We start from the raw sequence: 57,671 nt of genomic DNA on the forward strand, positions 1-57,671 counted from the left end.
GTGGCAGAGTGGTTGCCTGTCCGCCTCTGGCGGAAATGCAGCGGTCTTGAAAACTTGCTCTTTTATAGATTTATTTACGGAGAGGTGGCAGAGTGGTTGAATGCGGCGGTCTTGAAAACCGTTGTCCGTGTAACGCGGACCGGGGGTTCGAATCCCTCCCTCTCCGCCAATCTAAGACAAAACTTCGAATGGCAGCCTAATACACTAAAGCTTTGAGGTTCAGACTCAATAATCAAATTTTTTATCATTCCTTCCTTTTTTCTATCATCTACAAAATATTTTCAAAGCAATTTTTATCAATTAAACTTTTCTTATCTTTATAAAAGTCGATAACAATTTTTAGAAAAGATGTATATACTTGGTATATCAGCTTATTATCACGACAGTGCAGCATGCATAATTAAAGATGGAGAAATTATTGCTGCTGCTCAAGAAGAAAGATTTACAAGGAAAAAACACGACCACAGATTTCCAATTAATGCAATAAATTTTTGCATTTCTTCTTCGGGAATAAATGTCAATGAATTATCTTATGTTGCATTTTATGATAAACCTTTTCTAAAGTTTGAAAGACTGCTCGAAACTTACATCACTTTTGCACCCAAAGGATTAAAATCTTTTCTTAAAGCAATGCCGTTGTGGATAAAAGAAAAGTTATGGATTAAAGAATTAATCAAAAAAGAAATTAACTTTGATGGAGAAGTTATTTTTCCTGAACATCATGAATCTCATGCTGCATCTGCATTCTTTCCATCCCCATTTGATGAAGCTGCTTTTCTAACTCTTGATGGTGTTGGAGAATGGACAACAACAAGTTACGGCATTGGTCAAGGGAATAAAATTCAAATTCTTGCAGACATTAAATTCCCTCATTCACTTGGACTTCTTTATTCTGCATTTACATATTACACTGGTTTCAAAGTAAATTCTGGTGAATATAAAGTAATGGGATTAGCTCCATATGGCGAACCAAAATATGTAAAATTAATTTATGATAATCTGATTGATGTAAAAGAAGATGGTTCGTTCAAATTAAATATGGAATATTTTGATTACTGCACAGGTTTAACAATGACAAATGAAAAATTTCATAAATTATTTGGAGGTAAACCAAGAAAGCCAGAAACAAAATTAACTCAAAGAGAGATGGATCTTGCCGCTTCTATTCAAGTTGTTACTGAAGAAGTTATATTAAAAATGGTTAAGCATATTAAAAAAGAAACAAACATGAAATATCTTTGTCTTGCCGGCGGTGTTGCACTTAACTGTGTTGCTAATGGAAAAATATTAAGAGAAAATTTATTTGAAGATATATGGATACAGCCAGCTGCTGGAGATGCAGGAGGTTCGTTGGGTGCTGCTCTTTTTACATGGTATCAATATCTTGATAATAAAAGAATTGCAGATAAAAGCGATAAACAAAAAGGTTCTTTCCTTGGACCTGTTTATGACAATGGATACATAGAAGAATTCTTAAATAAAAACAAAATTCCTTATAAAAAAATAAATCAAGAAGAAATTGCAAAGACAGCAGCCGAGCTAATAGCAAAAGGGAATGTTGTAGGATGGTTTCAAGGAAGAATGGAATTTGGACCAAGAGCACTTGGCGCTCGTTCAATCTTAGGAGATGCAAGAATTCCTGATATGCAGAAAAAAATGAATCTGAAAATAAAATTCAGAGAAAGCTTTAGACCATTTGCTCCTTCTGTTCTTGAAGAAAAAGTTTCTGAATATTTTAATCTTGATAGACCAAGTCCGTATATGCTGCTTGTTGCTGATGTAAAGGAAGAAAGAAGAAAAGAGATGACAGAAGAACAAAAAAAATTATTTGGAATTGATAAACTCAATGTAGTAAGGTCGGATATTCCTGCTGTAACTCATGTTGATTATTCTGCAAGAATACAAACAGTAAACAAAGAAACTAATCCTCTTTATTATGAATTAATCAAAGAATATGAAAGATTGACTGGTTGCAGTGTAATCGTCAATACATCATTTAATGTAAGAGGAGAACCAATTGTCTGCAAACCAGAAGAAGCTTATATTTGTTTTATGAGGACAGACATGGATTATCTGATAATGAGCAATTACATATTAGACAAAAAAGAACAAAAGCAGCTTTCAGAGGATATTGACTGGAAAAAAGAATTTGAACTGGATTGATTATGATAATCGAAGAAATTAAAAATATTGACTTAAGCAAAAATGCATTAAAAAAATTTGGCTTAACCTTTACAGTAATTTCATTTTTAATCAGCATAATTCTTTTTCTAAATCATTCAAAATTATTCTTCTACTTTATTATTACAGGAATTTTGCTATTAATAATTTCTCTTTTTATTCCTGAGATTTTAAAACATATTTATAAAATCTGGATGACTCTTGCTTTAATATTAGGAATAATAACAACCAACATTATATTGACACTTCTTTTTTATTTAATAATTTTACCTATAGGATTAATTATCAAACTAAGCGGCAAAGACCTTCTTGATCTTAAATTTAATAAAGAAAGTTTAACTTATTGGAATTACAGAAAGAATAAAGAATACAAAAGAGAATATTCAGAAAAACAATTTTAAAGAGGCATCTATGAGCAAAATATCTATAATGAAAGAATTATGGATTTTTCTTAGAGAAAGAAAAAAATGGTGGCTTATGCCAATTGTAATATTTTTAATAATAATTGGCGGATTAATTATACTAACTCAGGGCTCTGCATTAGCTCCATTTATTTATGCAATTTTTTAATCATAAATGTGAGGCTGTCTATCTTCAAAATTTTATTTGGTTAGTCCATTAAATCTGTGTTTTTATGTATACTATTAAAAAAACATAAATTCGAACAGCCTCACAAATCTTCCGAGAAACATCAAACTTACTCTTTAATTTGCTGCAAATGGTTTTCTGCATCTACATCATAAACAAACATCGTAAGAGCAGCAGCAATAATCATTGAAATACCACCAAGCACAAGAGCATAAATTGCTTCGCCTTTGAATAAAGTTCTTACAAAGAATCCCAGAATTGCAGCAGCAGTAATTTGAGGAATTACAATAAAGAAATTAAAAATCCCCATGTACACTCCCATTTTCTTTGGAGGAAGTGAACCAGTTAAGATTGCATACGGCATTGCTAATATTGACGCCCATGCTAATCCAATTCCAAGTTCTGAAATCAACAACATTTTTGGATCTTTAATAAAATAAAAAGAGAGTAAACCCAAACCACCACAAATTAAGCTTATTGAATGAACAGTTTTACGACTTGTTTTCTTTGCTAAAGCAATTAATAAAAAAGCCATCACCGCTGCAAATCCATTATAAACAGACATTAAAACACCAACCCAGTTAGCCCCTTCATTGTAGAGAGATGAGGTTGTATCAGTTGCACCATAAATATGATGAGTTACTGCCGGAGTTGTATAAATCCACATTGCAAATAAAGCAAACCAAGAATAGAATTGAACAAATGCTAATTGTATCATTGTTCTTGGCATGTTATACAAATCATTAATAATCACAACAAGTCCATTTGACTTTTTCTTATTTACAAAAAAACTAACCAAAAGCTGCAGCAATCCAAAAGTAAAAATTCCTGAAAAGAATATTGCAAGTCCATAATCCATGTAAATAAAAAATTTGAACACAATAAAAAGTATTAATCCAGCTGCAGACCATTTTATTCCGTTGTTAAAAAATTTTTTGTGTTCTATTAAATCATCATTAGAATTATCACTTGAAGAAGCAGCATTTAATTTTGATTGAGAAAATTTTTCGAGCTCTTCTGGAGAATATTCTTTAGATTTTAGAACTGTCCATAGTACTGCAAGAAAAAAAACAATTCCACCGATGTAAAATGAAAATTTAACGCTATCAGGAATTTGACCTGGAGGGGCTGTGTTTTTAATTCCTAAAAAATTTGTCATAAAATAAGGGAGAGCCGAAGCTATGACTGCACCGGTTCCAATAAAAAAGCTTTGCATGGAAAAGCCAAGAGTTCTTTGAGATGAAGGAAGCATATCTCCAACAAAAGCTCTAAAAGGTTCCATCGAGATATTTATGGATGCATCCATTATCCAGAGCATACCTGCAGCAACCCACAAAGCTGGAGAATTGGGCATAATCATTAATGCAATTGATGCAAGAATTGCTCCTGTCAGAAAATAAGGTTTCCTTCTTCCCAATCTATTCCATGTATTATCACTCATGTGACCAATAATTGGCTGAACAATTAAACCAGTAACAGGTGCAGCAATCCAAAGTATTGGAATATCATCAATGTTTGCACCAAGGGTTTCAAATATTCGGCTTACATTTGCATTTTGAAGTGCAAATCCAAATTGAATTCCAAGAAATCCGAAACTCATATTCCAGATTTGCCAGAAGCTTAAGCGGGGTTTTTCCATAAAATTTTCCTTATTTATTTGACCTTAATTAAAATAATATATTCCCAAGGCTGTAAGTTAAATTCTTGATTGGATTTAATTTTCACTACTTCATTAGTAAAATAATTTTTATATGTTCCTTTTAGTTCTCCAAAATTAACTAATGCATTTTGATTTTGTGATGAAAAATTAAAAACAGCTATCACATTATTTTCTTTTTTAGAACGACAAAAAGTTAAAACATTATCTTCATTATCATTCTTTATTAATTTTATCTTTCCTCCATATTTACCATTCCACAATGCTTTATTTTCTTTCTTTAATTTTATTAAATCAGAAAAGAATTTTTCATACTTAAGGTCATTCCAATAAATTGTATCTTTATCAAAAAAACGAAGTCTTTTATTCAAACCAGCTTCCTGTCCACTATAAATAAGAGGAATTCCTTTTGTAACAAAAACAAAAGTGTTAAATGCATCTACTGCATTTCCCAATCTTTCAAATACAGTTCCGCTCCATGAATTTTCATCGTGATTTGTAGTAAAGTTTAATCGATATCCTTTCTCTGGATAATTCTTTTTTTCTTCTTTGATATGATTAATCAATGCTCGTGCATTTAATTTCCCTTTTGCTATATCATTCATTATATCTTTTAGTTGCCAGTTATAAGTTGCATCAAATGCTTTGTGAAGATATGGTTCACTTGCTTCTGCAAGCATAAAGAGAGGTTTAATTTTCTGAAGTTTTGTTCTTGCTTCAATCCAGAATTCTAAAGGAACCCCATTTGCATAATCACATCTGAAACCATCAATGTTAAATTCTTTTACCCAGTATTCCATTGCATCAATCATTTTATTCCATAAGTCTCTATTATCATAATTAAGTTCAATTACATCACTCCAATCAGGAACAGGAGGATAAAATTCACCTTTCTCGTTTTTGCTGAAAAATTCCGGATTTGTTTTTGTCCATACATTATCCCATGAAGTATGATTACCAACCCAATCAAGCATAACATACATTCCTTGCTGATGAATTTTTTCTACCAGTTCTTTAAAATCTTTTTCAGTTCCAAATTCAGGATTAATTGCTTTATAATCTTTAATCGAATAATAACTTCCGAGTGAACCTTTTCTGTTCTGCTCGCCAATTGGATGAATCGGCATAAACCATAAAATATCAATTCCCATCTTTTTCAATCTTGGCAAATGTTTTTCGAATGCTTTGAATGTTCCTTCTGGAGTAAACTGTCTAACATTTACTTCATAAATAACTGCATTCTTTGTCCATGCTGGAGGATTGAAAAGGCTTTTATCAAGCTGCTTCTTTTCTTTTGGAAAAGAATCGACAAAGAGAAATAAAACCAATATATAAACAAGGTAATTGAAGTAATTATTTTTTTTAGAGATGAAAAACATAAACTCTCCTTTTTAATTTATGAAAAACTACACTAAATTTTTTTAGTGAACAAATTTAATTTCATAATGCTGAATTAATTAATGATTATATTTGGAAATAAAGAATAAAAATTATGAGGATTATATGAAATACAATCGTTCGGCTGGAATTTTACTGCATCCCACATCATTGCCGTCAAGATATGGAATTGGAGATTTTGGATATGATGCTTATCGCTTTGTTGATTTTCTTGAAGAAACAAAACAAACATTGTGGCAAATTCTGCCTTTAGGTCCAACTGGTTATGGCAATTCACCATATCAATGTTTTTCTGCATTTGCTGGTAATCCTTTGTTGATTAGTCCAGATAAATTAAAAGAAGAAAATTTACTTGAAGATAATGATTTAGAAAATCCTCCATCATCAAATCCAAATCAAATAGATTTTGGTGAAATTATTAATTATAAATATTCTTTATTGAGGAAAGCTTTTAACAATTTTATAAAAAGAGAAGCATCAGAAGATTTTATAAAATTCAAAGAAGAAAATGAATTTTGGTTGGAAGATTTTGCATTATTCATGGCACTTAAAAATTATCACAATGGAAATGTTTGGTCAAAATGGGAAAAGGAAATTGCTTTTAGAAAAAAAGATGCACTGAAAAAATGGAAAGAAAAATTAAATGATGAAATTCGGTTTCATGAATTTATTCAGCTTACATTTTTCAAGCAGTGGAAAGAACTTAAAAATTATGCCAACAATAAGAATATTAAAATCATTGGCGATGTTCCAATTTATATAGCATACGACAGTGCAGATTTATGGTCAAACAGAAATTTATTTACCGTTGATGATGAAGGCAACTTAGAATTTGTTGCAGGTGTTCCGCCTGATTATTTCAGCAAAACAGGTCAACTGTGGGGAAATCCACTTTACAAATGGGATGTAATGGAAAAAACAAATTTTGACTGGTGGGTAAAAAGATTTTCAAAAATATTTGAACTGGTTGATATTGTAAGAATTGACCACTTCAGAGGTTTTGAAGCATATTACAAAATTCCAGGGGATGCTAAAACTGCAGAACATGGAGAGTGGGTTAAAGCACCGGGCGAAAAATTATTTAAGACAATCATTAAAAAACTTGGCGATGTCCCAATTCTTGCAGAAGACTTAGGTGTGATAACAAAAGAAGTAAATGAATTAAGAATGAAATTTAATTTCCCCGGCATGAAAATATTGCAGTTTGCATTTGGAAAAACAGGCGAACGAAGATTTCTTCCACATAATCATGAAAAAAACTGTGTGGTCTATACTGGCTCACACGATAACGATACAACTCGTGGATTCTTCAGAAAAGAAAAAGAACTTGATTCTGATGTATTCAAACATGCACAATTTTATATGAATTACTACGGCGATGATATGTGCACAGCATTGATAAGGTTAGCATATTCTTCGGTTGCAGATATTGTAGTAATACCAATGCAGGATATTTTGAATCTTGACAGCGATGCACGAATGAACTTCCCCGGAAAACCTGACGGCAATTGGTGTTGGAGATTCACATGGGATCAAATTAATGATGAAATAAAAAATAAAATTGTAAAACTCATTTTGCTTTATGAAAGATATCCAAATGAAAATGAATATTCACGTGTAGTTTTCTAACTTAAAAAATTATTTGCCTACAACTTTTAATAAATCACCGTATAAAACTTGTGCACCGGGATATCTTGAATCTAATTTAAGCAGCTTCTTAATTGTTGTTAAAGCTTTGTTATATTCTTTGTTTAATGCATAAGCACCTGAAAGATTATAAATTACTTGAGTGTCAGTGCTGTCATACATAAATGATTCCTCAAGTAATTCTATTGCAGGAAGTATATTGCCGGAATTTAATTCAATTTGTCCAAGCCATTTTGCTGAAAAAGCATTTGGTTTAACTTTATATTCAGCCATTAAAACTTTGTAAGCATTTTTATAATCCTGCTTCTTAAGATAATTGACAGCCATAATTTCAAGCTGATTAAAATTTTCTTTAATGAATGGATATTGATAAATCAAAGCTGATATATGATTTAAAAATCCGTCAAGATTATTTTTTCTCAAATAAATATTTGCTGCATATTCATGTGCCTGCATCCATCTAAATTTATAATCAAGATATTCAATTGCTATGGTATCGATAAATGTTTTGGGTTTACATATTTCTTCAGCAGTTTTTTTATTTGCAGGATTTGTAAAGGGCCAATCATTTTTTAACAACTTTATTCTGAAATCTGCAATTGTTGAATCAAGTTGTGAAATTATAAAATTGGAAATTGTAATACTATCCTGAATTTCATACTCATATTTCGGTTTTAAATCAGATGGCAAATATTTCATCTCATTCATTTTTTCATAAAAAAGTTTTCCTATTAATTGATAACCTCTTAAAGTTGGATGAAGATGGTCTGTCATTAAATTATTTCCAATTATATGATTTGGACTGATAGAAGAAAAAAATGCATCAACATCGATGTATGGAATATTATAAATTTTAGAAAGCTTACGAATTATAGAATTAATTTCCTCGGGTGCTCTAAATCTTAATCCATCCAAATCTTTTGCAAATCTAAAAAGTGAATCTGCTTTTTTGAAATTTCCTTGATTATAAAAATGAATTGCTTCGTCATAAACATTTTGAGCTGAATAGTTTTTATATTTTGTTGATACAAAGGGCGGCTGGTCTTTTATGTTGCTTGCTACAGTTGAAATTATAACTGGGATTTTTGCTTCGTTAAGTTTTTTTAATACATCACTAATGTTTTCTTCAAATTGTTTTAATCCCAATTTATAAGCATCGGAATTAAATGCAATATATTTTTCTTTTGCCATTCTCGACATCAATGTTCCGGAGGAATATGGATTTTCTGGTTTTGCAATTAACGAAGAAAACCATTTTAGAATATTTTTTATTAATTGAGTTGTCTTAAACCTGTTCAAATAGAGCATTGCATTAATAATTTCTCTTGAACCTGTTCCTGTTTCTAAAGAGCCCACACCAAGAGCACCGTAATACTCATTATGCCCAGCATAAATTAAAATCAAATCGGGTTTTTGTTTAATTACCTCTGGAATGAAATCTCTTATTGTAAAACTATTAGTTGCAGTTAGACTAAGATTAACAACTTCAATTTTTTTATGAGGATAGTTTAATTCGAGTCTTCTTCTAATATATCTTGAAAAAGAGCCCATTGGCATATAAGGATAACCTGCAGCACTACTGCCTCCAAGGACAAAAATTCTAAAAGCATTTTTATCTTTGACTTCATCAAACACATCTTCAATTGAAGAAGGAGTATTTTTAACATTAGAAAAATATCTTCGTGCAACATCTGGATTAAGCATCAACTTTCCATCTACTACTTCCTGCCACATACTTAAATCGTAACCATAATTAAATAGTCTTAAGCATAATTCTAAAGCAATAAAAAACAGGAAAGGGATAGAAATCATAATTAAATAAAAATAGAATGGATTTTTTGAGAGAGGTTTCTCAATTAAATCTGATTTTTCCTTTTTTATTTTTTTTCTTTCTTCAGTCATTAATAATATCAGCAGAAAATAAAATCATCCAAGTTTAGCTAAAATTAAATCTGCTAAAATTCTTGCACTTTCTTTTAATTCATAATCGCTTTTTACAGATGATTGGCTTTCAACTTCTTTTTTATCTTTAATATCAATGCCTAATATTTTAGCTCTTTCTTCTTCTTTTTTCTTTTTTCGCTCTTCGGCTTTATTTCTTTCTTCTCTTCTTATTGTTTCATTCAAAGAGAAAACTTTTTTTTCTCTGTTTTCTTTGAATTCTTCTATATCATCAAGTAGCAGTTGAAATTCGGGGTCTTTTTTTGTTCGTTCTTCATGTTTTTTAATTAGAAGAGAAATAAATTTTGAAAGGTCGCCGTATTTTTCATACTGCGCAGGTTGAATTTGGTCCCAGGGCAATGCACTTGGTTGAGAACTTTCTCCAAATTCTTCGGATGAATAAGGAGATGGAAAAGCAATATCAGGTTGAACACCTTTATGCTGAGTGCTGCTACCAGTAATTCTATAAAATTTTGCGATTGTAAGTTTTAGTTGACCAAGTTTTTTGTTCGCAATTGGAATATGTCTGTTCAAATCAAGAAGATTTTGAACAGTGCCTTTTCCATAAGTATTTTCTCCAATAACAATTCCTCTACCATAATCTTGAATTGCAGCAGAAAAAATTTCGGAAGCTGATGCACTAAATCGATTTACAAGAACTGCAAGAGGACCATCATAATAAATTTCCGGGTCAGGGTCTCTATCAACTTCAATTATATTCATCATATTTTTTACCTGAACAACAGGTCCTTCTTTTATGAACAAACCTGTAAGCTGAATAGCTTCTTGAAGTGAACCACCGCCGTTGTTTCTTAAGTCAATAACTACGCCATCAACTTTTTCTTGTTTGAATTTTTTTAGAATTTCTTTTACATCTCTTGTTGTGCTTTTATAATCAGGTTTGCCTTTCTGCTGAGCTTCAAAGTCTGTATAAAATGATGGAAGTTTTATAACTCCAATTTTAAAATTGTAACCTTCATGTTGAATATTCATAATTTCACTTTTGGCTGCCTGTTCTTCGAGTTTAACTTCGTCACGAACAATCTTTATTTCAGTTGGAATTGCATTAGGTCCATCACTTGCTTTGAGAATTAAAAGACGAACAACAGTTCCCTTTTTTCCTCTGATTAGTTGAATCACATCATCGAGCCTCCAGCCGATTACATCAACCATTTCGCCGTCTTCACCCTGAGCAACTCCAACAATTTTATCCTCTTCGTGAAGCAAACCACTTTTTGCTGCCGGTCCTCCAGGCACTATTCCAGCTACTACAGTATAATCATTATCTTGACGCAATGTAGCACCAATGCCCTCGAGAGAAAGTTTCATGCTTATGCTGAAATTTTCTGATGCAGCAGGTGATAAATAATCTGTATGAGGGTCATAAATCTGAGTAACTGAATTCATGAACAGAGAAAAAACATCTTCGGCTTCGTACTGCAAAATAATTTTATGATAATTTTGATAACGCTTGAGCAAAACATCTGCAGCTCCTTTCCAATCTTTTCCGGAAAGAATAAGATTAAGTGCATCATTTTTTAATCTCAATCTCCAGATTTCATCGAGTTCCTCTTTTGATTTAGCCCAATCAGCTTTTTCTCTATCTGGTGAAAATGATTCGTCAGTTGAAAAATCAAATTCAGTTTGAAGACATTTTTTAATAAAATTAATTCTTTCGCCTAATCTTTTTTTATAAACATTAAAGATTTCAAAAGGAACAGTTAAATCACCATTGTTTAAGAAATCGTCAAATTGATAACGATATTTTTCAAATGATTCAATATCGGACTTCAAAAAATATGATTTAGAGTTATCAAGATTTTTAATGTATTCATCAAAGATTGCCGATGATAATGAATCATTCAACTTCTGTTTTTTATAATGATAATTTGAGAGAATTTGAACAATAACCTGGTCAATTCTTTTATAAATTTCATCTGGTAATATTACTTTAGAAGAATCTATTGTATGGTCTTTTTTCAATACCTCTAAAGTATTTTGAGCAAAGCAAATGTTAAGTGTCAAGAAAGCTAAAATAGCGATTAAGATTTTTTTCATGTCATTCCTTTTCTAAATTTGAATTCTCATACACTAAGATAATAGTTTTGTTTCAAAAAAATTTCTCTTTATCAGGATTAATTTCAGAAAAGTTTAGTCTACATAAAGATAGCGCTTGATTTTTTGAGTTGGTGTTTTCTCGAAAGGTTCTCTTTGTTCAATCACTTTTGAAAGTCTTGAAAAAGTATTTACTCTTTCATTAACCTGATTCAATAAATCTGATAAAATTTTATTTATGATTTCACGGGCAGATGATTCATTCAATTTCTGTATCTTAAATTCATTATCTATTTCATCATAATTAAGATAAACTCTTGCTATCAATTGACCATTTCTTTCATGAACCAGCGATTCAAGAACATATTTGGATTCATTGATAATTGATTCAATTTCTTCTGGATAAATATTTTTTCCATTAGAACCAATTATAACATTTTTTAATCTTCCTTTAATAAAAAGATATCCATCTTTATCAATAAAACCCAAATCGCCGCTTTTGAACCAGCCGTCATCTGTAAATGTGTTTTTTGTACGTTCAGGGTCTTTGTAATAACCTTTCATAACATTTGGACCTTTAATCAAAACCTCACCTTCACCATTAACAGGGTCGGGATTATCAATTTTCACTTTTACTGAAGGCAATGGTTTTCCTGCAGAACGAAATCTTACTTCTTTTGGATTTGTTCCAGTTGCAAGTGGAGAAGTTTCTGTTAATCCATAACCAACTGCATAAGGAAATTCTGCTTCTTTCAAAAACAACTCTACATCAGCTGATAAAGGTGCGCCGCCAAGACATAACATTTTCAACTCGCCGCCGAATGTATGCATTAATTTTTTGCCGGCTATTTTATTCAATTTTTTTCTGATGTATGGAATTTTATATAAGCTTCTTAAAATTATTTTTTTATTAATCTCAGGCAGGACTTTCAACTTATAAATTTTTTCAATTATTAAAGGAACAGCAAGAATTATTGTAGGTTTTACTTTTGATAATGCTGGAAGCAAAACAGCTGCAGTTGGAGGTTTGTTCAAGTAAGTAATAGATGCTCCTGCAAGAATTGGCGTAACCAATCCAAGAGTTGATTCAATTGTATGAAACAAAGGCAGAATTGATAAAAGCCTATCTTCCGGTTTAACATCAACAATTTTTAATGTGTCAATAGCATTCGACACAACATTTTTATGTGTCAAAACTACACCTTTAGAATGACCTGTGGTTCCAGAAGTATAAAGAATTAAAGCTGGGGTTTCTTCTTCAACTTCATCTGGAAAAATTCCAACAAGTTTAAGAGCAGCTTCTTTAATTTTTGCAAATTCTTTTTTACCGCTTGAAATTAGTTCTTTCAATAAATCATTTTTAATCTGAAAAGGAATGATTGAAAAATCATCAAGTAAAATTTGTAACTGAATATTCCCGTCTTTGAAGTCCTCAATTTTGCTGAATTGTTTTGCAGAAACAAAAATTGCTTTGCTTTCTGAATGACGCAAAACATGATGAACTTCTGATACACTAAATTCGGTCATGATAGGAACAGCAATGGCACCCATCGTTGTAATCGCAAAATATGCTATTGCCCAGTTAGGCTGGTTTTCGCTCAATATAGCTACTTTATCACCAGCAATTATTCCTTCGCTTTTTAAAAATGCAGATACCGATTCAATTTTATTTTTGAATTCTCTGTAAGTTAAAGGCTGAGAATCAATAAAAGAAACTGCAGGTCTTTCAGAATATTTTTCTGCGCTGTTCCTAAGTAAATGAAGTAATGTTAGTTTTTTCAGCTCTTGCAATGTATTATCTTGTTTTTGGTATTAAATTATAATCTCCATTTGTTAAGAGCAAGAGTAAAATTAAGGAATAATATCATTTAGAAGAAAACTTTTTATACTGGATCTATATGAACAAAAACTTTTTGAACCTCATCAATTTCTTCGAGGACATAACGGACACGGTTGCCAATATCATGAGAGAGTGATGTTGGAATATTTTTATCGACTTCGATATGAATTTCAATATGAAATTTATTACCAACATAATGCGAGCGCAAATCATTAATTCCTTTTACTCCGTCAATACTCATAGTCATACTTTTAACTTTTTCAACAAATTCACTGCTTGCAGACCTGCCCATAAGGTAATCAATATTTTCTCTTCCTACTTCGTAACCGGATTTAAAGATAAACAAAGCTACCATAATGCCTGCAATGCTGTCAAAATAATTCAGATTGTAACTTGCACCAAAAACTCCAAGCAATGCAATTGAAGAGGCAAGAACATCATTAATGCTGTCAACTGATGCAGCTTTGATTGCGGGGCTGTTAAATTTTTTACTTACTTTTATCTGATATCGATTCAAAATAATTTTAGTAATTATCGTAATTATCAAAACAACATATACTTCAGGGATTGCGTGAATATTTTGTGGTTCAATTAATCTTTTAATTGATTCTTCAACAATATTTATTCCTACTACAAATGCAAACACAGAAAGAATAAATGCAGCTATTGGTTGTGCAGCATTATGACCAAATTGATGTTTTTGGTCTGGTTTATCGCGTGAAATTTTTACTGCTACTTTAATACCAATTGATACAAGAATATCAGTAAATGAATTTAATGCTTCTGATATAACTGCTATCGAATTAGATAGAATTCCGACTGTTGCTTTAATTACAAACAGAAAAATGTTAATGCCAAGTGCAATATCAGTTGCACGCTTTAGTTGTTGAGACATAGAAGTTTAGTATTTCTCTGTTATTACGATTTCTCTTCCCATATTTGAGCTAATGTAACAATCATTTTAACAGCTGCTTGCATATCCTGAACTGCTACAAATTCAGTGTAAGCATGAAAATTATGCCCGCCTGCAAATAAGTTTGGAGTTGGGAGTCCCATGTAACATAATCGCGAACCATCAGTGCCGCCGCGTATTGAAGATTTAATTGGTTTTATCCCAAGCCGCTCTAATGCTTCAACTGCATAAGCTTCAACTTGTGGATGTTGGTCAAGAACATATTTCATATTGCGGTATTGTTCAATCACTTCAAAGTCAAAAGATGAACCCGGGAAATTTGCAACTGCTTTGTTACATAAGTCTTTTAGAAGTTCTTCATACTCTTTTAACTTTTCTGCATCAAAATCTCGAACAATAAATTTAATTGTAGTTTGAGTTTCATTTCCATTAATGGATGTTGGATGAACGTAGCCTTCTCGTTTTTCTGTTGTTTCAGGTGAAAGAGAATCTTTTGGCAATAATTCTAAAAACTTTGCAGCAATTTTTATTGAATTAATCATTTTCCCTTTTGCATAACCTGGATGAACATTCTTGCCATTAAATTTAATTACAACTGCATCAGCACTAAATGTTTCTATTTCAACTTCCCCTCTGGTTCCTCCATCAATTGTGTAGGCATATTTTGCACCGAATTTTTTTACATCAAATTTTTCTGTGCCGCGTCCGACTTCTTCGTCAGGTGTAAAACAAACTCGAATTTTTCCATGCTTAATTTCTGGATGAGTAATTAAATAATTCATTGCATCAATTATTTCAGCTATTCCTGCTTTATCATCTGCTCCAAGTAAAGTTGTTCCATCACTTGTTACAATATCATATCCTATCATTTCTTTAAGAACAGGATTACTTTCAACATCTATTACTTTTGTATTATCAGCCGGCAAAATAATATCTCCTCCCTGATAATTTTTATGAATGACAGGATTTACGTTTTTCCCGCTTACAGCTGGAGAAGTATCGACGTGTGCTATAAATCCAATTACAGGAACATCTTTGCTGCTGTTCGAAGGAAGAGTAGCCATAACATATCCGTATTCATCCATTTCAACATCCTGCATCCCAATTTCTTTTAGTTCTTCAACTAAAAGTTTAGAGAGTTCAAGCTGTTTTGGGTCGCTCGGAAATGTTTTTGAATCTTCATCAGAAGTAGTTTCTATTTTAACATATCTCAAGAAACGTTCTAATACTGTAAAATTATAATTATCATCAAACATAAAAACCTCTTTAAGAATTTTATTTGTAATTGAAAGTTAATAGAAAATGAAGATGAGTTTCAAGAAAAGATTATCAAAATTGCAGGGTTGAATGATAGCATAATTGCAAGATAACAAGATTACAAAATTGTACCAGTAGCATTGAGCTTATGTAAAAAGTATCTTGCTAATAAATAACTCACCCTTAATCCCTCTCTTGAAAAGAGAGGGACTTTGAAAATAGAGAGAAAGTCGGGGGATGAGTTCGGTTGTTTTAAAGAACTTTTTACACAGTCTCAATTCCTTCAGAATAAGATTTCAAGATTTTAGTTGTTACAGGTTTCAAGTTGCATGTTGCAGGTTATATGTTAACATAACTCAGTAAGATTAAATTAATTCGTTTTTCATTTAGCATTGAATAAATTTATTTCATACAAGTTAATACATTGTTTTTTAATTTTGAGTTAATAAATTATTACAGGTTACTTTATGAATACAATTGAATTAATTCGTAAAAAACGTGAGGGCAAACAACTATCAAAAGAAGAAATTGAATATCTTGTTATAAATTTTACAAAAGGGAAAATTCCTGATTATCAATTCTCTGCTTTTTTAATGGCTGCTTTTCTAAATGGACTTGATAAAAAAGAAACAAATTATCTTACTCTTGCAATGTTGAACAGCGGAAAAATAGTTGACTTATCTTCAATCAAAGGAAAGAAAATAGATAAGCATTCAACAGGTGGAGTCGGCGATAAAACTTCTTTGATAATTACTCCTATTGTTGCTGCTGCAGGAGTGAATGTCCCAATGATAAGCGGAAGAGGATTAGGTCATACAGGAGGAACTCTTGATAAACTTGAATCAATACCTGGTTTTAAAACATCACTTAATTTAACTCAATACAAAAACATAATTAAAAAATGCGGCGCTGTAATGATTGGACAAACAAAAGATATTGCACCCGCAGATAAATTAATCTATGCTTTGCGTGATGTTACAGCTACTGTTGAATCAATCCCATTTATCACTGCAAGCATTATGAGTAAAAAATTAGCTGAAGGAATAGATGGACTTGTTCTTGATGTAAAAACCGGCTCGGGTGCATTCATGAAAAAATACGAAGATGCTCTCGAACTTGCTGATTCATTAACAAACACTGCAAAAGCATTTAAGAAAAATGTAATTGCTTTTATTACCGACATGAATCAACCTCTGGGAAATTATATTGGCAATTGGCTGGAAGTTTATGAATCAATAAAAATATTACAGGGAGAAAAAGTTGACGATTTACTCGAGCTGAGTTTAAATCTTGCTGGTGCTATGATTTATTTGGGGAATAAAGCTTCTTCAGTAGAAGAAGGAAAAGAAATTGCCGAAGAAATTATTTTAAGTGGCAAAGCTTTCAATAAATTTCTTGAGATTGTTAAGCTTCAAGGTGGAGATATTTTTTATTTGAAAAATCCCGATAATTATCCCAAATCGAAATACCATGAAAAAATTTACTCGGATAAAAGTGGATATATTCAAAGCATCGATACTTATGAAATTGGTATTGCTTCATTAGAACTTGGTGCAGGAAGATTAACAAAAGAAGATAAAATTGATTCCAAAGCAGGTATTATTTTTTATCCTAAAATTGGAGATAAAATAAAAAGAGGCGATATTATTGCAGAAATTTTTACGGATAGAAAAGAAAGCATTGATAGCGCAAAGAAAAGAATTTTATCTTCAATAAATATTTCCAAAGGTAAAACTAAAAGAAGCAAGTTGATTAAATTGATAATAACATAAGAAATTTTTTTTTTCAACTCATTAATAATTAAATAAAATATGGCAACACCAAAGAAAATAAAATTGCATAATCAAGATTATTTAGAAATTGAATGGGATAACGGTAAAGTGTATAAGTACCCATTAAAATTTTTGCGCGATGAATCGCCTGATGCAGGAAATAAAGGAGAAACAATTTTGTGGAAGCATTATTCACCACCGCCACAGGGACCAGATAAACCCGGGAAATATGAAATCGAAAAAATTGATCTCGTTGGAAATTATGCTATTCAAATTACATGGAAAGATGGATATAACTTCGGAATATATTCGTGGGATTTACTTGAAAGATTTGGTGAATATCTCGAAGTAAAAAATAATTTGCATCAGGATTTTGATAATCATTGATTAGTATAGCATAAGTAAAAAAATCATTGCAATAATTTTAATATGTTAGAATAATAGAAGGTGTTTCACAAAAATGAATTCTTCTAATACAAAATGGGCTTCAGCCTCATTTACATTGAAAAGTGATTGTTATGCTGCAGAGAGTTGTTTCGAGAACAACATTTTAAATGGCATGCAGGCTTTGCTGATTAAAGAAGATTTCCACAGATTTATTGTTTGGAATGATGGCACTAAGAAGCGAGCCCATTTTTCCATCATTCCATTTTCCCAATTTTCAAGTTTTGAATGACCTACGCTGTTAATGTTACTCAATTTTTTCTGATAAGGATTTTATTCTCTATTAAAACAAATTATCACATTCCTAAAATTCTTTTAATATGATTTTCGTATGTAATCTTTGGTACTAAGCCTTCGTAACTGGCAACAATTTTTCCTTCTTTATCAATTACAAAAGTTGTTGGTATTGCTCTGATTCCGCCATACTGCATGTAAACAGTTTGATTACCATAAACAACAGGATAATTAATTCCCTTTTCTTTCATGAAAGGAATAACTTCATCTTTAGTATCAGTATCAACAGAAATACCAACTATTTCAACTCCCTTTGAGCCGTAACGTTTTTTAATATCAATTAAATCAGGAATTCCTTTTCTGCATGGTGGACACCATGTTGCCCAGAAATCTAATATAACAACCTTACCTCTTAAACTGGAAAGTTTAAGCATTTTGCCGTCTGTAGTTGGCAATGTAAAATCAGGTGCAAGTACACTGCTCTTTTGTGCTGCAGGAACATAGTTTGGAGGATATGGTCCCTGTTCTGGTTCACTTCCACTGTTATTAACAACAAATAAAACAATAATTAATGCTATAAAAAAACCTGTATAAATCCAGCTGCGCTGTTTTTTTGTTAAGCCTTTTGATTCGTTTATTTTTTGTTGTTTCATTGTTCACTCACTTTTTTATTAAAGTTGTTAAACTAAAATAAGAATTATATTCCATTCAATGAAAGTATGATTTTTTTACTCAACAATTTATTCTGCTGAAGTTGAATACTTTTGATTTAATTCTTCAACAAATTTTTCAATATCATTTTCTGTAAACCCTTTTTCTTTAGCAGCTGTTTCAAGCGTTCCCCAAATCGGTTCCCCACACTGCAGGCATCGAATTCCTTTTTCCATTAAATAAGTTACTGCAGGTGGAAAAAGTTCTACCAAATCTTCAATGTAAATGTCTTTAGTGATTTTTTGTTCCATCATCAACTTTCTTTTTGTTTGGAATTGCCCATATTAAACCAATTACAGCTCCATACAAAGTTGATATGTATGGATTACTGCTAATTGGACAAGCACCATTATAACATCCAACAAAGTAATAATATGCATATCCCAAAACAGCGCCAATCAAAACTGGAATTATTTTATTTACTCTGAACATTATACATTAACAATATTTAATGCTTCTTTTACTTTATCGAGAACCATATATTCAGGAGCAGCACCTTCGATAAATGTATTTTCATTAATTACTGTTCTTGGAACTCCACGCACATTGTATCTTTGTGAAAGATGAGGAAACTCTGTTGCTTCAATCATGTCGCTTTTTATTTTATCATTTAAGTAAGCAAATCTATGTGCAGTAATAACTGCTTGAGGACAATAAGGACATGTTGGTGTAACAAAGACCTGCATGTGGACATCAGAATTAATTTTTTTAACATCTTCTTCAAATTCTTTGGAATATCCTGTGTTCCCTGTGCCGAGCATTTTTATGTCTTCAAGCAGAGATGCAAATTCGTAACCGCTTGGTATTCCATAAAATTTGATTCCATAATCTTTTCCATTTTCATCAAGCAACACAGTTGCGGGAATTTTATCAACTCCATACTTTGCTGCATCATCCTTATCGATAACAAAATTTTTAACATCAAGAGAAAGTTTATCTGAAACTTCAACAAGTTCGGAAAGAATTGCTCTGGTTTCTTTGCAATACATGCATTCAAGTTCCTGAGTGAAATAAACTATTTTCACATTCTTTGTTAGAACCGATAATTCTTTCTGAAGTTCTGTTCTTAATTGATCGTCTATGTACATTTTTACCTCATTTTATAATTTTCATAAGATTTGATGATGAAAATAATAAAAGGGTTCAACAAAAATTATTTTTTACCATCACCCCATTTAAGCACTTCTATTTTTACTTGAGTCAATCCTTCTCTTACAAAGTCAAGTTCTTTTGCAGCAGCATACGAAAGGTCAATTATTCTATCTTTAAATAACGGCATTCTGTCATTTATTCTTAATATAATACTTTTATTGTTTGAAAGATTTGTTACTCTCACAATTGTGTTCATTGGATAAGAAATATGTGCAGCAGAAATTTTATTCATGTCAAAAATTTCACCTGAATAAGTTATTCTACCATGATATTTATCAGCATAATAAGAAGCTGTGCCATAAGTAATTTCAAGAGGTGTTAAATTTTCGTATTCCGATAAATCTTCTATAATTTCTGCTTCTGTACTTTTTGTTGTAAACCGTGGCGCAGATGAACACGCAGTAATAAAAATAATTATGATACTTAACTTAAAGAATAGTAATTTTCCCATGAACTTATGAATTTCATTCATTATAAGATAAGTATTAATTTTTATTTGTGTAATAATAAATTAATAGGATAACCAAGTTGAACGAGTTCTGGAATTATATATTCATTACTGCTACTGCTATTTCTTCGTTGGGACTGATATTTATAATTTATTCAAGGACTGTTTTTAACATAACAACTAGGCTTTTTATATTGACTTTAATTCTTGTTATAGCATATTTAATTTCGCACACAGTTCATTTTATAATAATGCCATCTCACGATGTTACATTGCTCGATAAATCATGTCATTCTCTTTTGCTTACTATTTTGGTATCGTTAACATTTCTAACTTTTAACTATCCTGTTCCTCAAAAAACACCTGTGTTAAATTTATTAATCATCATTCCATCTGTCATTATCTTAATTCTTTTATGGAAAGGAACTTTGATTTCTGAATCTTATGTTCATGGCAAGCATTTTATTGCACAATTCACTCCATATTACATTCTTTATATAATCTGGTATCTGGCATTAATTATAATCAGCATCATCTCAATTATTTCAAAATATAAAAGTCATTACGATTTTAATGTTCGCAAACAATTACTTTTATTTCTTTTTGGTTTAATAATAACAAACATAACAACTTTTATATTTGGAATATTTTTGCCATGGATTCTTGGGTTCTATTATCTTGTCGAAATTAGTCCTTTAGCCTTTTTGATAGGATTAATTTTTTTCGGTTCAATTGCAATTGGGAAATATAAAATGTTCCCTGCAGCAATTGAAAAGGTTCATTCATTCAGCTTAAATAAAAAAATATTCTTTTCTGCTTTAGTAATTATTCCAATCATAATATTGCTTGTACAAATTCCGTTAAGCAGAATTTTATTTAATATCAATTCACACGAAGAACTTATTGATTTATTTTTCTACAGTTTATTTACAGGTTTAACAGTTAGTCTTGCGCTTTCTTTTATTATATCAAGAATTATAGCTCAGCCAATTATTATTCTTAAAGAAAAAGTTTTAGAAATTGAAAAGGGAAATTACAATGTTAATGTTAATCTGAAATCATCAGATGAAATTGGCGAACTTGCAGAGGCAGTAAACAGCATGGCTGCAACATTGAATAAAAATAAACTTGAATTGCAACATCGTGAAGAAAGAATTTCAATTCTTCTTAATGCATTTGAAAAATCTTTAGCAGCCATTGCTATTGTAGATACCAATTTTAAAATTATTGAAGCTAACACACAGTTTTATAATATCCTGGAAAAATCTAAAGAGAATTTAAAACCTTCTACGATTGACGATTTACAATTTCACAAATCATCAGAATTATTCAAAAATATTATTGAAGAAGTAAACAATAAAAATGTTTTCATAGGTGAAATTAAAATTGAACTTGATAATAAAAAGAACAAGGATTTGCTTTTGTCTGTTACAAAAATTTATTCACCAAATTCTGAATCAAATGGTTATTTATTTGTTGAAATAGATATTACAGACAAAAAGAAATTGGAAGCCGAGATACTGCGTTCTGAAAAATTAGCTGCATTGGGAAAAATGTCTGCAATACTTGCTCACGAAATCAAAACTCCTTTAACATCAGTAAAAATGAATGTGGATATTTTAAGTCAAACATTAAATCTAAATGATGATGATAAGGAATGTTTTGAAATTATTAAGAAAGAGACAAATCGATTAACTCAGCTTGTAAAAGAAGTTCTGCAATTTTCTAAAACATCTGAATTGAATCTATCAAAAGTAAATTTGAAACTCTTTATCGAAGACATCTTTCAACTTGCAAAGGCAAATAATTTATATAAACAAATTGCATTCATAAATGAAACTGATGATATAGATATTTTTGTTGATTCAGATAAATTCAAGCAAGTGTTGTTGAATTTAGTTCAAAATTCTATTGATGCAATTGTAAATGAAGGAATAATTCATTTGAGTTCACAAGTAAATGAAGATGAGATTTTAATTTATGTTAAAGATAATGGAATCGGAATTGAAGACCAGGAAAAAATTTTCGATCCATTTTTTACTACGAAAGCATCAGGTACAGGTCTTGGTTTATCAGTATCCCAAAAAATAATTGAACAACATGGCGGAACATTAAGATTGATTTCTTCAAAAGCAGGCGAAACAATTTTTGAAATAAAATTGCCCTTTAAAAATGAAAGAAAAAATTTTAGTAATTGACGATGACGAATCAATTCGTCAAACATTAACTAATTTCCTGAAAAGACTTGATTTCACAGTCTTTGCTGCTGAAAATGGAACAGCAGGATTAGAATACTTGCAAAAGTATTTTCCTGATTTAATTATTTCGGATATAAAGATGCCGGGTTTATCTGGACTGGAGGTTTTAAAGAAATCAAAAGAAATAGATCCTCATACAAAAGTTATTTTAATTACAGCACATGACGACGCACAAACAACAATTGAAGCAATGCAGTATGGAGCTTATGATTATCTCGAAAAACCTTTGGATATAGAACGTCTTAGAGTAACAATAGCACGTGCACTCGAATCAAAAATATTAAGCGAAAGAATTGATTCTTTTATCGAAGAAGAAGCTCAAGAATTTCAACCTGAAAAAAGAATTATTGGCAAATCTGCAGCTATGAGAGAAGTTTACAAATTAATAGGACAGGTATCGAATAATCGTGTTACAGTGCTTTTATTAGGAGAAAGCGGAACAGGAAAAGAACTTGTTGCAAAATCAATTCATTACAGCGGTATTACAAAAAATCAGCCGTTTGTTGCTGTAAACTGTACTGCAATTACAGAATCACTTTTGGAAAGTGAATTATTTGGTCATGAAAAAGGTGCATTTACAGGAGCTGATAGAACAAAAAAAGGAAAATTCGAATTGGCAGGAGAAGGAACAATCTTTCTTGATGAAATTTCTGAAATGTCGCCGCACTTACAAGTGAAACTACTGCGTGTTCTTCAAGAAAGAGAATTTGAAAGAGTTGGCGGCGAAACTGTAATTCCAATGAAAGCCAGAATCATTGCTGCAACTAATCGAAATCTTGAACAGCTTGTTAAAGAAAATAAATTTAGAGAAGATTTGTATTACAGATTGAATGTTGTTACAATTAAAATTCCTCCATTGAGAGAAAGAAAAGAAGATATTCCACTTTTAGTAAATTATTTCTTAACGAAGATAAATAGAGAACTTCATAAAAATGTTACGAAAGTTCCAGATGATGTTATGTTGATGCTGAAAAATTATGACTGGATTGGCAATGTTCGTGAGTTAGAGAATACTTTAATTCAAGCCGTTGTGCTTTCAACTGATGATGTTCTTCATAAAGAAAATATTTTGTTAAGAAAATCTTTCAGCGATAGTTCAGAAAAAGAAGAATATTTATTGCCGCTTCACGAAGTTGAAAAGAGGCATATAAAATTAGTTCTTGATTATACAAACTGGAATAAACCCAAAGCTGCAGAAATACTTGGAATTTCTCTTCCAACACTTTATAATAAAATTGAGAATTATAAAATCTCGAAGTAAGATAGAAAATAGAATAAGCGTTACCCTTTTTGGTTGTTAATATTGATAAAGCATAATGAAAGGTAATAAATTACACTGATTAACAGAATTTTAGTTTTCTTAATGGAGTAAAAATCAACTACTAAGTGAAACATAGATTTTATTTTTTGTATGACTTCGTGGTTCTCCGTGACAAACTCCGTGATACTCCGTGTAAAAAGAAAAATTACACAGAGAACCATAGAGATATCACAGAGATCCTTAGAGAACATAGAAAATTTCGATAACACTAAATGAGAAAATACTGAAGCTGCTTACAAACTCGAGATTCCTCTTCTAACGTTTTATAATAAAATTGAATTTTACAATTAATTTTTTTGTATATTTCAAAAAAATGAAAGATAACAATATGAAAAAAATAATAAGTGTACATATATTCAAAGGGGAAAAATATTTTGTAGCTGAATGTGCTGATTTGCCAATTGTAACACAAGGTTTAACTTTAGATGAACTTGTTAAGAATTTGAAAGAAGCTATTGAACTTCATCTCGAAAATGAAAATTTGGAAGAACTTGATATCGCACCAAATCCAACAATTATTGCAAATATAGAATTAGATAGTTTAATATATGCCTAAACTCAAAGTCCTATCTGGTGAGGACTTAATTAAGATTTTTCAAAAATTTGGTTTTATTATTGAGAAGCAAAAAGGAAGTCATGTTAAATTAAGTCGTTATTTAAATGATAACACTAAGCAATCAATAACAATCCCGAATCATAAGGAAATAGATAAGGGAACATTAAAAGCAATAATAAGACAAGCTTCGAAATTCATCTCTGAAGCTGAATTAAAAAATCATTTCTTTTCCGAATAATTCTAATTTAAGAATTGAAATATAAATCTCATTTTCTTCGTGGCTCTCCGTGAAAATCTCAGTGGCTCTCCGTGTAAGAAAAAAATTACACTGAGAACCACAGAGATATCACAGAGAACCTCGGAGAACATAGTATCAGTAAGTTTTTTCAATTCATTAATTCATTTAAAAATTTTAAACCCATTTAAAATTTTTTAAATAGCCTATCAATTACCATCACAAAACAAGTCTAAAATAGAACATTTTACAGGCATAAACTTTGTAATTCATATTTGCTATGAATAACACTTTAACAAATATCATCTGGTTAATTATTTATTTCATAATCATTATTGGAATTATGCTAATCTTAATACGAATCAACAAAATCAAACAATGAATTCAGGAAAACTTATGAGAAGAACCTCAATTATTATTTTAATCCTATTATCACTATTTGACATATCAAAAGCTCAAGTCCAAAAAACTTATCTTGATTCTTTAATAACAGAAGCACTTCAAAATAATCCTCAACTTAAGGCAGCTCAAAATCAATTTCTTAGTACTCAGAAAAAGATAAAACAAGTTACTGCATGGGATGCCCCTCAAGTTGGAATCGAATTCTTCCAGCTTCCAATTCAATCTTTTCCAAATCCATTAAAAAATAATATGGAGACAGATTATTTCGTTCAACAGATGATACCGTTTCCCGGTAAACTAAAAGCAATGGGATTATCTGCAACTTATAATTCTAACATGTATGAAGAGCAATTCAATGCACTAAAGAATAAAATAATAAGAGATTTAAAAAGTGCTTACTATGAACTTTATCTTGTTCAAAGAAAAATTGAAATCAACAAAGAGAATCAGGAATTATTGAAGCAGTTTATTGAAATAGCTACAAAGCAATATGAAGTTGGTATGGGAAAGCAGCCCGACATCATTCGTGCACAAACAGAGCTTTCTTCATTGATTAATGATGAAGTAAATCTTTATAAAGAAAAGAGAGATGTTGAAACGATGCTAAATACAATTTTAAATCGTCCACCTTATCAGCCTTTTAAGGAGATTGATAGTATATATGAAGCTATTCCAGAATTTAATTATCAACAGCTTCTTCCAATTGCTTTGTCGTATAGACCTGAATTGAAAGGGATGAAATTCAACATTGAAATGTATAAAAGTGAATTGAAAGCATCTGAGTTAGAATTCTATCCAGATATCATGGTAAAAGTAATGTATAAAAATATGACTGATACCAAGAACGATTTTTGGTCTGCTATGGTAGGTGTAAATGTTCCGATTGCATTTTGGTCGAAAGATAAGTACAGCGGAAAGGTCGAAGAAAATCAGTTGAATATCAAAACAGCCGAAGAGCAATTCAATTCTATGAAAAATATGATTTCTTATGAAGTCCAAAATGCTATTGTCAAATTAGAAACAAACAGAAATTTATATAACCTCAATAAAAACACTGTGATACCGCAAGCTGAACAAACACTTCAATCAACCTTGGCAGCATATAAAACAGGTAAGACCGAGTTCTTAATGTTAATCGATGCATACAGAATGCTTTTTATGGCAAAGTTAGATTTTTATATGAGCGAAATGAATTTAATGTTAGCAAAAGCACAGCTTGAACAAGCGGTTGGTTTATCAATCAATGAAATTGTAGAAAATATAGATAGAAATTAAAAGGAGATTTTATAATGAAAAAAATAATTATAACTGCAATAGTCTTCCTTATTGTTGGATTAGGTATTGGATGGCTCGTCTTTAAATCAAGTACGTCATCTGTTCAAGAAAAAGAAAGAAAAATTTTATACTATCGTAATCCAATGGATCCAACTCAAACTTCTCCTACACCTAAAAAAGCACCTGATGGAATGGATTACGTTCCTGTTTATGCTGATGAAGAATCTAAAAGCGGCGAAAAGAAAATTGCTTATTATAAAGACCCTATGCATCCATGGTACACTTCGGATAAACCAGGAATTGCGCCAGACTGCGGAATGGAATTAGTTCCAGTCTATGAAGGTGAAAGTGATGTTCAAGGAATTAAAATCGATCCAGTTGTAGTTCAAAATATTGGTGTGCGCGTTGAAACAGTAAAAAGACAAAAGATGCAAAAAGTAATTAGAACTACAGGTAAAATTGATTATGATGAAACAAAAGTTACAACTATCACAACAAAAATTATGGGCTGGGTTGAAAAACTATATGTTGATTACACGGGCAAATATATCAGTAAAGGTCAACCGCTGTTTGAAATTTACAGTCCTGAACTTGTAAGTACACAAGAAGAATATCTTCAGGCAATTCGTTATCTAAAAAAAGTATCTCAAAGTTCGAGTGATGTAAAAGAAGGAGCTCAAGAATTGGTTAATAGTGCCAAGAGAAGATTGCTCTACTGGGATATTTCAGAAAAAGATATTGAAGAAATTGAAAGAAATAATGCTCCTAAAAAAACTCTTACTATTTATTCGCCAGTCAATGGAATTGTTGTTGAAAAGATGATTTATCAAGGCAAACAAATTATGGCTGGGATGGAATTATATAAAGTTGCCGACCTTTCGACAGTCTGGGTTATGGCTGATATCTATCAAATGGATTTACCGTGGATTAAGTTAGGCCAAAAAGTTGAATTGGAATTATCTTACTTGCCAGGCAAAACTTATCAAGGCAAAGTAACTTACATTTATCCTTTCTTAAACGAAGAAACAAAAACTATAAAAGTAAGAACCGAAGTAAGAAATACATCAAATTATGATTTTAAACCTGGAATGTTTGCTACAGTTAAATTTGTCTCCCCCGTTTCTGTTGATGCTATTGTTGTTCCAAATCAGGCAATTATCCGCTCTGGCGAAAGAAATATAGCTGTAATTTCATTAGGCGGCGGTTACTTCGAACCAAGAGAAGTTAAATTGGGTGTTGAATCGGATGGATTAGTTCAGATACTTGAAGGTATTCAAGAAGGTGAAAAAATTGTTGTCTCTTCTCAATTCTTGATTGATTCGGAAAGCAATCTTAAAGCAGCAATTCAGCAAATGAGCGGTCATAAAGGAATGGATATGAGCCTGCCTACCGACAAGGCAGGCAAACCTATGGAACAGCAAAAGTCTTCGGAAGACCACAGCAAAATGAATATGGATGAAAAAGAGAAACAAAAGAATGATGGAAAATCAAAAAAATTAGAAATAACTCATGAAGACGATGATAATTCAATAATTCGCAAAGGAGTTATTGATGTAAATGCAATTGATAAAAATAAAGATGGTAAACTTTATCAAGACATTATGGATTGGAATGTAATTTCTGATAAACCAGGTAAATGCCCAATATGCGGTATGACACTCAAAGAATTTACAATTGACGAAGTTAAAGCTAATCTTGAGAAACATGGGTTTGAGTATAAAAAATAGAATCAGAAGAATAATAGCGTATTTGAACTCAACCCCCATCCCCTTCTCTTGGGAAGAGAAGGGGTGGCTTCCCACTCTTTTCCATACTTGTATGCTTACAAAGGCAGATAGTAATTTAGGGTGGGTTAATTAATAAGGTAAACAATTATGAGCTTAAACAACAAAACAAAATTAGTACAAATTGCAAAGTCAATCTGTAGAGAATTAAGAAAAAATCAAACAGAAGCAGAAAAAATATTTTGGCGAGTTGTACGCAATAGAAAATTTTGTGGTAAAAAATTTTATCGTCAATACCCAATCTTTCATGATATAACTGGTAAAGAAACTTTTTTTGTTGCCGATTTTTATTGTCACGAGGCTAAGTTAATTATTGAACTTGATGGTAAAATACATCAATACAGACTAAAGGAAGATAGTACAAGAACAAAAGTCATAAATCATCTAGGAATAAGAGTCATAAGATTTAAGAATGAAGAAATAATCAATAATCTATCAAATGTATTGGATGAGTTAAAAAAATATCTTGAAAATTAATAAATGTAAAACCTATCATCTTTTTAATTTTTTAATGAAAAGATGTTTGAAAATTATTTGGTATTTGAACTTAACCCCCATCAACAATTGGTGAGAAAACGGGAAAAAGTCCCTCTCTTTTTAAGAGAGGGATTTAGGGTGAGTTTTTTAATTGAATAACGGTTAACTTTAGTCAATCTTCAAATTTACTTAACAAGTCAAATAATGTATGATAAAACATAAATTTACATTGGAGTAAAAATGTTACAAAAAATAATTGAGTTTTCTGTAAAGAATAAATTTCTCGTCATACTCGCAACAGCTTTTATAATTGGTATTGGAATCTATTCTTTAGTGAATACTCCTGTAGATGCTATTCCAGATTTGAGTGATGTACAAGTTATAATTTATACAGAATATCCCGGACAATCACCAAGAATAGTAGAAGACCAGGTTACCTATCCTTTAACCACAGCAATGGTCTCTGTGCCAGGTTCTAAAGTAGTGCGGGGTTATTCATTTTTTGGTTTCTCACTTGTTTATATAATTTTTGAAGATGGAACTGATATTTATTGGGCAAGAAGTAGAGTATTAGAATATCTTAACTATGCACAAAAAAGACTTCCCCCTAACGTAGTTCCTACTTTAGGTCCAGATGCAACAGGTGTCGGCTGGGTTTATGAATATCAGCTTACATCAAATAAAAGGTCCCTTCAAGAACTTCGGTCAATTCAAGATTGGTATCTAAAATATGCACTCTCTTCTGTTGAAGGTGTAGCTGAAGTAGCAAGTATTGGTGGATATGTTAAACAGTATCAAGTAACAGTTGACCCTGCAAAATTGTTAGCCTATAACATTCCAATCGATATGATTGAAATGGCAATTAAAAAATCGAATAACGACGTCGGTGGTGAAGTAATTGAAATGGGTGAAATGGAATTTATGGTGCGAGGACTTGGCTATATCAAATCAATTGAGGATGTTGAAAATATTCCATTGATGGTAGATAAAAGAACTAATACACCTGTCTACTTAAAAGATGTTGCAGATGTTACGATTGGTCCATTAATGAGAAGAGGTTTAGCAGAATCCAATGGCGAAGGCGAGGTTGTTGGTGGCATTATTGTAATGAGGTATGGACAAAATGCTCTTAAAGTTATTGAAGGAGTAAAAAAGAAAATCGAAGAATTAAAAGCTGGTCTTCCATCAGATGTAAAAATTGAACCCGTTTATGATAGATCAGGATTAATTGAAAGGGCTATTGATACATTAAAAGAAAAACTTATTGAAGAAATATTAATTGTGGCTCTGGTTTGTATAATATTTTTAATGCATGCAAGAAGTGCGTTTGTAGCAATCTTTACATTGCCCACAGCTATATTAATGTCTTTTATAATAATGCGATGGCAGGGAATTAATGCAAACATAATGTCATTAGGTGGAATTGCAATTGCAATTGGTGCAATGGTGGATGCTGCAATTATTATGATTGAAAACGCACATAAACATATTGAACACGAAGCACTAAAACCGCCCGAAGAACGAAGAAATCGCTGGCAAATAATTATTGATGCATCGAAAGAGGTGGGACCATCGTTATTCTACTCATTACTTGTTATAACTGTATCTTTTATTCCAGTATTTACACTCGAAGCCCAAGAAGGCAGATTATTCAGACCATTAGCATTCACAAAAACATATTCAATGGCTGCTGCTGCAATTCTATCAATAACAATTGTTCCTATTCTGATGGGTTATTGGATTCGTGGTAAAATATTGCCGGAAGAAAAAAATCCTATTAACAGGTTTCTTATTAAAATATATCATCCTGTTGTTGATTTTGTAATAAAGTACAACAAAGCTGTAATTGTTGCTGTATTAATTATTCTCGGCTTAACAATAATTCCGTTCAAAAAAATTGGTTCTGAATTTATGCCTCCACTTTATGAAGGTGATTTACTTTACATGCCCACAACAATGCCGGGAATATCAATTACAAAAGCAAAAGAATTGTTACAGCAAACAGATAAAATCATAAAACAATTTCCAGAAGTTCATCATGTATTTGGCAAAATTGGACGTGCAGAAACTGCAACCGATCCAGCTGGTCTTGATATGATTGAAACTACAATAATGTTAAAACCAGAAAGTGAATGGCGCCCAGGGATGACACCAAAAAAACTTATTGATGAAATGGATCGTGCAATTCAATTCCCAGGTGTAACAAATGCATGGACAATGCCTATTAAAACAAGAATTGATATGCTTGCTACTGGAATTAAAACACCAGTTGGAATTAAAATTTCTGGACCTGATTTGGATACACTGCAAGAAATTGGTAGAAAGGTGGAAGCTGTAATGAGAACAGTTCCCGGGACTCTAAGTGCCTTTGCAGAAAGAGCTGTCGGTGGTAATTATCTTGATATTGAAATTAATAGAAAAGAAGCTGCACGATATGGTTTGACGATAGATGACGTTCAAAAAGTTATTCAAACTGCAATGGGCGGTATGGCTGTTACAAATACAGTAGAAGGATTAGAAAGATATACTGTTAACCTCCGCTACAGCAGAGAATTACGAGATAATATTGATGCCTTAAAAAGAGTCTTGATTCCAACTCCAATTGGAGAACAAGTTCCAATAGGTCAACTTGCAACTTTTACACCACGCAAAGGTCCTATGGTTGTAAGAAGTGAGGATACACGTCCTAATGCATGGGTCTATGTTGATATAAAAGATATTGATGTAGGAACTTATGTTAAAAATGCTCAAAAAATAGTTGCTGAAAAAATTAAACTGCCTGCTGGTTATAATATCACATGGAGTGGTGAATATGAATATATGCTGCGTGCTCAAGAACGATTGATGTTAGTAATTCCGATGACTTTATTCATAATCTTTATAATCATTTATCTCAATACTCGATCGCTTACAAAAGTTGCAATTGTTTTTCTTGCTGTTCCATTCTCTTTAGTTGGTACTTTTTGGCTTCTTTATTTACTCGGTTACAATTTAAGTATTGCAGTTTGGGTTGGAATAATTGCTCTTGCCGGCTTAGATGCAGAGACCGGCGTAGTTATGTTACTTTATCTTGATATTGCATTAAAAGAATGGAAAGAAAAAGGTTTACTTACTGGATTGAAAGGACTTAAAGAAGCTATACATCATGGTGCTGTTAAACGTGTACGACCTAAAATTATGACTGCTTCTGTAATTATTGCTGGTTTAATTCCAATTATGTGGAGTCACGGAACTGGTGCAGATGTAATGAAACGAATTGCTGCTCCTATGCTCGGCGGTGTTGTTACTTCAGTATTGATGGAGTTAGCCGTTTATCCTGTAATTTATTACCTCTGGCGTTCATGGGAAATGAAAAAAGAAGCAAAGGAAAAAGGAATGGAGAATGTGTAAAAAGTACTTAAAACAACTAAACTCATCCCCCTATTTCGCTCTATTTTTCAAAGTCCCTCTCTTTTTAAGAGAGGGATTTAGGGTGAGTTATACATTAGCAAGATACTTTTTATGCAAGCTCAATAGTGTTAGAATCTTAAAAAAGGAATTTATATGACAGCTTAAGAAAAAATTATAAATGATAAAAAAGTAAAGAAGAAATAAAGAAGGAAAATTCTTACATGATTATTGACCATAATAAATCAGGCAAGTAAAATATTAATAAATAACAAATTACTATTAACAAATGAGCGTTAAAAACAAAGGAGTGTTAAAATGAAAACTTTAAAAGCATTGAGCAGTATTGCAGCAATTCTGTTTTTAGTTCTTGTTTCTGTAGTTGATGCACAAGATAAAAAAGATTCTACTAAGACAGACCATAAAATGATGAAACATGATCATTCAAAAATGCACGATATGATGAAAGACTCTACTCCGCATTCAAAAATGATAGATAAAGACAAAAAGAAATCCCCTTTAATTAGAGAAGGTGAAATTGATTTGAATGCAATTGATAAAAATAAAGACGGAAAAGTTTTCCAAGACCAAATGGATTTTAATGTAATTTCCGATAAACCTGGTGAATGTCCATTATGCGGAATGAATCTAAAAGAGGTAACTCTTCAACAAGCAAAAGAAAATTTACTCAAACATAATTTTAAGGTTAAAAATGGCGTAGAGCAGAAATAATCTGCTCTACTTTATATAGATGAATGGGGAGTGTCTAAAAATTAATGTTAATTTAAAAAATAGAACACAGAGGGCACAGATTTTAACGGACTTTCATAGATTATTAATTGAAAAATTACATTTAGACACTCCCCATTCGTTAATCTTTGAGGCTACATAAGATTGAAAAATAGAAAGAGATAGTTGAAAATATTTTATCGGAAACTTTTAGAAATTTATCTACTTGTTAACCGTAATTAAATCGTTATCATCTGAGTTCGATAGTACAGAAAATATTTTATTACTGCAGCATATGACTATGGAGAATCATTATCGAAATTTGAACATGGTCACCAAAATAAAAAGGAATAAAAGATGAGTTACTATTTCCCAAAATAGTTAATAACAGCTTTGAACAAGCAATTGAAAAAGTTACAACTGCGCTCAAAGCCGAAGGATTCGGTATCCTTACAGAAATTGATGTTAAGGAAACATTAAAAAAAAATTAGATGTCAATTTCAAAAAGTATAAAATATTAGGTGCATGCAATCACCCTTAGGCATACAAGGCTCTTCAGGCAAAAGATAAAATAGGAACAATGCTGCCATGCAATGTAATTGTTATCGAGCAGGTAAAACAAAATTGAAATTGTCTCTGTTGATCCTGTAGCAAATGCATACAATTAAAAATGAGGGACTCTGTTCTATAGCAGGAAAAATTCAAACTAAATTAAAGAAGTTAATTGATTCTCTCTAATTAATTTTCTTAATTTGTTATAAAGCGGTTACAATAAAATTCTTCTACGATAAAATTGTTTTAAGATATAGTTCCTATTTTTCATTTTAAAACTCTCATCGCATTCAAGATAGCTAATACCGCAACGACCATATCTCCAAATACTGCTTCCCACATTTGTTGCAATTCCAAATGTGCCGAGAAAAATGAAGAAAAATTTTACTTTCATTGCAAGGAAAATATTTTGCCAGATAATCTTTCGGGTTTTTTCTACATAAATCGTTGCTACAACCTGCAAAGGTAAATCCGGTCATAAGAACAACATCTGCGGTCTCAATTGCAGCATTGGAACCCAAAGCATCCATTGCTATTCCAACATCAGCATTAGCCATTACCGGCGAATCATTTATTCAATTTCAAACAGAAGCAATTTCATTTCCCTCTTAGTTTATAATTCTCTTTCAACTTCTTTTTTCTCAAACCATTTATAAAGTGTTGGTAAAACAAAGAGCGTTAATAGAGTTGAAGTTATTAAACCTCCAATAACAACAGTTGCAAGAGGTCTTTGCACTTCAGCTCCGGCGCTGGTTGATAATGCCATTGGAATAAATCCAAGAGAAGCAACTAAAGCAGTCATTAACACTGGTCTTAATCTGGTTGCAGCTCCTTCAATTACAGCATCTTCCAAAGACATTCCTTCTTGCCGTAATTTATTTATGAATGAAACCATCACAACTCCGTTCAATACAGCAACACCGAACAGCGCAATGAATCCGACTCCTGCAGAAATACTGAAGGGCATTCCACGCAGTAGTAAAGCAAACACACCGCCAACAATTGCAAAAGGAATTCCAGTATAAATTAACAAGGCATTTCTGATTGAACCGAATGAAATGAACAGAAGAATGAAAATAAGGAATAGAGCCAATGGGACTACAATCATTAATCTCTCTCGAGCGTTTTGAAGGTTTTCAAATGTTCCACCCCATTCTAAATAATAGCCAGTTGGTAGCTTAACTTGTTCATAAATTTTCTTTTCAGCCTCTTCGACAAAGCTTCCTATATCTCTGCCTCTTACATTTAGCTCTACAACAATTCTTCTTTGGCTGTGTTCTCTGCTTATCTGTGCCGGACCTTCTTCAACAAAAACATCTGCAATTTGACTAAGCGGTATTGTTGAACCGTTTGGTGATGGAACAAGGATATTTTTGATTGTTTCTATATCACTTCTTGCATCTGGTGCAAATCTTACGACCAAATCAAATCGTTTGTCGCCTTCAAATACTTTACCTGCTTCTTTACCTCCGATAGCTGTTTCAATTATTTGGTTTACATCAGCCACATTAATTCCGTAGCGTGCAATTTTATTCCGGTCAATCTTTATTTGAAGCTGTGGTAATCCGGTTATCTGTTCTGCTTTTACATCTTTGGCTCCGTTAATCCGACTAACAACCTTTACTATTTCATTGGCTTTCTCTTTTAAAACATTTAAATCTTCGCCAAAGAGTTTAATTGCAATATCTGATTTAACACCGGATATCAACTCTGCAACTCTTAATTGAATTGGCTGTGAGAAGCTATAAGCAATTCCAGGAATTTTATTAAGCTCTTTTTCCATAGCTTCAATCAATTCTGTTTTTGTTCTTCCTGTAGTCCAGTCTTCTTTAGGTTTAAGATTGATAATGATATCGCTCATCTCAACTCCCATTGGATCGGTTCCTATTTCTGCCCTTCCAGTTTTGGATACAACACTTTCAACTTCCGGAAATTTTAATATTTCCTTCTCAATCATTGTAGATGTTTCAATTGCAGTTGTCAGCGAAGCACTGGGTAATCTGAAAGCTTGAATTGCAATTGCTCCTTCATCTAATTGAGGTATAAATTCACTTCCTAAAAATGGAAAAATGATAAAGCTAATCAGAACAAGAACGCCTGATACGCTTACAACTAAAATTCTTTTATTTAATAATTTTTTTAGCAAAGGAACATAATATTTCTTTGCATAAATGATAATCGGACTCTCTCTTTCTTTTACTTTTTTCTTGAACATAATTGCAGACATTACGGGAACATAAGTTAAACTTAATATTAATGAACCGATAAGAGCATAAGTAACTGTAAATGCCATAGGTTTGAACATCTTTCCTTCAAGACCTGTCAAGGTCATTATAGGCAAATAAACAATAATGATTATGCCAACAGCAAATACAACTGGTCTTCCTACTTCTAAGGCAGACTCAAGTACGGTTTCGCTTGTGCTAACATCATTTTTTCTTTCGTGAAGTTTTCTGATTGCATTTTCAACCATTACTACAGCACCATCAACAATTAATCCAAAATCAATTGCGCCGAGAGACATTAAGTTGCCTGATACTCCGGTTGCCGTCATCATTATAACAGCGAAGAGCATTGATAGAGGAATAACAGAAGCCACAATAAAACCGCCACGAAGATTGAATAAAAGTAAAACAAGTATTGCAATAACTAATATTCCACCTTCCAATAAATTTTTTGCAACAGTCCAAATTGTTTTATTCACAAGCTCGGTTCTATCATAAAAAGGAACCATTTCAACATTTTCCGGCAAAGTTTTTCTAATACTTTCAACTTTATTTTTTACATTCTCAACAACTGTTCGGCTGTTAGCACCTTTAAGCATCATTACAATGCCGGCTGCAACTTCACCTTCTCCGTTCATTGTTACAGCACCTTGCCTTAATGCAGGTCCAAATTTTACATCAGCAACATTATGGATATAAATTGGCGTTCCATTGTTATCAGTCTTTACAATTATATTTTTTATATCATCTATATTTTGAACCAAACCGTTTCCACGAATTAAGTATTGCTCATTACTATGTTCAATGTATGCGCCCCCAGCATTGGAATTATTTTCTGCCACAGCCTCATAAACATCACGCAAGGTGATTCCATAACTAATAAGTTTCTGGGGATCAACTAAAACTTGATACTGCTTTTCAAATCCACCGAATGAATTTACTTCATTTACTCCTGGAACGGTGAGCAATTGTCTTTTGGCAACCCAATCTTGGAGCGTTCTCATTTCCATCAACTCAGTCGAATCTTGCTTAGTTTTTCCTTTGGGCTTAATCACATATTGATAAATTTCACCTAATCCAGTGCTGGTTGGACCCAAAACAGGTTTTCCAAGTTCTGCTGGTATTTCATTAGCTGCATTTTGCAGTCTCTCAAATACTAACTGCCTGGCAAAGTAAATATCAACATTTTCTTTGAATACAACAGTAACTAATGATAATCCAAATTTTGAGACTGAGCGAATTTCCTCAACATCCGGTAAACCATTCATTGCAACTTCAATTGGGAAAGTAATTGTTCGTTCAACCTCAACCGGCGCAAGTGTTGGAGAGGAGGTGAGAATTTGTACTTGAATGTTAGTTACATCCGGCACAGCATCAATAGGCAATTGTCTGAATGCAGCAATCCCTGCAGCTATTAAAATTATAACAGCAAAAACTATCAGTAATTTTTGTTTAAGAGAGAAGTGAATTATTTTTTCTATCATATTATTCCTCCTCTCCTAAAGATTCTTTCATCATTTCTGATTTAAGAAAGAATGCACCCTTTGATACAACTTTGTCACCAGATTTTAATCCTTCAATTACCTCTACCGATGAATTTGACTCAACGCCTGTTTTCACAATTTGCTTTCTAAATGTTGTATCGTTTTCAACAACAAAAACATAACTTTCATCATTATCTTTGATTACACTTTCTGATGGTACAACAATTCCTTTTGCCTCAGATGAAAGAGGGATTAACATTTCACCAAACATATTTGGTTTAAGTTTGTTGGCAGTATTTTGAATTTCAGCTCTGATTTTAATTGTTCGTGTATGCTCGTCAACAACTTGCCCAATATATATTACTTTCCCTTTGAATGTTTGATTTGGTATTGATGTGGTAGAAAATTCGATAGTCGGTTTGCCAAAAATTTTAAGAATGTCTTTTTCATAAATCTGACCATCAGCCCAAATACTGTTAGTGTTGATTATTCTGAAAGCGTTTGTATTTGTTTCCACTAACTGCCCAATCACAACATTCCTTTCAACAATAATTCCATCTATAGGTGATTTGATTGTTAGTAATCCAGATGTATGTTCATTCTCATTTATGTTTTCAATATCCTCGTGAGTTAAACCAACCGAATGAATTTTTTTATCTTCAGCATTGAATTCTGCTAAAGCTTTTTCGTATTCTGCTTTTGCAGTCAGATAATTTTTTTGAGAACCAACATTTTGTTCAAGCAAAGTTTTTTGTCTTTTATATTCTTGTTCTGCAAAATCAAGATTTGCTTTTGCTTTAAGATAATCACCTTTCAGTTGACCTATTTCAAGTCCTTCAATCTGCATCAACACTTGTCCGGTTTTTACATAATCACCAACATTTACAAATACTTTGTGAACTCGTCCTTGCATTAAAGAGCCAACTAGTGCTTCATTGTTTTGGTTTGTAATTATTACAGCAGGAACTTTTATAAATCCATTTAATGGTTTTATTTCAGCAATAACATATTTCAAATTAATTTTTTCAGTTGCTTCTTTATTTAGAACAATAATCCTTTCCCTTGTTTCAGTTTTCTTTTCATTTTCTTCATTGTTTTCATTTTTACTGCAGCCAATAAGTAAGGCTGATATAAGTATTGTTACCAATAAATATTTTTTGAATTCTATCATTTTATCTCCAATTTTATTTTAATAAACTTTGACCAACAGTTTCTTCAAGTGTAAAGAGTGATAAGTAATACTTAAGAAGTGCTTTGATATAATTGTTCTTCGAAGATATCAAAGTTTGTTTGGCTTGAAGATATTCTAAATATGTAATTTCACCAGCATCGTAACTCTTTGTAGCAACACGGAAGATTTCATCTGATTGTGGCAATATGTCATTTAAGTAAAGTTTTACCTGTTTAAGGTCATTTTCATAATCATTGAATGTGCTTTTTAATCTAAGGTAAACTTCATTCTTTACTAATTGCAGTTCCGATTCAGCAATATTTACATTTGCCGATGCTTCTTGGATTTGTCCACGTTGTTGAAACATAAACCACAATGGAACAGAAATTCCAAAGGATGCACCGTAATAGCCATTGTCGCCATCCCTTGTTTGCTTGAAGTAAGAAAGATTAAAGCTCGGTAAAATAGAAGACCACGCAAGCTTTTTATCAATAAGGGAGGAACTTAAATTTAGTTCTGCAATTTTTATTTTTGGATTAGCATAAGAAGATAAGCTAAATAATTCATCTAAAGAAAATTTATATTCGCTAAAAGCCAAACTATCATTGAGCGTAAAAATCTCTTCTGATTGTCCTCCGCATCCTAAAGCAAAATTTAATTCTGCAATTGCAGTTTTAAGTTCGTTCCATACAACTTCTAAATTATTTTTTGCTTCTGTGAATTGAACTCTTGCAGTTAGTCTTTCAAGATTAGTTCCTTCACCTACATTATATCTTATCTCTGCTTTTTTGAAAAAATCCTCAGCAATCGATAGATTTTCTTCTGCAATCTTTAATTGTTCCTCCTTTGCAAGTACATTGTAATAAGCAGATTTTATTCGTGATGTGATTATAACTTCGGTTTGCTTAAATCTATAATAATCAATCTCCTCTTCAATATTTAATTTGCTGCCTTTCAAAAAATAGTTTGTAGGGAACTCGAATGACTGACTTAGTGCCAGAGTTTTTTCGCTGTAATTACTTAAACTTCTGTTCACTGGCGTGTATTCATAACTCACTCCAACTTCCGGCTGAGGTAATGATATTCCGCTCCAGAATCTTCCTTTGGCTTCTGATATTTTTTCCTGCGCTGCCTTGATTTCCGGATTATTTTTTAATCCAATTTCAATAGCTTCATTTAATGATATTTTTTTTGTTTGTCCAAATACAACTGAAGTTATAAATAGAATAATTACAACTATTCGTTTATACATAGCCATCCTCTATTTAATAAATACTTATTTACTTTGGTGATTATACACCAATTCCCAATGATTGGGATAATAATTCAATTTATTTCTACATAGAAGTAAGCTTGGAAAGCTTAAATAAGAAGTGTTCTTTTAAAGAGGTATGTATTTGGAGTAAAAAATTTTTTTGTAGGATATAAGTCAGAATTTTGTAAATAGTTCTTTATCTTTTTACATTTTTCACAACAATTATCATAATCAAAAAGAACATCCCGTGTAGTAATTTTTTTATAAAGATTTTCTGTTTTTTCAATTCTAGTTAGTTTAATAATTTCACAAAAATCCTTGTGATTATGTTTTTGCGTTAACTCAGAAAAAAGATTCAATTCGCTATGAGCAAAGAATAGCACAAAACTAATAAGAATAAAAAATGAAATTATTTTTTTTCTTTTTTTCATGCTTAAATATAACTTGTCTTTGAAACAAAACAAAAAGAATTGGGAAAAATTTCTGTTAGTATTTATTACTAATGTTCGTAAGGAATTTATTTTTTCTAAATCTCTAAATAATTACAAAGAAATATAAAAAAGTTAATATTTTGTTTAATAAAAGTGAGCAATAAACTCCCGAAGCAACTTGTCTTTCCATACATTAGTTATTCCAAATATATCATAGTTAATTTCTATTAGAACTTTTGTTTTGTAAAAATTCAATTAAGTCAAAGCAGGTTAACAAAGTTCTGTAATAATAAAGCCAACTATACTTTTATTTTCATCCTTCAAGTATATCTCAAGTTCTATGTTTTGTGATATTTAAATGAAAAAAGTTTTTCTTTCAGATACTAAGGTTTTTATTTAGCTTACTGATTTTTTAAAATTTGCAGTGTTGATTTTATTTTTTTTGATGGTCATAAGTCCTCTTTTAATTGCATATATTCTAACATTTTCCTTTTTCACATACTCGCTATTAAAGGCATGTTTAGTAAGATTCTTCTTTCATCACAAACATTTTAACCCAAATTTTGAAAAGTTCTGGGCTTGTCTATTATTCATCAGCTTACAATTTTTTCTTCAATCATAAAAATATGTGCATCAGGTCCGCCGAAAGTAATCAATCTAAGTTTAAGGAATGCTATTTAATAGAGTTTATTTAATATTAAGAGAGAGGATTAATAATGAAATAATTTAATAGCGTTGTTTATGATTTATCAAATTGCCGTCTGCATCGTATACGCACAGCTCTATGGGCATTTGTCCGGGTAATGTATGCGTAGCGCAACCAAAGCAAGGATCATATGCGCGGAAAGCCATTTCTATCATGTTCAACGTAGCATCAGTAATTTCGCAGCCCTTTTTAATTAATCCCTTTGCCGCTCGTTTAATTGACATCGATATTGCTGCATGATTATTCGTCGTCCCAACAATTAAATTTGCTTTTTGAACAATTCCTCTTTCATCAGTAATGTAATGATGAGTTAATGTTCCTCGCGGCGCTTCAACAATGCCTACCCCTTCCGTTGGTATTTCTGTTGGTATTGTTCTTATTTCTTTTGATGTTATCTCTGGATCATTAATGAGTTCATTTGCTCGTTCGGCTGCATACATCAATTCAATTATACGTGCCCAGTGCGTTGCTAATGTATGATGAACTGGAATTTTTCCAGTGTGATCGCCAGTAAAAGTTTGATAAAATTTTTCATATTCTTCTTGTGCTAAAGGTGTAGCCATTCCCTCAGAGACATTCAACCTTGAAAGAGGAGTTGCAATGTAGACTCCGCTATCAATTCCATCAACAAATCCTTTCCAACCAACTTTTTTCAAGAATGGATATTTAAGATAGTTCCAGCTTTCAATATGTTCAGCAATATACTCTGTATATTCTTTTGGCTCATATTTACAAAACTCGTTTCCTTCTGGGTCTATCACCCGAACTTTGCCATCATAAAAATTTACTTTGTTATTCTCATCGACTAATCCCATATAGTATGTTTTTTGTGTATATGTATCAGAGAGAATAAGATCAATATAGTTGGAATTTTTTAAAACGATATCATCAAAGACCTTAAATGTAAACTTGGCAAAGTCGATAAAGTACTCTAAATCTTTAGCAAATTGCTCTCGTTCTTCTTCGCTAAGACCTCTTGTAATTCCGCCAGGTATCGCAGTTACTTGATGAATTTTTTTGCCTCCCAAAGTTTGAATTATATTTTGTGCAAGTGAGCGGAGCTTAATAACTTTTTTCCCTGCTTCAATACCAACTTTATTAATGAGTCCTAAAATATTTCGTTCTGACTTTGGTGCATCAGGTCCAACAACGAAGTCGGGACCACCCAGAGCATAAAAATGAACGGTGTGGTCAGCACAGAAGAAAACCGAATAAAGCAATTCTCTCAGCTTTTTAGCTGCAGGCGGAATTTCTACTTTGTAGACTGCATCACAGGCTTTGGCAGATGCCATATGATGAGCTTCGGGACATACACCGCAAATGCGAGTGGTAATTCGGGGCATTTCTTCTACAGGTCTGCCCTGAACAAATTTTTCGAAACCGCGTAATTCAGGAACTATGAAGTAGCAATTTTCAACTTCGCCTTCATCATTCAAAAAAATATCAATTCTACCATGACCTTCAAGTCGTGTGATTGGGTCTATTTTTATGTGTTTCATAGCATTAACTGTTTTAATTTATCATATCATTTTGTTTTCGTTGTAAAAGAGAGGCAGCAAGAGAAAATCTATATAATGTTCCAATCGGGTCTGCTATTTTATTTAATATTTTTCTTATTTCTTCGGGAGTTGTTGCATCAATAACTGAGCTTAATGCAGAAATCATTTTCGCACCTTGATCTTTTACATTAGGAGGTGGACCATAGCATCCGCGGCAGGGAACATTCGCTTTTACACAGAGAGCACCACATCCACTTCGTGTTGCAGGTCCCATGCATAGTATTCCCTGATCTAATAAACATTCATCTTCTTTAGGAATAATTTCGTGAGGTCTGAAAAATTCTTTTATCTTTTTTTCTTTTCTTATTCGTGGACATTCATCGCAGCACGTTTTACTATCGGTACCCAAAACCGAGCCTTTTGGAGGTAATTCTTTCCCTGTTTTTAGTATATCAATTACTGTTAAAAGAACTGCAGTTACTTGAAATGATTGTGGCGGACATCCGGGAATATAATAATCAACATCTACAATCTGGTCTAATGTATGAACTGTATTCCAAAATTTTGGTAATGTTGTTTCACCTTCTGCTTGTTGAGTATTTGTAACAGGAAAAATTCCTTTGCTTTCTTCTTCAAGACTTGGTGAAGATTTATATACAAAATCAAAAATATCTTCTTTCGTGAACAAATTTGCTAAACCTGGGATACAACCTTCCGAAGCGCAAGAACCAAATGCAATTAATAATTTCGATTTTCTTCTTAATAATTTTGCCATATGTTCATTTTCGTCATTGCGAATTGCACCATTAAAGAGTGTTATATCAATTGAGTTATCATCCATTGATTCAATGTCACTGTATTTAAAGTCCATTGCACAGGGCCAAAAAACAATGTCAAAAAATTCGGCTACGTCTAAAATTTTTTCTTCAATATCAAGAATTGTAATTTCGCATCCGCCGCAGCTTGCAGCCCAATACAATGCTAATTTTGGTTTTGCCATTTTACCCTCGTTCATTTCTAAACAATTTTAATGGACCTAACTTTTTAATTTCGTCAGTAAATTCAAAAGATACTTTTGCGTACTTTTCAGCTTCGGAAGCAGAGATCCATTCAAGTCGTACTCTTTTTTCGTTTATACCAAATTGATTTAATAGCATTTTAAGAAATTCTATTCGTCTGATTGTTTTAAAATTTCCTTCAAGGTAATGGCAATCTCCAAAATGACAACCGGCAACAAGAACACCGTCGGCGCCTTTTTTGAATGCTTCCAAAATAAAAGATGGGTCTACCCGGCCTGAACACATTGTTCTAATAATTCTAATATTTGGTGATGATTGAATTCTTGAGACACCGGCTAAATCGGCTCCTGAGTATGCACACCAATTACAAAGAAAGCCGACAATTTTTGGTTCGAATCCATTTGTATTTTGTTCAGTATTCATAGTTCTACTATTTTATATTTCTAAGATTCCTTCTAATTCAGCATAGATTTGATTATCAGAAAATCCCATGCCTGTAATAGCACTTGCCGGGCAGGCTGCAACACAAGTTCCGCATCCTTTACAAAGTGTATCGTTGACGAAGGAGACCTTTTTGGTTTCGTCAAATTCGATTGCATTGTAAGGACATAAATTATTACAGATACGACAGCCTGAACAATATTTTTCATCGATGAATGCACGAATAGGATCAATTTCTACTTCACCTTTCGAAATAATAGAGAGAGCTCGTCCTGCTGCAGCACTTGCCTGTGCAACTGTATCTGGAATATCTTTGGGTCCTTGTGCACATCCTGCTATATAAATTCCATCACTTATTGTTGAAAATGGATCTAACTTTGGATGCCGTTCTAAGAAAAATCCATCCGGACTTTTTGATAAGCTCAAAAGTTTTGCAATTTTTTCTGCTCCTTTATTTGGTTCAATGGCATTGCAGAGGATTACCATATCGACTGGAATTTCTCTAAATTTTCCAATAAGAGTATCTTCACACTTTACAGCTAAAAATGTATCGCCGTCTTTCGATTTTCTCTCAACAACTTCTGCAACTTTGCCTCGAATGACATTGACTCCTTCGTTTAATATTCTTGAATAAAATTCTTCGTAGCCCTTTCCATAGGCTCTCATGTCGATGTAGAATTGATAGACTTCGGCATTAGTTCTATCTTTAATAAGATGTGCAAATTTCATTGCATACATGCAGCAAACACGTGAGCAATATTTGTTGAAATTAGAATCCCTTGAACCAACACAGTGAATAATTGCAACAGCCCGTGGCTCTTTGCCATTCTCTAATAGTATTTTTCCATTAGTTGGTCCAGTAGAGGATAAGATTCTTTCAAATTCGAGAGAGCTGTAAACATTTTTTAATCTTCCATAGCCGTAAGGAAATAATTTTGAGGCATTCAGAATATCATATCCTGTTGCAACAATTATTTGTCCAACATTAACATCAATAATTTCATCTTTCATGGAATAATCAACTGCATTTGGTTCGCATACTCTTTGACATTCATGGCATTCAACACATACACCACAATTTAAGCATCGTGATGCTTCCCGAACTGCTTGTTCTTCAATAAAGCCAAGTTCTACTTCTTCAAAAGTGTTTTTTCGTTTGGATGGATCTAATTTGGGAACTCGCTCACGTTCTATCTTTGGAGTTTCTTTGTATGTAGGAGCATAAGAATGGGGTCTGAAACTTTCACCTCGTAATACTTCTAATTTAACCATATGAGTAGTATAATTTTGCAGAGGTTCATTATTAAGATATTTTTCGATTGATTCGGCTGCCCGTCTACCTTGTCCCATCGATGCAATAACTGTTGAAGGTCCTAAAACAACATCACCGCCTGCAAAAATTCCTTTGACATTTGTTTCGAGTGTTTCGAGATTAGTTTGAAGTGTTCCCCATTTTGTTGTAATAAAAGTATTATTCATTTGCAGATCCTGTAAATCTGGAGTTTGACTAATTGCTACAATCACTTTATCAAATTCAAGTATATGTTCACTATTAGGAACAGGAATAGGTCTTCTTCTGCCTGATGAATCAGGCTCGCCCAGAGTCATTCGAATACATTTTAAAGCTTTTACTTTACCATTGTCTTTAAGAATTTCAACAGGAGCTGTTAGATAAGCAATATGAATTCCCTCAGCTTCAGCATCTTCAATTTCTTCTTCGGAAGCAGGCATTTCAAATTTAGTTCTTCTATATAAAATTGTAACTTTTCGTGCCCCTAACCGAAGAGCAGTTCGCGCAGCATCAATAGCAGTATTTCCGCCTCCTACCACAGCAACATTCTTTCCTATATCGATACCAATCCCCACATTTACTTTTCTAAGGAATTCAATACCCGAAATAACTCCATCTGCATCTTCGCCTGGAATATTAAGTTTAATACTTTTATGTGCACCGATAGCAATGAATATTGCAGAATATCCATCGGAAAACAATTCATCTATAGTAATATCAGTTCCAATTTTCGTATTAGTTTTAAATTGTATTCCAAGATCTTTCAGATAATTAATTTCCATAGCTAAGAGATGTTTTGGGAGTCGATATTCTGGAATACCAACAGCAAGCATTCCGCCTGGTATTGAATGTTGTTCAAAGACTGTAACTTGAAAGCCTTTGAGTGCTAAGTCATGTGCACATGTTAACCCGGCGGGACCAGAACCAATCACAGCAACTTTTTCTTCTCGCTTTACTTCAATTTTAGGAGGAACAAATTTTCCATAGTGTTTTAATTCCCAATCGAGTGCAAATCGTTTCAGTTGTTGTATTGCAAGTGGTTTATCTACATGTCCGCGATTGCATTCACTTTCACATGGATGATAACAAATTCTGCCGCAAATAAATGCAAGAGGATTTCTTTTATGAATAAGTTGTGCAGCCTCGTGAAATCTTCCGTTTCGAATTAATGCAATATATCCTGCAGCTTCCTGACGAATTGGACACGACTCAATACAGGGTGGTCGTTCCTGTCGATCTATGACATATGTGTTTGGAACTGCCTGAGGAAATGCTTTATGAATTGCAGTACGCATTTGTTTAAATTCATCGAACCAGTTTGGAACTTTAACAGGGCATACTTTTGTGCATTCACCGCACGATGTACATTTAGAATTAACATACCGGGCTTTTTTTCTTATTCTTACAGTGAAGTTGCCAATATATCCGCTTACTTTTTCTACTTCGGAAAGGGTCATTAATTCTATATTTTTTCTGTGACTGACAGATACCATTTTAGGAGTTAATATACAGGCAGCACAATCAAGTGTTGGAAAAGTTTTATCAAACTTTGCCATCTGTCCGCCAATAGTTGATTCTTTTTCTACTAGATAAACCTTGTTGCCCGATTCTGCTATTTCCAATGCTGCCTGAATTCCTGCAATCCCTCCGCCTATTATTAATGTATTTGGATTAATTTTGCTTTTACCAACTTGAAGAGGAATATGATGTAATACTCGTCTATATGCTGCATTCACTAATGCTAATGCTTTCGTTGTTGCCTTATCTATATCATTATGAACCCATGCACATTGTTCTCTTATATTTGCCATTTGAAATAAGTATCGATTTAATCCAGCTCTTTCACAGGCATTTCTAAATGTTAATTCGTGCATATGAGGTGAACAAGCAGCAACAATTACTCTTGTCAACCCTTTTTGTTTAATATCATTTTGTATCATTTGCTGCCCGGGGTCTGAACACATAAATTTATAAGTTGTAGAAACTGCAACATGGGGTTTTGACCTCATTCGTTCCGCAATTTCATCAACTCTGACGGTTTGTGCAATATTTACACCGCAGTGACAAATATAGATGCCAACTTTTTCGTTATTATTCATTTTTACCCCGCTATAGTAAGTTCGTTTTGTTTTGAAGATGAAATGAATAACTCTTCTAATTTTTCACATTTATAAAAGTTGTTTTCCAATCCTAATTCTTTTTTATCGATTCCTAAGGCTACACCCAAAATTTGAGTAAAGAAAAGAATTGGCATCTTAAATTCAGTGCCATATATTTTATTTATTTTGTTTTGATATCCTTCCAAATTCATTTGACATAGCGGGCAGGTGGTTGCAATGCAATCGGCATCATTTTCTTCAGCACATTCTAATATTTCTTTTGATAATTTAAGAGAGGCATTTTGAAAAGTTGTCATAAGCATACCCCCGCAGCATCGCAATTTATAAGGGAAATAAATTTCTTTGGCTCCTAATGATTCAAAAAGATTCTCCATCGACATTGGATTTTCTCTGTCATCAAAGCCTTTTTCCGGGCGAACTATTTGACAGCCATAATAATTCGCAATCCTTAATCCTTGTAATGATATCTTTATGTGTAACTTAATTACTTCTATTCCAACATCGTTCACAAGGACATCAAGCGGATGTCTAACCCGTATAGTTCCATGATACGATAAATTAGCTTCGTTTAAACAGCGATTAACTTTCTCAAATACTTCTTCGTTATTTTTCAAATATCGATTAGCTTTGTTGAGTATTGTATAACAAGAACTGCAAGGAGTAACAATGTCGCAGCCAAGTTTTTCAGCAAGAGCAAGGTTACGTGCAGCAACTGCAAGCGCAGTAATTTCTTTAATTGACATATAAATTGTTGCTCCACAGCAATTCCAGTCTTCTAATTCAGTTAATTCACAATTGAGATTATTAAATACTGCTTTGCACGATTGATCATAACTTTTATTAACTGAATGAAGACTGCAGCCAGGATAATATGCGTATTTCATTTTTAATGCTTCCAAATATTTATTCAACTTATTGATTTATATCCAACAGCTTCGGGCATATAAGCGGGGTATTCTTTTTCAATTGGCATATCAAATGTTTCAGCCTTTTCCATAATTTTTCTTAAATTTTTAATCCCTTTTATTTTTTCAGTAGAAAATTTTATTCTATTTTTTTTGAGCATACGAATTCCCAAAGGTATCATATTAAAAATTTTCCAAAAGCCGGTTTTCATAATAAATTTTATGATTAATCTTGGTTCATTGAGTCTGCCATATTTGTAAATGCTTTTCATGAACGATTGCGATAATGCATAAGTTGGTATACTCTTATTTAATATTTTCTTTTCCATGGCAGTTCGTTTTAGTGCATAAAGTATATCGGTAACTTTAATTTGAGAAGGACATCGTGTTTGGCAAGTATAACATGAAGCGCATATCCAAATAGTTCTGCTTTTTAAAATTGATTCCATATCACCAGCTCTGAATAAAGCAATTAATTTTCTTGGTGTTATATCCATTGCATATGAAAGGGGACATGAAGCAGTACACGTACCACACTGAATACAAAGTTTAATTCTTTCACCTTGCGGAATAACTTTTGTGTGATCAAGAAACGTATTTCTTAATATAGTTTCTCTTTCATTAAGTTTGCCTGGCAGAATTTCAATTTCTGTAATCATTTTTTTCCTTACAATTCTTTTATTGTTTTTCTTTTCTTAAACTATCTTCAACTTCCCAGTGCTTTACATCTCCAAAATATTGAGGATATTTTTCAATCATTTCATATTCGGCAGTTAAGATCATTTGATGAGAAAATTCCATATCAGCAAGAAATCTAAACATTCTTTTGCCTGAAAGGTCTTTTACATATTCAGCGCAATCGAGATAAAAATCTCTCGAACGCTTTTCCTCATCAATTGCTATTTTCAAAACATCTTTTATACTCAACTGTTTTCTTGCCAAAGAAGAATTGACATCTTTAGGCATCTGGCTCTCCGGTAGTTCAAGAGGTATATCTGGAAACATTTCATTATATTTTTTTTCGAGCAGTACTTGATGTTGTCTTTCTTCTTTTACAAGATTGATAAATCGTTCTTTTAATAAATCATTTTGTGATAAATCTGCTAAATCCTGATAAATCTCCTGAGCGTCGATTTCACTTCGAATTGCAATGCCAAGTGCTTCTAAGGCTGTAAGATCTTCGGCAATCATTTTTACTCCTAATTGGTTGCAACTTCTGTGCTATTAAGATTAAATTCTTTTTCAATAAATGAAACTATCTTTTCAGTACAAATATCAATCGCTGTTTTGATTTCACGGCTTATTTTAAATGTGAATACATCTATTTCTTTTGCTTCGATTGCATAAATAAAAATTGATTTAGGCATTTGTATGTTCATCTTCTTTGCAAATTCGATTGCTGTACAAAAATTAATATCGTGATAAGAAACCATTCTAAGTGAATTAATAAAATTTTTATGTGAGAACATGTAAATATGCCCTGCTGGCTTCATTCCGCTTTTTATTGTATCAATAATTATGGCTGAATTATAATCCTTTATTAAATCAATAATTCTAATTCCACCCAGTGAAGTTGTATCTACTTTAATTTGAGGAATATTTTGCAGCCTTTTTTTAAGTCTTTCTGCTACTAAAATTCCAGCTCCGTCGTCACCCAAAATTTTATTTCCAAGACCTAAGATTATTAAAGGCAGTTCCATGGATTTTCTGATTTTTATAGATTATTGGCAAGTTGAATGCCATATTGCAGGAAGTATAAAAGAAGTGGTTTTTGTGATATTATAAATTAACAGATTAACGGAAAATCGTTAATTAAGTGCGGAAGTTCGCAGCTTGATTTTGTATGAAAGAAAAATGCAGTATCAACCGAGATTATACTTTTTTAATTTATCTCTGAAAGTGGATAAGCTTAATCCTAATAATCGTGCAGCATGAGTACGGTTTCCTTCGGATAGAATTAGTGCTTGCTGTAATAAATGGGATTCAACGCAGCTCATAACTTCCTCAAAATTCATTCTTCTATTTTCAAAGCAAGAAATGCATTTTTTAAAGAAATTGTCTAACTGTTGTTTTTGTTTTATTTCGTTTGGAAGATTTTCCAAAGTAATTTTACCATTTGTAAAGAGAACTATACGCTGGATTATATTTTTCAGTTCTCTAACATTTCCAGGCCAAGAATAAGATTTAAATGCCTCAAGAGCTGGTTCAGAAATTTCAATTGGTCTGTTTGGTTCATATAATTTTAGAAAATGGTTTATTAACAAAGGAATATCATCGGCTCTTTCACGGAGCGGAGGGATTTCAATAGGGAAGACATTTATTCTGAAAAATAAATCCATCCTGAATTTTTCTTGTGCTACTAATTTGCTCAAATCAATTTTTGAAGATGTTATTAAACGTATATCTAATGGTATAGATGTTTGCCCACCGATTCTTTTAATTTCTCTATTTTCAATTACTCTCAATAATTTAGGCTGAAGTTCTAAAGGGAAATCGTCAATATCATCTAAGTATATTGTGCCTTTATCAGCAATTTCAAATAATCCTTTTTTTTCATAAAGTGAACCTGTAAATGCACCCTTTTCGTATCCAAATAATTCGCTTTCGATTAAATTTGGCGGCAAGGTCGAAAGAGAAACTTTAACTAAGGGATAGTGACTGCGGTTGCTTTTTTTATGAATATATTCTGCAAACAATTCTTTCCCTACTCCGGTTTCACCAATTAACAGGATTGAGCAATCGGTATTTGCAATCTTATCAATCTTTTCTATTATTTCCAGAATTTTCTTGTTTTGACCAACTATTATGTTACTTCCATTTTCCATTTTTATAAAATTTTTTATCAACAAATTCTTGGCAATTGTTCTCCTGAAATCATATCTACAATTCGAGTTGTTCCGATAATTGTTTTCATAAAAACTAAATTTGAATTGTCTTCAATAATTTCACCAATAATTTGTGCATTTTGTCCGAGTGGGTCCTGCTGCATAGCTTTTAAAACTGAATCAGCATCATCAGGCTCTACAATGACGATAATTTTTCCTTCGTTTGCTATATAAAGCGGATCCAATCCAAGTAATTCACATATGCTTCTTACTTCTTCTTTTATTGGAATTTTATCTTCATAAATTAACATACTAACCAAAGCAGTTTGAGCAATTTCATTCAAACAGCTTGACAAACCTCCTCTCGTTGGGTCGCGCATCATATGAATGTTTTTACTTACACTAATAATTTTTTCTACTAAATGATTTAACGGAGCAGTATCACTTTCAATTTCCGTTTCTATTTCAAAATTATTTCTTGATGTTAAGATTGCAATTCCATGTTCGGCTATGCCGCCGCTTAAAATTATTTTGTCTCCAACTTTGCATTTTGCCGGACTTATATCAATTCCATTTTCAATTATTCCAATTCCCGATGTATTGATAAAAATTTTATCGCAGCTTCCTTTTTCAACTACTTTTGTGTCACCAGTTATAATTTTTACGTTTGCTTTTTCTGTAGCAGATTTAATAGATAAAAGTATTTTTTGAAAATCTTCTATCGGAAAGCCTTCTTCAATAATAAAAGAAAGTGAAATGAATAATGGTTTGGCACCGGCAACAGATAAATCATTTATAGTTCCGTTAATTGCAAGTTTACCAATATCCCCGCCTGGGAAGAAGATAGGGCTTACAACAAATGAATCTGTAGTAAAAGCAAATTTTGATTTTGATATTTCAAAAATACCGCTGTCGAGCCTTTGAGATAAAATATTGTTATCAAACAGCGGATAAATGAATTGCTCTAATAACTTTTTGCTGTAAGTTCCCCCTCCGCCATGAGCCAGCAGAATTTTGTCGTACTCATTGCTTTGAACGGGACAGCTGAAGTTAATATTTAATTTGTCGTTCATCTTTGTTTATAAATTTATTAATTGAATTATATCGATAATAAGCCGAGCAGGCTCCTTCTGATGAAACCATAGGTGCGCCCAATGGATTATCAGGATTACATTTTTTATTGAATTGACTGCATTCATATGGCTTTTTAATACCTTGAAGTATTAATCCTGCAATGCAATCATTTTTTTCCTCCGACTGAATTGAACTTATACAAAAAATTTTTTCTGCATCGAATTCAGAAAATTCTTTCTTTAACTTTAATCCGCTGTTTTTAATTAAACCAATTCCCCGCCAATTGCAATCTGTAACTTCAAATACTTCGTACATTATTTTTTGTGCATTCAAATTTCCATTCTCTTTAACTGCACGGCTGTATTGGTTTTCTACTTCATATTTGCCTTCTTCTAATTGTCTTACTGCCATTAGAATTCCTAAAAGAATGTCATTGGGTTCAAATCCAGTAACAACAATAGGAATTTTATATTTTTTTGCGATTGGTAAATATTCTTTATAACCCATCACGGTGCAGACATGACCAGCCGCAAGAATTGCATTTATTTTTGTTAATTGAGACTGAAGCAGCAATTCAATTGCCGGTGGAACTAATACATGTGCACAAAGAATAAAGTAGTTTTTTAATCTAAGTCTTTTTGCTTCCAGAATTGAACTTGCAGTAGCTGGCGCAGTTGTTTCAAAACCGATTGCAAAAAAGACTATTTTTTTGTCTGGATTTTCTTGAGCAAGTCTTACTGTTTCAATCGGTGAATAAACTGTTCTTATATTTGCACCTGAAGCTTTGGCATATAAAAGATTATACTTTGAACCTGGAACTCGAAGCATATCGCCGTATGATGTTAAAATTACATTATCATTAAATGCAATGGTGATTGCTTTATCTATAAAATCAGTCGATGTAACACAAACTGGGCAGCCCGGGCCATGAATTAAAGTAATTTGCTGCGGCAAAAGTTCTTCCAGTTTGTACTTTAATATTGTATGTGTTTGACCACCGCAAATTTCCATTATTTGCCATCGATGCTTTGTAATTCTTTTTATTTCATTTGCTATTTTTTTGGCATCAGTTGGGTTTCTATATTCATCAATGAACTTCATCTTTGATTATCTTCTATATTTTTTATCATCATTAAAATTTCTTCAGCTTCTTTTTCGTCTATTTTATTTAATGCATAACCAACATGCACTAAAACATATTCACCAACTTTTACATTCGGAATCCACTCTATACACACTTCTCGTATTGAACCTCCAAAATCAACTTTTGCAGTTTTATAAAAAGGGTTGGAAGAGTCAATAGAAATTATTTTACCTGGAATTGCTAAGCACATAATTTGCAACTCCTATTAAATTTTTATAAGAAACTGAATTAGTTGATACCGCCCCTTTAGTAAATAAATAAGCTGCTATTTGACCGGCAGAAATTCCTCCGTCGTTTGGAGGAATTTTTTGGTTAAAATATACTTTTATATTGTTTTCATTAAGCAGGGCAGTGGTTTTTTCTGTCAACAATTTATTCTGAAAACAACCACCGCTTAGTAATACTTTTGATGATTTTGTAATCTTTGCAACACTTAAAATTATATACGATAAAGTATTATGAAATTTCCCGGCAATAATAGAACGGTGTGAATGCCTTTTTATATCTTTAATAATTCCTATTAATATTGGTTTCCAATCGACTATAATTTTATCTTTATAATGAATAGAAAAATTGTAACAATCTTTTGTGCTCTCATCAGCAATATATTCGAGCATCATAGCTGCCTGCCCTTCGTAAGTAGAAAAGTGACAGACATTCAGCAAAGAAGAAATTGAATCGAATAATCTTCCGACACTCGATGTTAATGGGGCATTAATTTTATTTAAAATTGATTGCCGGATAATTTTTAATTCATTATGCGAAAAAGAATTTTTTAAGATTTCTAATACTGTCTTTCTTAATTTATAATTGAACAATTCAAGAAGAATTCCGGCAAGACATCTGCGAGGTTCACGAACGGCAAGCTCACCGCCGGGCAATGGAAAAGTTTTAAATTGTCCTATATGATTTACAGTTTGTTCGCTGGTAAGGAAAAATTCTCCGCCCCAAATATTCCCATCTAAGCCATAACCAGTTCCATCCCAGCTGACACCTAATGCCTCGCCTTCGACTTCATTTTCAAGCCGGCATGCAGCAATATGAGCATAATGATGTTGAATCCGAATAACATTGTTGCTTAATGATTTGGCATGCTTTGTTGATAAATATTCGGGATGCATATCGCATAATATTAATGATGATGATAATTTATTTAATTTCGATAAGTCGTTGATTGTATTAACAAATGCTTTGTAAGATTCTTTTGTTGTTAAGTCGCCGATATGCTGACTGATGATAATGTGATTATTCTTTTTCAAGGCAATTGTATTTTTAATATGTGAACCCAGAGCTAAGACGTCATGGTTCATTAAATTATTTTTTTGTAAAATTATTGGGAAAGGGGCATACCCGCGCGCTCTTCTTAATATTACCTGTCTATTATTTATTATTCTTACAATGGAATCATCTACATGTCTTACTATTGGTCTGTTATGGATTATAAAATAATCAGCAATGTTTTTAAGTCTGACAAATGCATCATCTTCATTAATACAAATTGGTTCTTCCGATAAATTTCCACTTGTAGCCACAATTGGTCTTTGAAGTTTGTTCATCAGCAAATGATGAAGAGGCGAGTAAGGCAGCATAATACCAAGGTAAGGATTGCCGGGTGCGCATTCTTCTGCGATGAAGCTATGTTTATAATTTCTTTTCTTTAATAAAACTATAGGACTTTCATTTGACAGCAGAGCTCTTTTCTCTAAAGAAGACACGTAACAAATATCTTCTACAGTTTCAATATTAGGGAACATAAGAGCAAAAGGTTTTTCACTGCGATGCTTTCGACAGCGCAGTTTTTTAATTGCTTCTGAATTTGATGCATCAACTATTAATTGATAACCTCCAATTCCTTTTAATGCAATTATCATTCCTTCAGAAATTAATTCCGCAGCATAATCAATTACATCATTCTGAGAAATTAAACATTGCCTGTTATTATTCCATAATTGAATTTGCGGTCCACACTTTGGACATGCAATAGGCTGAGCATGAAATCTTCGATTGGATGGGTCTTCATATTCTTTCCTGCACTCACTGCACATGTTAAAAATTTTCATTGATGTATTGGGTCGGTCATACGGAAGAGATTCTATTATTGAATAACGAGGTCCACAGTTTGTGCAATTTATAAACGGGTATAAATACCTTCGATTAGTTTTATCATACATTTCTTTTAGGCAATCATTACAAACAGCAATATCAGGAGGAATTATAGTAAGTTGTTCACCTTCAACATGGCTGTTGATAATTTGAAAATCTGAGTAACCAATTGTATCTAATACAGAATATTCAAGCCCTGATATGAATGCAATTTTTGGTTTTTCAATTTCGATAGATAATAAAAATTCCTGAATAGAACTTTCTTCTCCTTCAACTTCAACAAGCACTCCCCCCAGTGTATTGCAGACATAACCACATAAGTTAAATTTCGAGGCAAGTCTGTAAATAAAAGGTCTAAATCCAACACCTTGAACATTGCCTCTAATTTCAATTTTATAGCGTACTTTCATCTACTATTTATATTATCAAGCAACCATTCACATAATTTGTCGATACCTACATTTTTTGTACAAGAAGTCTCAAATATTTTTAAGTTAGGATTAATTTTCAGTGCGTTGTTCTTGAGTATTTCTATTGAAGAATTTAAATAAGGAATTAAATCTACTTTATTGATTATCATTGCATCGGCTTTACGAAAAGCCATTGGATACTTTAATGGTTTATCGTCGCCTTCAGTTGTGCTGACAATTACAATCTTTATATTTTCTCCAAGATCAAAGGTAGCTGGACAAACCAGATTTCCTACATTTTCTATAAATAATAATTTGATTTGTTTATTATTTAACTGTGAAAAGGCATCTCGTATTAAAATTGCATCGAGATGACAAGCACCATTTGTTATTATTTGGGCTACAGGAATTCCATATTTCTCAATTCTCTCTGCATCAATTTTTGTTTGAATGTCTCCTTCAATCACTCCTATATTAACTTTATTCTTTAGCGATTCTATTATTTTTTCTAAAATGCTTGTTTTACCCGAGCCGGGGGAGCTAAGCAAATTTATTACAAATATTTTTCTCTCCTTAAAATTATTTCTATTGAATTCAGCAACTGCATCATTTTTTTCAAGAATTTTTCTTTCGATCGTTATTATACTCATTTTACTTACTCCTATAATTCTTCTATTTCCAACTCTTCAATGTCAAGTTCATTACCACATTTTATTTCAACATCGAGAGAATTACAATTCGGGCAATAAATTAAATCATCTTTAATTTCATTTTCCATAAAACAATCATTGCATTTAACAATAACTGGAACCATCTGTATTTTAAGTGCTGCATTTTTCAATGGTGTATTTTCTGACAACAATTCAAAACAAAAATTTAGTGAGTCTACAAAGACATTACTCATTTTGCCAATTTTAAGTTTTACAGCTTTAACGGTAATATTTTTATCAGTTGGAAGATATTGAGTAGATATATTAATTATTTCCTGAGCAATGCTCAGCTCATGCATTGTAATTGCATTTTTATTTTTTATCTTTAATAAGAACAAGTATCAATTCTTGTATTAATATATGAATTTTAAATCAAAGATAATATTGTATTATTTAGTAGATAGATAATTATAAACGACTAATTGTATCATTATAACATGGGGGGTAATTATGCACGAATCAATATTACTCCTTTCATTTTCTGCAGCATTAATTGGTTTTGTTCATACAGTATTAGGACCCGATCATTATCTTCCTTTTGTTGCTATTGCACATGCACGCAAATGGACAATACAAAAAACACTGTTAATAACTTCGTTATGCGGAATTTGTCATATTTTAAGTTCTGTTTTTCTTGGATTTATTGGAATAATGTTCGGCATTGCACTTAATCAACTTGAATTAGTTAATTCTGTAAGAGGAGAAATTGCTGCATGGTTGTTGATTAGTTTTGGTTTAATCTATTTTTTGTGGGGACTAAAAAAAGCATGGAGCAATAAAACTCATTTACATATCCATAATCAAATTCACGAGCACAATAATTTAACTGATGGAGATAATGAAGAGAAAAAGAATATCACTACATGGGTACTGTTCATCATTTTTATTTTTGGTCCATGTGAGAGTTTAATTCCTTTATTATTGTATCCCACAGTGCAAAAAAATATTTATGCAATTTTAATAATAACAATTATTTTTATGATTACTACGGTAGGAACAATGTTATTTGTTGTTGCTTCGATGTATTATGGAACTCAGTTTATCAAATTAAAAAGCTGGGAGAAATATTCTCATGCAATTGCCGGTTTAGTAATATTCATCAGCGGGATGGCTATAGAATTTTTAGGTTTATGAATCATCAGCAGAAAACTTTATAATCTGTTCTCCAAAATCTAAATACTGAAATAACATTCTTGCTAAAATATATTCCTCTTATCCTCACATTTAGTATTGTTACCTCTCTGAATTCTATCTCTAATCATTATCCACCATTTTTCAATTTTAGAAAATGATAAAAATTAACAATTAGCAAATAGAATGAACTTATTCAAAAAATTATATGTTACAACATTTGTAATAATTAGTAATAAATTAATTTTCATTAAACAAAAGGAGAACCAAAATGAAAAAGCTGTTATTTTTTATATTAATTGTAAGCCTTGGATCTTTACAGGCACAAACAAAATGGACTTTTGATAAAGCTCATTCAAAAGTTCAGTTTAAAGTTACTCATATGGTTATTTCAGAAGTAACTGGACAATTTAAAAGCTACGACGGCACAGTAGAAACATCCAAAGATGATTTTACAGATGCTAAAATTAATTTCACAATTGATGTTAACAGCATTAACACCGACAACGAACA

Annotated in this window: 48 protein-coding genes, 1 tRNA gene and 2 pseudogenes (1 of these 51 running past the window's edge); 19 read left to right on the forward strand and 32 right to left on the reverse strand. The window is 32.1% G+C overall.

Going from position 1 to position 57,671, the window contains the following annotated elements; all coding sequences use genetic code 11:
- The first annotated feature begins 78 nt into the window (after positions 1-78).
- The 4 genes from AC27L2_RS09390 to AC27L2_RS09405 all read left to right on the forward strand — a co-directional run bounded on the left by AC27L2_RS09390 (position 79) and on the right by AC27L2_RS09405 (position 2,751).
- A tRNA-Ser gene (locus AC27L2_RS09390) sits at positions 79-169 on the forward strand.
- 179 nt (positions 170-348) lie between these two features.
- The gene (locus tag AC27L2_RS09395; protein WP_487211510.1) at positions 349-2,163 is read left to right on the forward strand and encodes a carbamoyltransferase family protein; all 1,815 of its coding nucleotides are present in this window, start codon (positions 349-351) and stop codon (positions 2,161-2,163) included.
- Between the two features lie 2 nt (positions 2,164-2,165).
- Positions 2,166-2,582 (forward strand): SxtJ family membrane protein, encoded by a 417-nt coding sequence (locus tag AC27L2_RS09400; protein ID WP_487211511.1) that lies wholly within the window; start codon positions 2,166-2,168, stop codon positions 2,580-2,582.
- A gap of 10 nt (positions 2,583-2,592) precedes the next feature.
- Positions 2,593-2,751 carry a DUF5989 family protein gene (locus AC27L2_RS09405; protein WP_487211512.1) on the forward strand — a complete coding sequence of 53 codons (159 nt, stop codon included), beginning with the start codon at positions 2,593-2,595 and terminating at the stop codon, positions 2,749-2,751.
- A gap of 127 nt (positions 2,752-2,878) precedes the next feature.
- Here the strand turns inward: AC27L2_RS09405 and AC27L2_RS09410 are convergent, their stop codons facing one another.
- Both AC27L2_RS09410 and AC27L2_RS09415 read right to left on the reverse strand, forming a co-directional pair.
- The gene (locus AC27L2_RS09410; protein WP_487211513.1) at positions 2,879-4,408 is read right to left on the reverse strand and encodes an MFS transporter; all 1,530 of its coding nucleotides are present in this window, start codon (positions 4,406-4,408) and stop codon (positions 2,879-2,881) included.
- A gap of 14 nt (positions 4,409-4,422) precedes the next feature.
- Entirely contained in the window at positions 4,423-5,805 is a 1,383-nt protein-coding gene (locus tag AC27L2_RS09415; RefSeq protein ID WP_487211514.1) for an alpha-amylase family glycosyl hydrolase, read from the reverse strand.
- Positions 5,806-5,929: 124 nt separating this feature from the next.
- On the opposite strand from AC27L2_RS09415, the gene malQ reads away from it, so the two are divergent.
- Positions 5,930-7,453 (forward strand): 4-alpha-glucanotransferase, encoded by a 1,524-nt coding sequence (malQ, locus tag AC27L2_RS09420; protein WP_487211515.1) that lies wholly within the window; start codon positions 5,930-5,932, stop codon positions 7,451-7,453.
- A gap of 9 nt (positions 7,454-7,462) precedes the next feature.
- Here malQ and AC27L2_RS09425 read toward each other — a convergent pair whose 3' ends face one another.
- The 5 genes from AC27L2_RS09425 to pepT form a co-directional block, all read right to left on the reverse strand.
- Entirely contained in the window at positions 7,463-9,373 is a 1,911-nt protein-coding gene (locus AC27L2_RS09425; protein WP_487211516.1) for an SGNH/GDSL hydrolase family protein, read from the reverse strand.
- A 24-nt stretch (positions 9,374-9,397) separates the two neighbouring features.
- Positions 9,398-11,470 carry a carboxy terminal-processing peptidase gene (locus tag AC27L2_RS09430; protein WP_487211517.1) on the reverse strand — a complete coding sequence of 691 codons (2,073 nt, stop codon included), beginning with the start codon at positions 11,468-11,470 and terminating at the stop codon, positions 9,398-9,400.
- Positions 11,471-11,563: 93 nt separating this feature from the next.
- Positions 11,564-13,258, reverse strand: coding sequence for an AMP-binding protein (locus AC27L2_RS09435; RefSeq protein WP_487211518.1), 1,695 nt, complete (start codon positions 13,256-13,258; stop codon positions 11,564-11,566).
- 92 nt (positions 13,259-13,350) lie between these two features.
- Complete coding sequence (locus AC27L2_RS09440) at positions 13,351-14,202, reverse strand: cation diffusion facilitator family transporter (RefSeq protein WP_487211519.1); 852 nt, start codon at positions 14,200-14,202, stop codon at positions 13,351-13,353.
- A gap of 23 nt (positions 14,203-14,225) precedes the next feature.
- Complete coding sequence (gene pepT, locus AC27L2_RS09445) at positions 14,226-15,476, reverse strand: peptidase T (protein ID WP_487211520.1); 1,251 nt, start codon at positions 15,474-15,476, stop codon at positions 14,226-14,228.
- 468 nt (positions 15,477-15,944) lie between these two features.
- Between pepT and AC27L2_RS09450 the strand changes: the two genes are divergently transcribed.
- Both AC27L2_RS09450 and AC27L2_RS09455 read left to right on the forward strand, forming a co-directional pair.
- The gene (locus AC27L2_RS09450; protein ID WP_487211521.1) at positions 15,945-17,249 is read left to right on the forward strand and encodes a thymidine phosphorylase; all 1,305 of its coding nucleotides are present in this window, start codon (positions 15,945-15,947) and stop codon (positions 17,247-17,249) included.
- Between the two features lie 39 nt (positions 17,250-17,288).
- Positions 17,289-17,636: a gamma-butyrobetaine hydroxylase-like domain-containing protein gene (locus AC27L2_RS09455; protein WP_487211522.1), complete on the forward strand. Its 348-nt coding sequence runs from the start codon at positions 17,289-17,291 to the stop codon at positions 17,634-17,636.
- Between the two features lie 129 nt (positions 17,637-17,765).
- Here AC27L2_RS09455 and AC27L2_RS09460 read toward each other — a convergent pair whose 3' ends face one another.
- From AC27L2_RS09460 to AC27L2_RS09485, 6 genes are all read right to left on the reverse strand, one after another.
- Positions 17,766-17,948: a hypothetical protein gene (locus AC27L2_RS09460; RefSeq protein WP_487211523.1), complete on the reverse strand. Its 183-nt coding sequence runs from the start codon at positions 17,946-17,948 to the stop codon at positions 17,766-17,768.
- A 41-nt stretch (positions 17,949-17,989) separates the two neighbouring features.
- Positions 17,990-18,580 carry a peroxiredoxin family protein gene (locus tag AC27L2_RS09465; protein WP_487211524.1) on the reverse strand — a complete coding sequence of 197 codons (591 nt, stop codon included), beginning with the start codon at positions 18,578-18,580 and terminating at the stop codon, positions 17,990-17,992.
- A gap of 87 nt (positions 18,581-18,667) precedes the next feature.
- Positions 18,668-18,889 (reverse strand): DUF1858 domain-containing protein, encoded by a 222-nt coding sequence (locus AC27L2_RS09470; protein WP_487211525.1) that lies wholly within the window; start codon positions 18,887-18,889, stop codon positions 18,668-18,670.
- Positions 18,870-19,070 (reverse strand): DUF6132 family protein, encoded by a 201-nt coding sequence (locus AC27L2_RS09475; protein WP_487211526.1) that lies wholly within the window; start codon positions 19,068-19,070, stop codon positions 18,870-18,872. The genes AC27L2_RS09470 and AC27L2_RS09475 overlap by 20 nt, the downstream gene beginning before the upstream one ends.
- The gene (gene pdo / locus AC27L2_RS09480; RefSeq protein WP_487211527.1) at positions 19,070-19,726 is read right to left on the reverse strand and encodes a protein disulfide oxidoreductase; all 657 of its coding nucleotides are present in this window, start codon (positions 19,724-19,726) and stop codon (positions 19,070-19,072) included. Before pdo ends, AC27L2_RS09475 begins: the two co-directional genes overlap by 1 nt.
- A gap of 65 nt (positions 19,727-19,791) precedes the next feature.
- A complete protein-coding gene (locus tag AC27L2_RS09485; RefSeq protein WP_487211528.1) occupies positions 19,792-20,241 on the reverse strand; it encodes a septal ring lytic transglycosylase RlpA family protein in 450 nt (149 codons plus the stop codon).
- A 77-nt stretch (positions 20,242-20,318) separates the two neighbouring features.
- Here AC27L2_RS09485 and AC27L2_RS09490 point away from each other — a divergent pair, with 77 nt between their 5' ends.
- The 10 genes and pseudogenes from AC27L2_RS09490 (at position 20,319) to AC27L2_RS09535 (ending at position 33,400) form a co-directional block, all read left to right on the forward strand.
- Positions 20,319-22,436: a sensor histidine kinase gene (locus tag AC27L2_RS09490; RefSeq protein WP_487211529.1), complete on the forward strand. Its 2,118-nt coding sequence runs from the start codon at positions 20,319-20,321 to the stop codon at positions 22,434-22,436.
- Positions 22,411-23,757 carry a sigma-54-dependent transcriptional regulator gene (locus AC27L2_RS09495; protein ID WP_487211530.1) on the forward strand — a complete coding sequence of 449 codons (1,347 nt, stop codon included), beginning with the start codon at positions 22,411-22,413 and terminating at the stop codon, positions 23,755-23,757. The genes AC27L2_RS09490 and AC27L2_RS09495 overlap by 26 nt, the downstream gene beginning before the upstream one ends.
- Before the next feature lie 388 nt (positions 23,758-24,145).
- Positions 24,146-24,373: a type II toxin-antitoxin system HicB family antitoxin gene (locus tag AC27L2_RS09500; protein WP_487211531.1), complete on the forward strand. Its 228-nt coding sequence runs from the start codon at positions 24,146-24,148 to the stop codon at positions 24,371-24,373.
- Positions 24,366-24,611 carry a type II toxin-antitoxin system HicA family toxin gene (locus AC27L2_RS09505; protein WP_487211532.1) on the forward strand — a complete coding sequence of 82 codons (246 nt, stop codon included), beginning with the start codon at positions 24,366-24,368 and terminating at the stop codon, positions 24,609-24,611. Before AC27L2_RS09500 ends, AC27L2_RS09505 begins: the two co-directional genes overlap by 8 nt.
- A 393-nt stretch (positions 24,612-25,004) precedes the next feature.
- Positions 25,005-26,285, forward strand: a complete 1,281-nt coding sequence (locus AC27L2_RS09510; RefSeq protein ID WP_487211533.1) for a TolC family protein — start codon at positions 25,005-25,007, stop codon at positions 26,283-26,285.
- 14 nt (positions 26,286-26,299) lie between these two features.
- Entirely contained in the window at positions 26,300-28,012 is a 1,713-nt protein-coding gene (locus AC27L2_RS09515) for an efflux RND transporter periplasmic adaptor subunit (RefSeq protein WP_487211534.1), read from the forward strand.
- A 147-nt stretch (positions 28,013-28,159) separates the two neighbouring features.
- Positions 28,160-28,546, forward strand: coding sequence for an endonuclease domain-containing protein (locus tag AC27L2_RS09520; protein ID WP_487211535.1), 387 nt, complete (start codon positions 28,160-28,162; stop codon positions 28,544-28,546).
- Positions 28,547-28,786: 240 nt separating this feature from the next.
- On the forward strand, positions 28,787-31,936 hold the full coding sequence (locus tag AC27L2_RS09525) for an efflux RND transporter permease subunit (protein WP_487211536.1): 3,150 nt from the start codon (positions 28,787-28,789) through the stop codon (positions 31,934-31,936).
- A gap of 315 nt (positions 31,937-32,251) precedes the next feature.
- Complete coding sequence (locus tag AC27L2_RS09530) at positions 32,252-32,665, forward strand: heavy metal-binding domain-containing protein (protein WP_487211537.1); 414 nt, start codon at positions 32,252-32,254, stop codon at positions 32,663-32,665.
- Positions 32,666-33,019: 354 nt separating this feature from the next.
- Positions 33,020-33,400 (forward strand): annotated as a pseudogene (locus AC27L2_RS09535) (DUF302 domain-containing protein).
- An 81-nt stretch (positions 33,401-33,481) separates the two neighbouring features.
- Here the strand turns inward: AC27L2_RS09535 and AC27L2_RS09540 are convergent.
- The 19 genes and pseudogenes from AC27L2_RS09540 to hypA form a co-directional block, all read right to left on the reverse strand.
- Positions 33,482-33,789 (reverse strand): annotated as a pseudogene (locus AC27L2_RS09540) (heavy metal translocating P-type ATPase); the annotation flags it as partial.
- A 38-nt stretch (positions 33,790-33,827) separates the two neighbouring features.
- On the reverse strand, positions 33,828-36,923 hold the full coding sequence (locus AC27L2_RS09545) for an efflux RND transporter permease subunit (protein WP_487211538.1): 3,096 nt from the start codon (positions 36,921-36,923) through the stop codon (positions 33,828-33,830).
- 1 nt (position 36,924) lies between these two features.
- Positions 36,925-38,094: an efflux RND transporter periplasmic adaptor subunit gene (locus AC27L2_RS09550; RefSeq protein WP_487211539.1), complete on the reverse strand. Its 1,170-nt coding sequence runs from the start codon at positions 38,092-38,094 to the stop codon at positions 36,925-36,927.
- Positions 38,095-38,107: 13 nt separating this feature from the next.
- The gene (locus AC27L2_RS09555; RefSeq protein ID WP_487211540.1) at positions 38,108-39,346 is read right to left on the reverse strand and encodes a TolC family protein; all 1,239 of its coding nucleotides are present in this window, start codon (positions 39,344-39,346) and stop codon (positions 38,108-38,110) included.
- Positions 39,347-40,506: 1,160 nt separating this feature from the next.
- On the reverse strand, positions 40,507-41,985 hold the full coding sequence (locus AC27L2_RS09560) for a Ni/Fe hydrogenase subunit alpha (RefSeq protein ID WP_487211541.1): 1,479 nt from the start codon (positions 41,983-41,985) through the stop codon (positions 40,507-40,509).
- A gap of 13 nt (positions 41,986-41,998) precedes the next feature.
- Positions 41,999-42,985, reverse strand: coding sequence for an NADH-quinone oxidoreductase subunit B family protein (locus tag AC27L2_RS09565; RefSeq protein ID WP_487211542.1), 987 nt, complete (start codon positions 42,983-42,985; stop codon positions 41,999-42,001).
- Between the two features lies 1 nt (position 42,986).
- Positions 42,987-43,427 (reverse strand): hydrogenase iron-sulfur subunit, encoded by a 441-nt coding sequence (locus AC27L2_RS09570; RefSeq protein ID WP_487211543.1) that lies wholly within the window; start codon positions 43,425-43,427, stop codon positions 42,987-42,989.
- Between the two features lie 12 nt (positions 43,428-43,439).
- The gene (locus tag AC27L2_RS09575) at positions 43,440-46,835 is read right to left on the reverse strand and encodes an FAD-dependent oxidoreductase (RefSeq protein WP_487211544.1); all 3,396 of its coding nucleotides are present in this window, start codon (positions 46,833-46,835) and stop codon (positions 43,440-43,442) included.
- Positions 46,836-46,837: 2 nt separating this feature from the next.
- Positions 46,838-47,740, reverse strand: a complete 903-nt coding sequence (locus AC27L2_RS09580) for a CoB--CoM heterodisulfide reductase iron-sulfur subunit B family protein (protein ID WP_487211545.1) — start codon at positions 47,738-47,740, stop codon at positions 46,838-46,840.
- 23 nt (positions 47,741-47,763) lie between these two features.
- On the reverse strand, positions 47,764-48,420 hold the full coding sequence (locus AC27L2_RS09585; protein WP_487211546.1) for a 4Fe-4S dicluster domain-containing protein: 657 nt from the start codon (positions 48,418-48,420) through the stop codon (positions 47,764-47,766).
- Between the two features lie 19 nt (positions 48,421-48,439).
- The gene (locus AC27L2_RS09590; RefSeq protein ID WP_487211547.1) at positions 48,440-48,952 is read right to left on the reverse strand and encodes a ferritin-like domain-containing protein; all 513 of its coding nucleotides are present in this window, start codon (positions 48,950-48,952) and stop codon (positions 48,440-48,442) included.
- Between the two features lie 8 nt (positions 48,953-48,960).
- Entirely contained in the window at positions 48,961-49,461 is a 501-nt protein-coding gene (locus AC27L2_RS09595; RefSeq protein ID WP_487211548.1) for a hydrogenase maturation protease, read from the reverse strand.
- Between the two features lie 162 nt (positions 49,462-49,623).
- Positions 49,624-50,610, reverse strand: coding sequence for a sigma-54 interaction domain-containing protein (locus AC27L2_RS09600; RefSeq protein ID WP_487211549.1), 987 nt, complete (start codon positions 50,608-50,610; stop codon positions 49,624-49,626).
- Entirely contained in the window at positions 50,604-51,659 is a 1,056-nt protein-coding gene (hypE, locus tag AC27L2_RS09605) for a hydrogenase expression/formation protein HypE (RefSeq protein ID WP_487211550.1), read from the reverse strand. Before hypE ends, AC27L2_RS09600 begins: the two co-directional genes overlap by 7 nt.
- Positions 51,637-52,761, reverse strand: coding sequence for a hydrogenase formation protein HypD (gene hypD / locus AC27L2_RS09610; protein ID WP_487211551.1), 1,125 nt, complete (start codon positions 52,759-52,761; stop codon positions 51,637-51,639). The genes hypE and hypD overlap by 23 nt, the downstream gene beginning before the upstream one ends.
- The gene (locus tag AC27L2_RS09615) at positions 52,758-52,994 is read right to left on the reverse strand and encodes a HypC/HybG/HupF family hydrogenase formation chaperone (protein WP_487211552.1); all 237 of its coding nucleotides are present in this window, start codon (positions 52,992-52,994) and stop codon (positions 52,758-52,760) included. The genes hypD and AC27L2_RS09615 overlap by 4 nt, the downstream gene beginning before the upstream one ends.
- Positions 52,972-55,317 carry a carbamoyltransferase HypF gene (gene hypF / locus AC27L2_RS09620; protein ID WP_487211553.1) on the reverse strand — a complete coding sequence of 782 codons (2,346 nt, stop codon included), beginning with the start codon at positions 55,315-55,317 and terminating at the stop codon, positions 52,972-52,974. Before hypF ends, AC27L2_RS09615 begins: the two co-directional genes overlap by 23 nt.
- Positions 55,314-55,967 carry a hydrogenase nickel incorporation protein HypB gene (gene hypB, locus AC27L2_RS09625; protein WP_487211554.1) on the reverse strand — a complete coding sequence of 218 codons (654 nt, stop codon included), beginning with the start codon at positions 55,965-55,967 and terminating at the stop codon, positions 55,314-55,316. The genes hypF and hypB overlap by 4 nt, the downstream gene beginning before the upstream one ends.
- A gap of 11 nt (positions 55,968-55,978) precedes the next feature.
- Positions 55,979-56,326: a hydrogenase maturation nickel metallochaperone HypA gene (gene hypA / locus AC27L2_RS09630; protein ID WP_487211555.1), complete on the reverse strand. Its 348-nt coding sequence runs from the start codon at positions 56,324-56,326 to the stop codon at positions 55,979-55,981.
- 151 nt (positions 56,327-56,477) lie between these two features.
- Here hypA and AC27L2_RS09635 point away from each other — a divergent pair, with 151 nt between their 5' ends.
- Both AC27L2_RS09635 and AC27L2_RS09640 read left to right on the forward strand, forming a co-directional pair.
- Positions 56,478-57,161 (forward strand): sulfite exporter TauE/SafE family protein, encoded by a 684-nt coding sequence (locus tag AC27L2_RS09635; RefSeq protein ID WP_487211556.1) that lies wholly within the window; start codon positions 56,478-56,480, stop codon positions 57,159-57,161.
- A 268-nt stretch (positions 57,162-57,429) separates the two neighbouring features.
- Positions 57,430-57,671, forward strand: the 5' portion of a protein-coding gene (locus AC27L2_RS09640; RefSeq protein ID WP_487211557.1) for a YceI family protein. The gene runs 337 nt beyond the window's last position; only the first 242 of its 579 coding nucleotides appear in the window; the start codon lies at positions 57,430-57,432; the stop codon falls past the right edge of the window.

It is taken from the genome of Rosettibacter sp. KY25 (assembly GCF_057554405.1).

Excerpts from the sequence above, each read along its gene's own strand:
- AC27L2_RS09585 (WP_487211546.1), bottom strand. The coding sequence starts at position 48,420 with ATGATTACAGAAATTGAAATTCTGCCAGGCAAACTTAATGAAAGAGAA.
- pdo (WP_487211527.1), bottom strand. The coding sequence starts at position 19,726 with ATGTACATAGACGATCAATTAAGAACAGAACTTCAGAAAGAATTATCG.
- AC27L2_RS09405 (WP_487211512.1), top strand. The coding sequence starts at position 2,593 with ATGAGCAAAATATCTATAATGAAAGAATTATGGATTTTTCTTAGAGAA.
- AC27L2_RS09495 (WP_487211530.1), top strand. The coding sequence starts at position 22,411 with ATGAAAGAAAAAATTTTAGTAATTGACGATGACGAATCAATTCGTCAA.
- AC27L2_RS09580 (WP_487211545.1), bottom strand. The coding sequence starts at position 47,740 with ATGAAATACGCATATTATCCTGGCTGCAGTCTTCATTCAGTTAATAAA.
- AC27L2_RS09550 (WP_487211539.1), bottom strand. The coding sequence starts at position 38,094 with ATGATAGAATTCAAAAAATATTTATTGGTAACAATACTTATATCAGCC.
- AC27L2_RS09525 (WP_487211536.1), top strand. The coding sequence starts at position 28,787 with ATGTTACAAAAAATAATTGAGTTTTCTGTAAAGAATAAATTTCTCGTC.
- AC27L2_RS09570 (WP_487211543.1), bottom strand. The coding sequence starts at position 43,427 with ATGAATACTGAACAAAATACAAATGGATTCGAACCAAAAATTGTCGGC.
- AC27L2_RS09520 (WP_487211535.1), top strand. The coding sequence starts at position 28,160 with ATGAGCTTAAACAACAAAACAAAATTAGTACAAATTGCAAAGTCAATC.
- AC27L2_RS09560 (WP_487211541.1), bottom strand. The coding sequence starts at position 41,985 with ATGAAACACATAAAAATAGACCCAATCACACGACTTGAAGGTCATGGT.
- AC27L2_RS09635 (WP_487211556.1), top strand. The coding sequence starts at position 56,478 with ATGCACGAATCAATATTACTCCTTTCATTTTCTGCAGCATTAATTGGT.
- AC27L2_RS09575 (WP_487211544.1), bottom strand. The coding sequence starts at position 46,835 with ATGAATAATAACGAAAAAGTTGGCATCTATATTTGTCACTGCGGTGTA.
- AC27L2_RS09475 (WP_487211526.1), bottom strand. The coding sequence starts at position 19,070 with ATGTTCAGAGTAAATAAAATAATTCCAGTTTTGATTGGCGCTGTTTTG.
- AC27L2_RS09500 (WP_487211531.1), top strand. The coding sequence starts at position 24,146 with ATGAAAAAAATAATAAGTGTACATATATTCAAAGGGGAAAAATATTTT.
- AC27L2_RS09530 (WP_487211537.1), top strand. The coding sequence starts at position 32,252 with ATGAAAACTTTAAAAGCATTGAGCAGTATTGCAGCAATTCTGTTTTTA.
- AC27L2_RS09485 (WP_487211528.1), bottom strand. The coding sequence starts at position 20,241 with ATGGGAAAATTACTATTCTTTAAGTTAAGTATCATAATTATTTTTATT.
- hypE (WP_487211550.1), bottom strand. The coding sequence starts at position 51,659 with ATGAACGACAAATTAAATATTAACTTCAGCTGTCCCGTTCAAAGCAAT.
- AC27L2_RS09595 (WP_487211548.1), bottom strand. The coding sequence starts at position 49,461 with ATGGAACTGCCTTTAATAATCTTAGGTCTTGGAAATAAAATTTTGGGT.
- AC27L2_RS09395 (WP_487211510.1), top strand. The coding sequence starts at position 349 with ATGTATATACTTGGTATATCAGCTTATTATCACGACAGTGCAGCATGC.
- AC27L2_RS09545 (WP_487211538.1), bottom strand. The coding sequence starts at position 36,923 with ATGATAGAAAAAATAATTCACTTCTCTCTTAAACAAAAATTACTGATA.
- AC27L2_RS09590 (WP_487211547.1), bottom strand. The coding sequence starts at position 48,952 with ATGATTGCCGAAGATCTTACAGCCTTAGAAGCACTTGGCATTGCAATT.
- AC27L2_RS09415 (WP_487211514.1), bottom strand. The coding sequence starts at position 5,805 with ATGTTTTTCATCTCTAAAAAAAATAATTACTTCAATTACCTTGTTTAT.
- pepT (WP_487211520.1), bottom strand. The coding sequence starts at position 15,476 with ATGTTTGATGATAATTATAATTTTACAGTATTAGAACGTTTCTTGAGA.
- hypB (WP_487211554.1), bottom strand. The coding sequence starts at position 55,967 with ATGAGTATAATAACGATCGAAAGAAAAATTCTTGAAAAAAATGATGCA.
- AC27L2_RS09565 (WP_487211542.1), bottom strand. The coding sequence starts at position 42,985 with ATGGCAAAACCAAAATTAGCATTGTATTGGGCTGCAAGCTGCGGCGGA.
- AC27L2_RS09505 (WP_487211532.1), top strand. The coding sequence starts at position 24,366 with ATGCCTAAACTCAAAGTCCTATCTGGTGAGGACTTAATTAAGATTTTT.
- hypD (WP_487211551.1), bottom strand. The coding sequence starts at position 52,761 with ATGAAGTTCATTGATGAATATAGAAACCCAACTGATGCCAAAAAAATA.
- AC27L2_RS09425 (WP_487211516.1), bottom strand. The coding sequence starts at position 9,373 with ATGACTGAAGAAAGAAAAAAAATAAAAAAGGAAAAATCAGATTTAATT.
- AC27L2_RS09410 (WP_487211513.1), bottom strand. The coding sequence starts at position 4,408 with ATGGAAAAACCCCGCTTAAGCTTCTGGCAAATCTGGAATATGAGTTTC.
- AC27L2_RS09615 (WP_487211552.1), bottom strand. The coding sequence starts at position 52,994 with ATGTGCTTAGCAATTCCAGGTAAAATAATTTCTATTGACTCTTCCAAC.
- AC27L2_RS09555 (WP_487211540.1), bottom strand. The coding sequence starts at position 39,346 with ATGTATAAACGAATAGTTGTAATTATTCTATTTATAACTTCAGTTGTA.
- AC27L2_RS09515 (WP_487211534.1), top strand. The coding sequence starts at position 26,300 with ATGAAAAAAATAATTATAACTGCAATAGTCTTCCTTATTGTTGGATTA.
- malQ (WP_487211515.1), top strand. The coding sequence starts at position 5,930 with ATGAAATACAATCGTTCGGCTGGAATTTTACTGCATCCCACATCATTG.
- AC27L2_RS09450 (WP_487211521.1), top strand. The coding sequence starts at position 15,945 with ATGAATACAATTGAATTAATTCGTAAAAAACGTGAGGGCAAACAACTA.
- AC27L2_RS09510 (WP_487211533.1), top strand. The coding sequence starts at position 25,005 with ATGAGAAGAACCTCAATTATTATTTTAATCCTATTATCACTATTTGAC.
- hypF (WP_487211553.1), bottom strand. The coding sequence starts at position 55,317 with ATGAAAGTACGCTATAAAATTGAAATTAGAGGCAATGTTCAAGGTGTT.
- AC27L2_RS09400 (WP_487211511.1), top strand. The coding sequence starts at position 2,166 with ATGATAATCGAAGAAATTAAAAATATTGACTTAAGCAAAAATGCATTA.
- AC27L2_RS09465 (WP_487211524.1), bottom strand. The coding sequence starts at position 18,580 with ATGAAACAACAAAAAATAAACGAATCAAAAGGCTTAACAAAAAAACAG.
- AC27L2_RS09470 (WP_487211525.1), bottom strand. The coding sequence starts at position 18,889 with ATGGAACAAAAAATCACTAAAGACATTTACATTGAAGATTTGGTAGAA.
- AC27L2_RS09440 (WP_487211519.1), bottom strand. The coding sequence starts at position 14,202 with ATGTCTCAACAACTAAAGCGTGCAACTGATATTGCACTTGGCATTAAC.
- hypA (WP_487211555.1), bottom strand. The coding sequence starts at position 56,326 with ATGCATGAGCTGAGCATTGCTCAGGAAATAATTAATATATCTACTCAA.
- AC27L2_RS09455 (WP_487211522.1), top strand. The coding sequence starts at position 17,289 with ATGGCAACACCAAAGAAAATAAAATTGCATAATCAAGATTATTTAGAA.
- AC27L2_RS09430 (WP_487211517.1), bottom strand. The coding sequence starts at position 11,470 with ATGAAAAAAATCTTAATCGCTATTTTAGCTTTCTTGACACTTAACATT.